This window comes from Mesorhizobium sp. CNPSo 4671, from assembly GCF_057784245.1.
Window position 1 is genome coordinate 111314 of sequence record NZ_JBWLUW010000011.1, and the last position, 56030, is coordinate 167343.

Annotated in this window: 55 protein-coding genes and 1 pseudogene (2 of these 56 running past the window's edge); 27 read left to right on the forward strand and 29 right to left on the reverse strand. The window is 63.4% G+C overall.

What is annotated here, in order from left to right:
* From AC04SF_RS27105 to AC04SF_RS27140, 8 genes are all read right to left on the reverse strand, one after another.
* A protein-coding gene (locus AC04SF_RS27105) for an MFS transporter (protein WP_488480280.1) crosses the window boundary here: on the reverse strand, positions 1-108 show its beginning. It extends 1326 nt beyond the left edge of the window; only the first 108 of its 1434 coding nucleotides appear in the window; the start codon lies at positions 106-108; its stop codon lies off the left edge, out of view.
* 181 nt (positions 109-289) lie between these two features.
* A complete protein-coding gene (locus AC04SF_RS27110; RefSeq protein ID WP_488480281.1) occupies positions 290-775 on the reverse strand; it encodes a DUF992 domain-containing protein in 486 nt (161 codons plus the stop codon).
* A 172-nt stretch (positions 776-947) separates the two neighbouring features.
* Positions 948-1424 (reverse strand): DUF992 domain-containing protein, encoded by a 477-nt coding sequence (locus AC04SF_RS27115; RefSeq protein WP_019861134.1) that lies wholly within the window; start codon positions 1422-1424, stop codon positions 948-950.
* Positions 1425-1632: 208 nt separating this feature from the next.
* Positions 1633-2487, reverse strand: coding sequence for a tetratricopeptide repeat protein (locus AC04SF_RS27120; protein ID WP_096450057.1), 855 nt, complete (start codon positions 2485-2487; stop codon positions 1633-1635).
* Between the two features lie 144 nt (positions 2488-2631).
* On the reverse strand, positions 2632-2898 hold the full coding sequence (gene rpsU, locus AC04SF_RS27125) for a 30S ribosomal protein S21 (RefSeq protein WP_096457879.1): 267 nt from the start codon (positions 2896-2898) through the stop codon (positions 2632-2634).
* Positions 2899-3074: 176 nt separating this feature from the next.
* Positions 3075-3461: an SET domain-containing protein gene (locus AC04SF_RS27130; protein ID WP_488480282.1), complete on the reverse strand. Its 387-nt coding sequence runs from the start codon at positions 3459-3461 to the stop codon at positions 3075-3077.
* 111 nt (positions 3462-3572) lie between these two features.
* Positions 3573-4331: an SDR family oxidoreductase gene (locus tag AC04SF_RS27135; protein ID WP_488480465.1), complete on the reverse strand. Its 759-nt coding sequence runs from the start codon at positions 4329-4331 to the stop codon at positions 3573-3575.
* A gap of 108 nt (positions 4332-4439) precedes the next feature.
* The gene (locus AC04SF_RS27140; RefSeq protein WP_488480283.1) at positions 4440-4808 is read right to left on the reverse strand and encodes a YrdB family protein; all 369 of its coding nucleotides are present in this window, start codon (positions 4806-4808) and stop codon (positions 4440-4442) included.
* Between the two features lie 215 nt (positions 4809-5023).
* Between AC04SF_RS27140 and AC04SF_RS27145 the strand changes: the two genes are divergently transcribed.
* The 8 genes from AC04SF_RS27145 to AC04SF_RS27180 all read left to right on the forward strand — a co-directional run bounded on the left by AC04SF_RS27145 (position 5024) and on the right by AC04SF_RS27180 (position 12795).
* Positions 5024-6277: a sarcosine oxidase subunit beta gene (locus tag AC04SF_RS27145; RefSeq protein ID WP_488480284.1), complete on the forward strand. Its 1254-nt coding sequence runs from the start codon at positions 5024-5026 to the stop codon at positions 6275-6277.
* Between the two features lie 2 nt (positions 6278-6279).
* Positions 6280-6702 carry a hypothetical protein gene (locus AC04SF_RS27150; RefSeq protein WP_096457874.1) on the forward strand — a complete coding sequence of 141 codons (423 nt, stop codon included), beginning with the start codon at positions 6280-6282 and terminating at the stop codon, positions 6700-6702.
* Between the two features lie 11 nt (positions 6703-6713).
* Positions 6714-7010, forward strand: a complete 297-nt coding sequence (locus AC04SF_RS27155; RefSeq protein ID WP_095199452.1) for a sarcosine oxidase subunit delta — start codon at positions 6714-6716, stop codon at positions 7008-7010.
* The gene (locus AC04SF_RS27160) at positions 7007-10000 is read left to right on the forward strand and encodes a sarcosine oxidase subunit alpha (RefSeq protein ID WP_488480285.1); all 2994 of its coding nucleotides are present in this window, start codon (positions 7007-7009) and stop codon (positions 9998-10000) included. Before AC04SF_RS27155 ends, AC04SF_RS27160 begins: the two co-directional genes overlap by 4 nt.
* Positions 9993-10577 carry a sarcosine oxidase subunit gamma gene (locus AC04SF_RS27165; RefSeq protein ID WP_488480286.1) on the forward strand — a complete coding sequence of 195 codons (585 nt, stop codon included), beginning with the start codon at positions 9993-9995 and terminating at the stop codon, positions 10575-10577. Before AC04SF_RS27160 ends, AC04SF_RS27165 begins: the two co-directional genes overlap by 8 nt.
* Positions 10578-10635: 58 nt before the next feature.
* Entirely contained in the window at positions 10636-10866 is a 231-nt protein-coding gene (locus AC04SF_RS27170) for a hypothetical protein (RefSeq protein WP_488480287.1), read from the forward strand.
* 77 nt (positions 10867-10943) lie between these two features.
* Complete coding sequence (locus tag AC04SF_RS27175) at positions 10944-11729, forward strand: ThuA domain-containing protein (protein ID WP_202352743.1); 786 nt, start codon at positions 10944-10946, stop codon at positions 11727-11729.
* 16 nt (positions 11730-11745) lie between these two features.
* Positions 11746-12795, forward strand: coding sequence for a Gfo/Idh/MocA family protein (locus tag AC04SF_RS27180; RefSeq protein ID WP_488480288.1), 1050 nt, complete (start codon positions 11746-11748; stop codon positions 12793-12795).
* 50 nt (positions 12796-12845) lie between these two features.
* Here the strand turns inward: AC04SF_RS27180 and AC04SF_RS27185 are convergent, their stop codons facing one another.
* From AC04SF_RS27185 to AC04SF_RS27210, 6 genes are all read right to left on the reverse strand, one after another.
* Positions 12846-13094: a DUF680 domain-containing protein gene (locus AC04SF_RS27185; RefSeq protein WP_488480289.1), complete on the reverse strand. Its 249-nt coding sequence runs from the start codon at positions 13092-13094 to the stop codon at positions 12846-12848.
* 188 nt (positions 13095-13282) lie between these two features.
* Positions 13283-13927 carry a TetR/AcrR family transcriptional regulator gene (locus tag AC04SF_RS27190; protein WP_488480290.1) on the reverse strand — a complete coding sequence of 215 codons (645 nt, stop codon included), beginning with the start codon at positions 13925-13927 and terminating at the stop codon, positions 13283-13285.
* 104 nt (positions 13928-14031) lie between these two features.
* The gene (locus AC04SF_RS27195; RefSeq protein ID WP_488480466.1) at positions 14032-14808 is read right to left on the reverse strand and encodes an SDR family NAD(P)-dependent oxidoreductase; all 777 of its coding nucleotides are present in this window, start codon (positions 14806-14808) and stop codon (positions 14032-14034) included.
* A complete protein-coding gene (locus AC04SF_RS27200; protein WP_488480291.1) occupies positions 14808-15848 on the reverse strand; it encodes a phosphotransferase family protein in 1041 nt (346 codons plus the stop codon). Before AC04SF_RS27200 ends, AC04SF_RS27195 begins: the two co-directional genes overlap by 1 nt.
* The gene (locus AC04SF_RS27205) at positions 15845-16330 is read right to left on the reverse strand and encodes a MaoC family dehydratase (RefSeq protein ID WP_280175382.1); all 486 of its coding nucleotides are present in this window, start codon (positions 16328-16330) and stop codon (positions 15845-15847) included. Before AC04SF_RS27205 ends, AC04SF_RS27200 begins: the two co-directional genes overlap by 4 nt.
* A 39-nt stretch (positions 16331-16369) precedes the next feature.
* Entirely contained in the window at positions 16370-17185 is an 816-nt protein-coding gene (locus AC04SF_RS27210) for an SDR family oxidoreductase (protein ID WP_488480292.1), read from the reverse strand.
* Between the two features lie 120 nt (positions 17186-17305).
* Here AC04SF_RS27210 and AC04SF_RS27215 point away from each other — a divergent pair, with 120 nt between their 5' ends.
* The 6 genes from AC04SF_RS27215 to AC04SF_RS27240 all read left to right on the forward strand — a co-directional run bounded on the left by AC04SF_RS27215 (position 17306) and on the right by AC04SF_RS27240 (position 23247).
* The gene (locus tag AC04SF_RS27215) at positions 17306-18547 is read left to right on the forward strand and encodes an acyl-CoA dehydrogenase family protein (protein ID WP_488480293.1); all 1242 of its coding nucleotides are present in this window, start codon (positions 17306-17308) and stop codon (positions 18545-18547) included.
* Positions 18548-18605: 58 nt separating this feature from the next.
* A complete protein-coding gene (locus tag AC04SF_RS27220) occupies positions 18606-19643 on the forward strand; it encodes a zinc-binding dehydrogenase (RefSeq protein WP_488480294.1) in 1038 nt (345 codons plus the stop codon).
* 218 nt (positions 19644-19861) lie between these two features.
* Positions 19862-21058 carry a glycosyltransferase family 87 protein gene (locus AC04SF_RS27225; RefSeq protein WP_488480295.1) on the forward strand — a complete coding sequence of 399 codons (1197 nt, stop codon included), beginning with the start codon at positions 19862-19864 and terminating at the stop codon, positions 21056-21058.
* The gene (locus AC04SF_RS27230; RefSeq protein ID WP_488480296.1) at positions 21051-22025 is read left to right on the forward strand and encodes a glycosyltransferase family 2 protein; all 975 of its coding nucleotides are present in this window, start codon (positions 21051-21053) and stop codon (positions 22023-22025) included. The genes AC04SF_RS27225 and AC04SF_RS27230 overlap by 8 nt, the downstream gene beginning before the upstream one ends.
* Positions 22022-22840, forward strand: a complete 819-nt coding sequence (locus tag AC04SF_RS27235; protein WP_096450023.1) for a ChbG/HpnK family deacetylase — start codon at positions 22022-22024, stop codon at positions 22838-22840. The genes AC04SF_RS27230 and AC04SF_RS27235 overlap by 4 nt, the downstream gene beginning before the upstream one ends.
* The gene (locus AC04SF_RS27240; RefSeq protein WP_202352751.1) at positions 22837-23247 is read left to right on the forward strand and encodes a GtrA family protein; all 411 of its coding nucleotides are present in this window, start codon (positions 22837-22839) and stop codon (positions 23245-23247) included. Before AC04SF_RS27235 ends, AC04SF_RS27240 begins: the two co-directional genes overlap by 4 nt.
* A 3-nt stretch (positions 23248-23250) precedes the next feature.
* Here AC04SF_RS27240 and AC04SF_RS27245 read toward each other — a convergent pair whose 3' ends face one another.
* The 3 genes from AC04SF_RS27245 to AC04SF_RS27255 all read right to left on the reverse strand — a co-directional run bounded on the left by AC04SF_RS27245 (position 23251) and on the right by AC04SF_RS27255 (position 28567).
* Positions 23251-26382 (reverse strand): efflux RND transporter permease subunit, encoded by a 3132-nt coding sequence (locus tag AC04SF_RS27245; protein WP_488480297.1) that lies wholly within the window; start codon positions 26380-26382, stop codon positions 23251-23253.
* A complete protein-coding gene (locus tag AC04SF_RS27250; RefSeq protein ID WP_488480298.1) occupies positions 26379-27539 on the reverse strand; it encodes an efflux RND transporter periplasmic adaptor subunit in 1161 nt (386 codons plus the stop codon). The genes AC04SF_RS27245 and AC04SF_RS27250 overlap by 4 nt, the downstream gene beginning before the upstream one ends.
* 200 nt (positions 27540-27739) lie before the next feature.
* The gene (locus AC04SF_RS27255; protein ID WP_488480299.1) at positions 27740-28567 is read right to left on the reverse strand and encodes a MurR/RpiR family transcriptional regulator; all 828 of its coding nucleotides are present in this window, start codon (positions 28565-28567) and stop codon (positions 27740-27742) included.
* 136 nt (positions 28568-28703) lie between these two features.
* Here AC04SF_RS27255 and AC04SF_RS27260 point away from each other — a divergent pair, with 136 nt between their 5' ends.
* The 10 genes from AC04SF_RS27260 to AC04SF_RS27305 all read left to right on the forward strand — a co-directional run bounded on the left by AC04SF_RS27260 (position 28704) and on the right by AC04SF_RS27305 (position 41175).
* Positions 28704-29522 carry an N-formylglutamate amidohydrolase gene (locus tag AC04SF_RS27260; protein WP_488480300.1) on the forward strand — a complete coding sequence of 273 codons (819 nt, stop codon included), beginning with the start codon at positions 28704-28706 and terminating at the stop codon, positions 29520-29522.
* 22 nt (positions 29523-29544) lie between these two features.
* Positions 29545-31083 carry an amino acid permease gene (locus AC04SF_RS27265; protein WP_096450011.1) on the forward strand — a complete coding sequence of 513 codons (1539 nt, stop codon included), beginning with the start codon at positions 29545-29547 and terminating at the stop codon, positions 31081-31083.
* A gap of 208 nt (positions 31084-31291) precedes the next feature.
* Positions 31292-32848 (forward strand): amino acid permease, encoded by a 1557-nt coding sequence (locus tag AC04SF_RS27270; protein WP_096450009.1) that lies wholly within the window; start codon positions 31292-31294, stop codon positions 32846-32848.
* A gap of 88 nt (positions 32849-32936) precedes the next feature.
* The gene (locus tag AC04SF_RS27275; protein ID WP_488480301.1) at positions 32937-34307 is read left to right on the forward strand and encodes a glutamine synthetase family protein; all 1371 of its coding nucleotides are present in this window, start codon (positions 32937-32939) and stop codon (positions 34305-34307) included.
* A gap of 88 nt (positions 34308-34395) precedes the next feature.
* Complete coding sequence (locus AC04SF_RS27280) at positions 34396-35784, forward strand: aldehyde dehydrogenase family protein (RefSeq protein ID WP_488480302.1); 1389 nt, start codon at positions 34396-34398, stop codon at positions 35782-35784.
* Positions 35785-35802: 18 nt separating this feature from the next.
* Positions 35803-36975: an iron-containing alcohol dehydrogenase gene (locus AC04SF_RS27285; protein WP_488480303.1), complete on the forward strand. Its 1173-nt coding sequence runs from the start codon at positions 35803-35805 to the stop codon at positions 36973-36975.
* 243 nt (positions 36976-37218) lie between these two features.
* A complete protein-coding gene (locus tag AC04SF_RS27290) occupies positions 37219-38325 on the forward strand; it encodes an ABC transporter substrate-binding protein (protein ID WP_096450001.1) in 1107 nt (368 codons plus the stop codon).
* 66 nt (positions 38326-38391) lie between these two features.
* Positions 38392-39306: an ABC transporter permease gene (locus AC04SF_RS27295; protein ID WP_477220064.1), complete on the forward strand. Its 915-nt coding sequence runs from the start codon at positions 38392-38394 to the stop codon at positions 39304-39306.
* Entirely contained in the window at positions 39303-40094 is a 792-nt protein-coding gene (locus tag AC04SF_RS27300) for an ABC transporter permease (RefSeq protein ID WP_095772573.1), read from the forward strand. Before AC04SF_RS27295 ends, AC04SF_RS27300 begins: the two co-directional genes overlap by 4 nt.
* A 16-nt stretch (positions 40095-40110) precedes the next feature.
* A complete protein-coding gene (locus tag AC04SF_RS27305) occupies positions 40111-41175 on the forward strand; it encodes an ABC transporter ATP-binding protein (protein ID WP_096449995.1) in 1065 nt (354 codons plus the stop codon).
* Between the two features lie 104 nt (positions 41176-41279).
* Here the strand turns inward: AC04SF_RS27305 and AC04SF_RS27310 are convergent.
* Positions 41280-41388, reverse strand: a pseudogene (locus AC04SF_RS27310) (ClpX C4-type zinc finger protein); the annotation flags it as partial.
* Between the two features lie 50 nt (positions 41389-41438).
* The gene (locus AC04SF_RS27315; protein ID WP_488480304.1) at positions 41439-42065 is read right to left on the reverse strand and encodes a glutathione S-transferase family protein; all 627 of its coding nucleotides are present in this window, start codon (positions 42063-42065) and stop codon (positions 41439-41441) included.
* A 123-nt stretch (positions 42066-42188) separates the two neighbouring features.
* Here AC04SF_RS27315 and AC04SF_RS27320 point away from each other — a divergent pair, with 123 nt between their 5' ends.
* From AC04SF_RS27320 to AC04SF_RS27330, 3 genes are all read left to right on the forward strand, one after another.
* On the forward strand, positions 42189-43742 hold the full coding sequence (locus AC04SF_RS27320) for a cation:proton antiporter (protein WP_488480305.1): 1554 nt from the start codon (positions 42189-42191) through the stop codon (positions 43740-43742).
* Positions 43743-43959: 217 nt separating this feature from the next.
* Positions 43960-44868 carry an endonuclease/exonuclease/phosphatase family protein gene (locus AC04SF_RS27325; protein WP_488480306.1) on the forward strand — a complete coding sequence of 303 codons (909 nt, stop codon included), beginning with the start codon at positions 43960-43962 and terminating at the stop codon, positions 44866-44868.
* 7 nt (positions 44869-44875) lie between these two features.
* The gene (locus AC04SF_RS27330; protein ID WP_488480307.1) at positions 44876-45721 is read left to right on the forward strand and encodes an EamA family transporter; all 846 of its coding nucleotides are present in this window, start codon (positions 44876-44878) and stop codon (positions 45719-45721) included.
* On the opposite strand, the gene AC04SF_RS27335 is transcribed toward AC04SF_RS27330, so the two are convergent.
* The 10 genes from AC04SF_RS27335 to AC04SF_RS27380 form a co-directional block, all read right to left on the reverse strand.
* Positions 45718-46941, reverse strand: coding sequence for an MFS transporter (locus AC04SF_RS27335; protein ID WP_488480308.1), 1224 nt, complete (start codon positions 46939-46941; stop codon positions 45718-45720). The genes AC04SF_RS27330 and AC04SF_RS27335 overlap by 4 nt on opposite strands.
* A gap of 90 nt (positions 46942-47031) precedes the next feature.
* Positions 47032-47349 carry a Dabb family protein gene (locus AC04SF_RS27340; RefSeq protein ID WP_488480309.1) on the reverse strand — a complete coding sequence of 106 codons (318 nt, stop codon included), beginning with the start codon at positions 47347-47349 and terminating at the stop codon, positions 47032-47034.
* 75 nt (positions 47350-47424) lie between these two features.
* Complete coding sequence (locus AC04SF_RS27345) at positions 47425-49053, reverse strand: GMC family oxidoreductase (RefSeq protein ID WP_488480310.1); 1629 nt, start codon at positions 49051-49053, stop codon at positions 47425-47427.
* 12 nt (positions 49054-49065) lie between these two features.
* Positions 49066-49827, reverse strand: a complete 762-nt coding sequence (locus AC04SF_RS27350) for a 3-ketoacyl-ACP reductase (RefSeq protein WP_488480311.1) — start codon at positions 49825-49827, stop codon at positions 49066-49068.
* On the reverse strand, positions 49824-51326 hold the full coding sequence (locus AC04SF_RS27355; RefSeq protein ID WP_488480312.1) for an FAD-dependent oxidoreductase: 1503 nt from the start codon (positions 51324-51326) through the stop codon (positions 49824-49826). The genes AC04SF_RS27350 and AC04SF_RS27355 overlap by 4 nt, the downstream gene beginning before the upstream one ends.
* Positions 51327-51414: 88 nt before the next feature.
* A complete protein-coding gene (locus AC04SF_RS27360) occupies positions 51415-52530 on the reverse strand; it encodes an ABC transporter ATP-binding protein (RefSeq protein ID WP_488480313.1) in 1116 nt (371 codons plus the stop codon).
* Between the two features lie 20 nt (positions 52531-52550).
* Positions 52551-53495 carry a carbohydrate ABC transporter permease gene (locus AC04SF_RS27365; RefSeq protein ID WP_488480314.1) on the reverse strand — a complete coding sequence of 315 codons (945 nt, stop codon included), beginning with the start codon at positions 53493-53495 and terminating at the stop codon, positions 52551-52553.
* Entirely contained in the window at positions 53492-54442 is a 951-nt protein-coding gene (locus AC04SF_RS27370) for a carbohydrate ABC transporter permease (protein WP_095199413.1), read from the reverse strand. Before AC04SF_RS27370 ends, AC04SF_RS27365 begins: the two co-directional genes overlap by 4 nt.
* A gap of 152 nt (positions 54443-54594) precedes the next feature.
* The gene (locus tag AC04SF_RS27375) at positions 54595-55848 is read right to left on the reverse strand and encodes an ABC transporter substrate-binding protein (protein WP_091577884.1); all 1254 of its coding nucleotides are present in this window, start codon (positions 55846-55848) and stop codon (positions 54595-54597) included.
* Positions 55849-55906: 58 nt separating this feature from the next.
* Positions 55907-56030 carry the end of an aldehyde dehydrogenase family protein gene (locus AC04SF_RS27380; protein ID WP_488480315.1) on the reverse strand. The gene runs 1388 nt beyond the window's last position, so 124 of the gene's 1512 nt are visible here — the last part of the coding sequence; its start codon lies beyond the right edge, outside the window; it ends in the stop codon at positions 55907-55909.

The window sequence follows — 56030 nt, forward strand, 5'->3', positions numbered from 1 at the left end:
GTTGGTGGCGTGCAGCAGGATGCCGAGGCTGATGAAGCAGAAGCGCGCCAGGTCACCGCTCGCCCACAATGCGCGCCAGTCGACCCTGTTTGTGCTGATTTCAGTCATGTCCACCCCATGCTTTGCATATCTCGATGCCGGCGCATGGCACCAGAAGCCAGCAAAGGCTTTCCGGCAGGGCCATGCGCAGCCATTGCGCCGGATTAGCGTGCCATCGAGGTGCTGGTCCGGTCGGGGCGGGCTTGTAGGACCTCAACCGCGGTTGAGTTCAAGCGGTTTTTTCAAGAGATCAATTCTCGATGCTGCGCAGCTGGAACTGGCTGACGCCAATGGCAAGATTGATGCCGGTCTGGGTCTGCAGGCTGAGCGGCTGCAGGGTGAAGGCCTGCGAGGAGCCGCCGACCAAAAGATTGGCGCCGGCACCGACGGCCGCCGTCACCTCGGCGCTGGCGCCGATATAGTCGCCAGCCAGCGCGCCGGGCGCGTAGATGTTCTTCAGCGGCGTCAGCACCAGCCATCGCATCACCGCCTGCTTTGTCGTGCCGATATCGAGGCCGTATTTGTTGACGGCGCCGAAATAGGCTTCCGGCGCGAAACTCTTGTCGGCCGGGGTGAAGGTGCAGCTCAGATCCTTGTTCGAGCCGAAGATGAAGCCTGTGCCGCCCGATATGGCGCATTCGAGCGTGCCGAGTTCGATGCCCCGGTCCTGCGCTCGTGCCTGTGATGCGCCAAGCATGATGGCAATCGCGGCAGCGGCGATGGCTGTCTTCGGCATACTGTTCCCCCGAGCGGTTCGGAACCGCTCTATCCTTTGTTTTAACGCAATTCCGGACGGAAGACAGCTTCACACTTTTCCTGGAACTGCTCAACAAATCAAACGGCGCGGAACCATCCTACCTGGTTCCGCGCCGCGAAATAGGGGGCGTGGAGCGCGTGGCTCCGTGCAATCACTTGAGCGAATGGATCAGCTGAAGCGAGGTCACGGCGACGGCGAGATTGACGCCGGTCTGCGCCTGGACGCTGAGCGGCTCGAGCATGAAGGCGCCGTCGAAGCCGCCGACCAGCAGATTGGCGCCGCCACCGGTGACGACGCTCGCCTCGGCATTGACGCCATAGTAGCTGCCGGCGAGGTCGCCCGCGTCGCGGTCACGGGTTGCTGCCAGCACGGCCCAAACGAGCTGGCCCTGATGCGTCTGGCCGAGATCGACACCGATCTTGGAGATGACGCCGGTGTAAATCTCCGACGGGCCGTGGTGATAAGGACGGAAGACGCAGGACACGCCCTTGTTGGAGGCGACGATGTAGGCGGTGCCACCATCGATGGTGCAGTCGAGCGTGCCGAGTTGCAGCTTGCCGGCGCTGGCCGGGGCGGCAGCGAACACGGTCGTTGCAAGGGCAGCGGCGCAGACGAGTTTCTTAATCATGGGAGGGTCCTTTCGCAAATCGCCTGGAAATAACGGCTTGAGTGTTCAGACCGTTCCGTTGAAAACTTGGCGTGAACAAGGCAAGGGTCAACGGCTTGCTGCAGGGGTTAACGCGCGGTTGCCGGATTGGCGGCGATCTTCGGCGCTGCGTGTCTTTTTGGACACGCAAACAACCCGTACTGCTTAGCCGGTTAAGCGGAAGCCGATCTCAGCTGGCGCTGCCACCGACGCGCGACAAGCCGTCCTTGGCCGGTTGGTAGCTCGGGTTGAGGCGCACGGCTTCCTTATAGGATTTCGCCGCCTTCGCCTTGTCGCCGCGCCGCTCGTAGATCAGTGCCTGGTTGGCCCAGGCCTCGGCGTTCTTGCCGTCGAGCTTGATGGCCATGTTGAAGTCGGAGAAGGCATTGTCCTCGTCGCCCGTCGCCAGATAGGAGAGGCCACGGCCGTTGTAGGGCTCGGCGGCATCCGGCGCCAGCGAGATGGCGGTCGAGAAATCCTCGATGGCGAATTTGTGCTGGCCCTGGCTCTGATAGATCAGGCCGCGATTGTGGTAGGCGCGCGCATCCGTCGTGTCGAGCTGGATCGCCTTCTGGAAATCGTTGAAGGCGTCCTGCGTGCGGCCCGCCTTGCGGTAGAGATTGCCGCGGCCGATATAGGCGGCGTCATAATTGCCGTTGATCTGGATCGACTTGTTGTAGTCGTCGAGCGCCGCCGCCTGGTTGCCGAGGAAGCGCTGGATAAGCGCCCGGTTCGAATAGGCCTGGTAGAAATTCGGATTGAGCTGAATGGCCTGGTTGAAGTCCTTGAGCGCCGCCTGGTACTGACCGCCGCGGCCATAGGCCGAGCCGCGCACATTGTAGCCTTCGGGATCCTGGGGATTGCGCTGGATGACCGCCGACAGCGAGGAGATGTTCTCGCTCGACCCTTGCGCCTTGTCGATGTTGTTGAACTCGCCGGTCGGGCCCGATGTCTGGCAGCCGGCAAGCGCCAATCCGGAAAGCAGGGCGGCTGTCAGGGCGAAACCACGCAATGCGGTCCCGCGCTCCACGCTTGTTGCGTTCATGTCTGCCCTGTCCTCACTTCAAGCCGCGTCGCTCAGGTCCGGATCCCCCCTCCGGGCCGGGTCACAATCAAAATAAAAAGGTGGCGGCGATTCCGCATCGCGCCACCTCAGTATCCTTCGAAAAGGACGAAATATTGGCGATAATCAGCGCGGCGGACGCGCTGCGCCAGCGGCACCAGCAGCAGCCACCGGACGCGGCGTCATCGGCAGCAGGCCTTCGCGCTGGGCGCGCTTGCGGGCCAGTTTGCGGGCGCGGCGTACGGCCTCGGCCTTTTCACGGGCGCGCTTCTCGGAAGGCTTCTCGTAGTGGCCGCGCATCTTCATTTCGCGGAAAATGCCTTCGCGCTGCATCTTCTTCTTGAGCGCGCGAAGCGCCTGATCAACGTTGTTGTCGCGGACGAGTACCTGCACGGGCAATCCTGTCTTTCGGGTTTGATATCAACAGGCAAGTGGCCATAGCCACTAGCCTCCGCGGCGGTCGACACCACGAATTGTGGCGGCTGATAGCAGAATCAGGCCGCGCTGTCCACAGTCGAAATGAAGGACAACAGCCAAATTGCCACGGTCGCCTCGAGATAGGGCGCCAACTACGCCGTGGCCAGGTGCAGCCGTTCGAAATCCTCGAAGAATTCGCCGTAGTCGCAGGTGATCTCCTCGCCCGCGGCAATGTCGCGGGTCGCGGTCGCGCCGCCATATTGCGAAAAGTCGGTGTTCGGCGTCGCCGAATGGTTCATGAAGCGGCCATTGTCGACTTCATAGACCATGAAACCCGGCCGATCCGGGCTCGGATAGGCATAACGGTCGAGCAATTCCTTCAGAGGCTGGGGCGCGGCCTCATATTTGTCAATCGGGATTAGCCGGTCGAAATCCGGGTCAAGCCGCCAGATCGAGGCGCCTTGCCGGATCGGCTCGGCGGCGAACATGCCGACGCCCTCGATTGCGCTCGCGGCCACATAGGTTCGGATCAGCATCATGGTTTCGGGACCCGTTTCGACAGGAAACGGAATCGCCAAATCGCGCGGAAAAAGCAAGACCGGCCGCCTGCGTCAAAGCGGCGAACCGGCCTGTTCGCTGCAAAAAAACCTTCACGTCCGGTTGATCGAGACGCCGCCATCGGCAAACAGCGCGGTTCCCGTGGTGAAACTCGAGGCGTCCGAGGCAAGGTAAAGCGCCGAGCGGGCGATCTCCTCCGGCTGCGCCATGCGCTTCAGCGCATGGATGCCTTCGACGAAAGCGCGGGCCTCGGGTGTCGTCGTCGTCGCGCCAGGTGTGTCGGTGCCGCCGGGCAGCAGCGCGTTGACGCGCAGGCCTTTCGGGCCGTATTCGGCGGCCAGAACCTGTGTCAGACCGATCAGGCCGGCCTTGGCGGCGGCGTAGGCGGTCATGCCCGGTATGCCGGCAGTATAGCCGACAAAGCTCGAGGTGAAGATCAGCGAGCCGCCACCGCGCTCCAGCATGGCCGGTATCTGGTACTTCGCGCCGAGAAAGGCACTGGTCAGATTGATGTCCATCGTCTCGTGCCATGTCTCCGGCATCATGTCGGGCAGGGGCGCCATCAAGCCGACGGCGCCGGCATTGTTGAAGGCGATGTCGAGGCCGCCGAAGCTTTCGACCGCCATATCGACAAGGGCCTTCGCATAGGCTTCGTCCCTGACGTCGCCGGCAAGGGCGACGGCCGTGCCCTCCGCGTCCGATATCTCTGCGACAAGCGTATCGAGCTCGGCCTGACGGCGGGCGGAGACGACGATCCTGGCACCTTCCTCGGCGAAGAGTTTTGCGGTGGCGCGGCCGATACCGGAACTGGCGCCGGTGACGATGGCGATCTTGTTGGCGAGTGCGAACATCTTTTGCATCCCTGTTTTCACGCCGGTCTCGCCGGCAATCGGGATGCTTGGTCGCAGATGGAGCAGAGCGGGTCCACCCGATACCTGCGAAGGCGTCGTCGTCCTAAACTATTGCTTCAGCAGCCAACCGAGCCGGTCGAGCGAAAATGCGTAGCTGATGGCGATGAGCAGAGCCATGATGATGCCAGTGGTCGTGTGGCCGGTCAGATAGAAACTGGCTGCGCCGCCGAACAGGATGATCAGTTCCAGCGTCAGCCGTACCGTGCCCGGCACAGGCACCGGTGCGCGGCCCGACCGGCTTGGGTCGTTGGGCACCGCGAAGGTGCCCCACAGTACGGCCGCAACAAGCGGCAAGGCCAGAGCGAGGACCCAGCGCCACCATCCGTCGGAGAGGGTCCAACCGGCAATGCCGAGACCAAGCAGGGCGGCAAGCTCCAGCAGGAAGCGCAACGTCAGATTCCACCAAGCATTGCCCACGATCGTTCTCCGGAGATTCGCGACAGGCAATGTGGCTGAAGGCCCTCATGGGAGCCAGCCCGCATGGGTCTTTTTCGTCGTGGCGCAAAACGGCAAGCGCCGTCGCAAACAGCGCAAGGGTGGAAGCGCTGTTTCGCTAGTGATACACCTCGCGCGCCGGACCGAACAAAAGCCCGGCCGCAATCCGCGAGATCCGTTGGCGCGAGGCTGGGACGTTGAAAAAATATTCGGTATTCGCCATCGCCCGAGAGGCCATGCGCGGCCATAAGGGCTGGGAGGAACAATGGTCCTCGCCGGAGCCCAAGAAGGAATACGACGTCATCATCGTCGGTGCCGGCGGCCATGGGCTGGCCACGGCCTATTATCTCGCCACGGTGCACGGCATCACCAATGTCGCGGTTCTGGAAAAGGGCTGGCTCGGCGGCGGCAACACTGGCCGCAACACCACCATCATCCGCTCCAACTATCTCTATGACGAGAGCGCCGGCATTTACGACCATGCGCTGAAGCTGTGGGATGGGCTCTCCCAGGAACTCAACTACAACGTCATGTATTCGGCGCGCGGCGTCATGATGCTCGCGCACAATGTGCACGACATCCAGGTGCTGAAGCGCCATGTCCATGCCAACCGGCTGAACGGCATCGACAATGAATGGCTGTCGCCGGAGCAGGCGAAGGAATTCTGCCCGCCGCTGAATATCTCCAAAGACGCACGCTACCCGGTCGTCGGTGCCGCCTTGCAGCGGCGCGGCGGCACGGCGCGTCATGACGCGGTCGCGTGGGGCTATGCGCGCGGCGCTTCGGCGCGCGGCGTCCACATCATCCAGAACTGCGAGGTCACCGGCGTCAAGCGGGCGGCCAATGGCGCGGTCATGGGCGTCGACACGACGCGCGGCTTCATCGGTGCCAAGAAGGTCGGCGTCGTCGCCGCCGGCCATTCCTCGGTCATCATGAACATGGCCGGCGTGCGCATGCCGCTGGAAAGCTATCCGCTGCAGGCGCTGGTGTCGGAGCCGATCAAGCCGGTGGTGCCTTGCGTGGTGATGTCGAACACCGTGCACGCCTATATCTCGCAGTCCGACAAGGGCGAACTGGTGATCGGCGCCGGCACCGACCAGTATGTCTCCTATTCACAGACCGGCGGTCTGCACATCTTGCAGCATACGCTCGACGCCATCTGCGAGATGTTCCCGATCTTCACGCGCATGAAGATGCTGCGCTCCTGGGGCGGCATCGTCGACGTGACGCCCGACCGCTCGCCGATCCTGGCCAAGACGCCGGTGCCCGGCCTCTATGTCAATTGCGGCTGGGGCACGGGCGGCTTCAAGGCGACGCCCGGTTCGGGCCATGTCTTTGCCCACACCATCGCCAGGGACGATCCGCATCCGATCAACGCGCCTTTCACCATCGAGCGCTTCCGCACCGGCCGGCTCATCGACGAAGCGGCGGCGGCGGCGGTGGCGCACTGATGATGATGGCCGAGATGGCAGTCGCCATGCCGCTGATGCTGGCGGGGGAACAGGGCATGTTCCATATGCCGTCCGCTGAAGAGGTGCGGCTGCAGCCGATCGCGCGCGCCGGCAACGAGGCCGGATGGCCGTTTTCGGTCGATGAGGGAACGCTCACCTGCGTCTGGGGCGGCGGCCAGAAAGTTGTGATGTTCTTCGAAGGCCGGCCGAAGGGCCTGGATGAAGACGAGGATTTCAACCCGCGTGGCGTCATCGTCACGACCGACCCGATGCAGCTGACGCTCGGCAACATCGCCAACCGCGCCTTGTTTCGCGATTCCGCTGATGTTGCGGAGCGGCTGCGGCTCGTCGCGCCGTTCGTGACCATGGGCCAGAAGCTTTGCGACCAACCCCCCGGCGCCCGCGTCGGCCACGGCGAATTGTAGGAACAAACAGAATGCTTCTCATCCGCTGCCCCTATTGCGAGGAAGAGCGCCCGGAACTCGAATTCCGCAACGCCGGCGAGGCGCATATTGCGCGCTCGGCCAACATTGCGGGCGAGAGCGACGACGACTTCGAGAAGTTCTTCTTCATCCGCTCGAATCCCAAGGGCATCATCTATGAGCGCTGGCGGCACATGCATGGCTGCGCGCGCTTCTTCAACGCGGTGCGCGACACCGTCACCGACAAGTTCGTCATGACCTACAAGGCCGGCGAACCCAAACCCGCCAAGCTGCCGGGAGTTGCCAAATGAGCGGCGCGTTCCGCATCCCGAGAGCCGGTCGCCTCAGCCAGGCCAAGACCGCGCGGTTCAGTTTCGACGGCCAGTCCTATACCGGCATCGAGGGCGACACGCTGGCCTCCGCGCTGCTGGCCAATGGCGTGCATCTGGTCGGCCGCTCGTTCAAGTACCACCGTCCGCGCGGCTTCCTGTCGGCTGGCGCGGAAGAGCCCAATGCGCTGGTGCAGATCGTGCGGGACGATGCGCGCAAGACGCCAAACGTGCGCGCCACCGTGCAGGAGCTCTATGACGGGCTCGCCGCCAATTCGCAGAACCGCTGGCCGTCGCTGTCCTTCGACGTCGGCGCGGTCAACGATATTGCGTCGCCGATGTTTTCGGCGGGCTTCTACTACAAGACCTTCATGTGGCCTAAGGCGGCCTGGAAGAGCCTGTACGAACCCAAGATCCGCGAAGCCGCTGGCCTTGGCGTTTCGCCTGACAAGCCCGATCCCGACCACTATTCCTCGCGCTACGCGTATTGCGACGTGCTGGTGCTGGGCGGCGGCGCGGCCGGCCTCGCGGCGGCCTTGGCGGCGGCCGAGACCGGCGTGCGCGTCATCCTCGCCGACGAGCAGGCCGAGTTCGGCGGCAGCCTGCGGTTCGAGACGGGGGCAAAGATCGACGGCCAGGACGGTTTCGTCTGGGCCCAAGCGGCGATCGCCAGGTTGAGCGCGATGGGCAATGTCCGGGTGCTCTCGCGCACCACGGCCTTCGGCTACTACGCGCAGAATTTCGTCGGGCTGGTCGAGCGTGTCAGCGATCATTTGAAGGCTCCCGGCCATGATTTGCCGCGCGAGCGGCTGTGGCAGATCAGGGCCAAGCGCGTCGTGCTCGCATCAGGCGCCATAGAGCGCCACATGGTGTTCGCCAACAATGACCGCCCGGGCATCATGCTGGCGGGCGCGGCGCGCACCTTCCTCAACCATTATGGCGTGGCGGTCGGCCGGAATGTCGGCGTCTACACCGCCAATGACTCGGCCTATGCGGCCGCGATCGATCTGAAGAAGGCTGGCGTCAACATCGCGGCGATCGTCGATCTGCGCGACAATCCGACCGGTCCAGTGATCGACGAGGCGCGGGCGCTCGGCATCGAGGTCAATTTCGGCCGCGCGGTGATCCGCGCCGGCGGCAAATTGCGGGTGTCCTCGATGACCGTGCAGCCGAAGAATGGCGGAGGCGAGCGCACCATTCCCGTCGATGCGATCCTGATGTCGGCCGGCTGGACGCCGTCGGTGCACCTGTTCTCGCAGTCGCGCGGCAAGGTCGCCTTCAACGACGAGACCAAGCGCTTCGTGCCGGGCATCTATGCGCAGGACTGCGTCTCGGTCGGCGCCTGCAACGGCACGGACGGCTTGTCGGCCACGGTGGACGAGGCCTATGCGGCTGGCGCCAAGGCGGCCAAGGATGCCGGCGCCAAAACCGCCAAGGGTGTGAAGCCGAAGGTCGATGCCTCGGAAAGCTGGTCGCGCGGCATGCTGGGTGCCGCGCCCGGCGCCGGGCCGGACACAACGGTGAAGGCTTTCGTCGACTTCCAGAACGACGTCACCGCCAAGGATATCCGCCAGGCGGTGCATGAAGGGATGCGCTCGATCGAGCACGTCAAGCGCTTCACCACCAACGGCATGGCGACCGACCAGGGCAAGACCTCCAACATGCACGGTCTGGCGATCGCGGCGGAGACGCTGGGCAAGCCGATCCCCGAGGTTGGCCTGACCACATTCCGCGCGCCCTACACGCCGGTCACCTTCGGCGCGATCGTCAGCCATGCGCGCGGGCCGCTGTTCGATCCGACGCGCAAGACGGCGACGCATCCGTGGGCCGAGGCGCAAGGTGCTGTCTTCGAGGATGTCGGCCAGTGGAAGCGCGCCTGGTACTTTCCGAAAGCCGGCGAGGACATGCATGCGGCGGTCGACCGCGAATGCGTCGCGGTCCGCACGACGGCTGGCCTGTTCGATGCCTCGACGCTCGGCAAGATCGAAGTGGTCGGGCCGGATGCGGCCAAGTTCATGGAACTGCTCTACACCAATCCGTGGGAGAAGCTGGAGCCCGGGCGCTGCCGCTATGGCATCATGCTGCGTGAAGACGGCTTCATCTATGATGACGGCGTCGTCGGCAGGCTGGCGCCGGACCGCTTCCATGTGACGACGACGACCGGCGGCGCGCCGCGTGTCATGAATCACATGGAGGATTACCTCCAGACTGAGTTCCCGCATCTCAATGTCTGGTTGACCTCGATCACCGAGCAGTGGGCTGTTATCGCGGTGCAGGGGCCGAGGTCGCGCGACATCATCGCACCGCTGGTCGAAGGCATCGACATGTCGGATGAGGCGCTGCCGCATATGTCGGTGCGCGAAGGCAAGATCTGTGGCGTGCCGACAAGGCTGTTCCGCATGTCGTTCACCGGCGAGCGCGGCTTCGAAGTCAATGTTCCGGCAGACTATGGACAGGCCGTCTGGGAAGCGCTGTGGGCCGAGGGCCAGAAGCACGGCGCAACCGCCTACGGTACGGAGTCCATGCACGTGCTGCGCGCCGAAAAGGGCTACATCATCGTCGGCCAGGACACGGACGGCACGGTGACGCCGAACGATGCCGGTCTCGACTGGGCGGTCGGCAAGAAGAAGACCGACTTCGTCGGCATCCGCGGCATGGCGCGGCCGGATCTGGTCGCCAAGGGCCGCAAGCAGCTCGTCGGCCTCAAGACCAAGGACCCTAAGGTGGTGCTGGAGGAGGGCGCGCAGATCGTCGCGGACCCCAAGCAGCCAATCCCGATGAAGATGATAGGCCACGTTACGTCCAGCTACTGGTCGCAGAATTGCGGCCGCTCGATTGCACTGGCGCTGGTCGCCGGCGGCCGCGACCGGATGGGCGACACGCTCTACGTGCCGATGCCGAACGGGGTGATCGAAGTGGAGGTTACCGGCATGGTGTTCTTCGACGAGACGGGAGGCCGCCTCAATGGCTAAGGCTGCTGCAAAGAAAACGGCTGCGGCCGCATCGCCTTCGGTCGACCGCCGTCCGGCATTGGCTGGACGCAGTACGACGGCGACCGGCGTGAAGGTTGAAGTGCTGCCGCCGGCCGAGCGCATCTCGCTGCGCGCGCCGGAAGCCTCGGTCGCGGCGCTGTCGAAGGCGCTTGGCCTGACCTTGCCGAAGAAGCCGAAGACTTCCGCGTCGAAGGGTGGGCGCACCGCCCTGTGGCTCGGCCCCGACGAATGGCTTGTCATCGACGAGGCCGGCAACGATCCGCTCGCCGACTGCGCAGGGGTTGCCGCGCTGCATTCGGGGGTTGGCATTTCACACCGCAACATCGCGATCTCGGTCGCTGGTCTGGCGGCCGAAGCCGCGATCAATTCGGGCTGCCCGCAGGACCTGTCGCTCGAAGCCTTCCCGGTGGGCGCGGCTTCGCGCACCATCCTCGGCAAGGCCGAGATCGTGTTGTTACGCACGGCGGACGACGCCTTCCGGGTCGAGTGCTGGCGTTCGTTCTCGGACTATGTCTTTACTTTCCTGTCCGAGGGAGCCCGCGACGCGGCTGGCTGACCCGGAACGTTTTGCCGCCCGCGTTCGTTGTGCGGCAACAGGTCGAGGGAGAATGCCGATGCCGTCAAAGTCCGCGCCGAAGTCGCCGATGAAAAAGACGCCGGCCGTCCGCTCGCTTGAGCATGAGCAACACGAAGCGTCGAGCGCGGAAGAGGAACTCGAGGAAGGCCTTGAGGATACGTTCCCGGCCAGCGACCCGGTGTCCATCACCAGTTCGGCGATCCCCGGCGGGCCTGCCAGGCCTGGCAAGGCCAAGACCGTCCCTGGACGGAAACCCCGCAAGCCCTGATTTTCCGCAATTTTGGTCGAAGACATCTTTCCAAGGCATCGGCAGTTGAGATATTCAAAGCGCTTTGGAGAGGAAAAATGCCGATAAAAGCTGTTGTCTGGGGCGAGAATGTCCATGAGCAGACCAATGCCGCCGTGCGCGACCTCTATCCACTGACCATGCATGGCACGATTGCCGCGGCGCTCAACCAGGACAAGGGCATCGAGGCGACCACCGCCACCTTGCAGGAGCCTGAGCACGGCCTGAGCGAGAAGCGCCTGGCCGCCACCGACGTGCTTTTGTGGTGGGGACACGCCGCGCATGGCGAGGTCAAGGACGAGATCGTCGAGCGCGTGCAGAAGCGGGTCTGGGAAGGCATGGGGCTGATCGTGCTGCATTCCGGCCACTACTCGAAGATCTTCAAGCGGCTGATGGGCACGCCCTGTTCGCTGAAATGGCGCGAGGCAGGCGAGCGCGAGCGCGTCTGGGCGATCAACCGCAGCCACCCGATCGCGCAAGGCATCGGCGAATGCCTGGAGATCGGCGAGACGGAGATGTATGGCGAGCCGTTCGCGGTCCCGGAGCCGCTGGAGACGGTGTTCGTCTCCTGGTACGAGGGCGGCGAGGTGTTCCGTTCCGGGCTGACCTACCAGCGCGGCGCGGGCCGCATCTTCTATTTCTCACCCGGCCACGAGACCTATCCGATCTATCACAATGAGGGCGTGCAGCAGGTGCTACGCAACGCCGTGCACTGGGCGCACAATCCGGCACCCGCATGGTCCAGCATCACCAGTGCGCCCAACGTGCCGACGGACAAGGCCAAGGAGAAGATCGTGCAGAAGGGCCTGCGCCTGCATGCCGACGGTGACAAGGGTTTGAGTTAATGGGGGACCTGATCTGATGCATCGCCTGCTCTTGCTCGGCACCGGCTGGATCGCCGGACATCATATCGAAGAGTTCGCAAAGGTTCCTGGCTGCAGCATTGTCGCTTGTGTCGATCAACTGCCTGGCCGCGCGGCGGCGTTTGCCGCCGCCAACGAGATCGGTGCTTCTTTCGAGAGCCTGGAAGCGGCGATCGCCTGGGGTGATTTCGACGCCGCCATCAATGCAACGCCGGACGGCGTGCACAAGGCGACGACGCTGGCGCTGCTTGCCGCGGGAAAACATGTCTTTTGCGAAAAGCCGCTGGCGCCGAACCATGCCGATGCGCTTGCCATGACCGAAGCGGCCGAGGCCGCCGGCCTCGTCAACATGGTCAATCTCACCTACCGCAATTCACCGGCGATCCAGGAAGCACGGCGTCTGGTGTTGGCAGGCGCGATCGGCGAATTGCGCCATGTCGAGGCGAGTTACAAGCAGAGCTGGCTGGTCAGCAAATCCTGGGGTGACTGGCGCGTCGAGGACAAATGGCTGTGGCGCCTGTCGAGCCGGCATGGTTCGACAGGGGTTCTGGGCGATGTCGGCATCCACATCTTGGACTTCGCCACCTATGGCGCGGCCCAGGATATTGTCAGCCTGCACGCCGATCTGGTGACGTTTCCGAAGGCTGAGGGCGACCGGATCGGCGACTATGTGCTCGACGCCAATGACAGCGTGGCGATGACGGCGCGGCTCAAATCCGGCGCGCTGGCCACGATCATGGCGAGCCGCTACACGACCGGCCACGGCAATGATCTGTCTCTGGCGCTGCATGGCACCAAGGGGGCCATCAAGGTCGAGACCGACGGCAAGGCAGCGCGGCTGTCGGCGTGCCTGGGAGAGGACGTCGATGTCCAGCTCTGGCGAGAGCTGGCCCTGCCGGATGTCAAGCGCAATGCCCGGCGTTTTGTCGACGCCCTGGATACCAGGCAGAACGGCGATCCGTCCTTCCGGCGCGCCGCCGACATGCAGAGACTTATCGATGCGGCCTTCGAGAGTTCGGCGAGCAGGCTGCCGGTTACGCTCGGCTGACGTACCCGCCTGGCCGGCTTGTGCCGGCCAGAAGCATTTCCAAGTCGATCTTAGAACGCGCTCGGCACGATCCACGGGTTGATGCTGATGCCGAGGCGCGGGCCCTTGCCTTCAGCGGTGTTTTCCGTGGTGCCCTTCTTCTCGACCGAGCCGGTCGAGGTGCAATCGAGCTTCACATTGGTCTTGGTGTCGATGCAGGTCGCGGCAGGCGCGTGCTTGACCGGGTGAGCGGTGTTGGCGGCGAAGGCCGAGCCCGAAAGTGCCAGCACGGCGGCGAGGGTGAGGAGGGTCTTTTTCATTGTCAGTCTCCGGTTTCGACGGGCGAATTTTTTCCGTACATGTACGGTACTGCGTACAGATACGTCCGCCGATCGCGAAGTTCAAGTTAGAATCGTACGCGTACGGTAAATTATTGTTAACCAAGAAATTCGCCCCCGGTTGGCCGGGGAAGGTCGCGAGGAAGGATAAAAACGAAGGGAGCTAGCGTTCAGCAGATGACCGGCGTCTCGGTCAGCGGCGGCACGTTCTGCGTGCTGAGTGCGGCCAGCTGGAAATCGCACATCCGTTTCACGAAAGCCTGCGGGTCGCCGAAGGGGTAGAACGGAAAGGTGATCAGCAGCGAGATCGTGCCGTGGCCGACCGCCCACAGCATGGTGGCGATGGCGCGCGGATCGCCTTGCAATTTTCCGGCGGCGACGCAGGCCTCGACCCGGCTGATCAGCACCTTCATCGCTGGGTTGGCCTCGTGTATTTCTTGAAAACTCCGACCTTCCGGCGGCTTGGTCTTTTCGGTCATGAAAACGGTGCGGTATTCATTGGGATTGCCGAGGCCGAAGGCGGCATATTCGGTCATCACCGCCTGCAAGGCTTCGATCGGATCATCTGACGAGTGCTCCTCGATACGGCGGGCAAGGTTTTCGAAGGCATCTTCGGCGAGCGCGAACAGGATGTCCTGCTTGTCGGCGAAATAGGAATAGACAGACATCGGCGCATAGCCGACCCGCTTGGCCAGCTTGCGGATGGTCAGGCCCTCATAGCCTTCTTCCTGGACGAGCTTGTGCGCGGCCTCGACCAGCTCGGAGCGCAACTCGGCCTTCTGTCTTTGGCGGCGTTTCTGGACGGTCGGCGGCAAGTCTGGCGCCTCTCGTTGGGTGTCCGGGTTGGTTGGTGCCTGGCTAAACTATATACGCTGTACGGAAACGGACAAGAGCGCCGCGGGTTCCCAAAGGGCATGGGTCAGATGGCGCCGATGCCGCCGTCGACGGCCAGCGCATGGCCGGTCATGAAGGAGTTGGACGGATCGGCGGCGAACAGGATGGCGGTGGTGATTTCGTCGACTTCCGCCACGCGCTTCATCGGCACGCCGCGTGTCAGTTCGGCCAGTGCTTCGGCCTCCGGTGCACCGGAGACACGTACGAAGCTGTCAACCATCGCCGTCCTGGTGTGGGCCGGACAGATGGCGTTTATGCGCAGGCCCTTGCTGGCATATTCGACCGCCGCCGACTTGGTCAACCCGATGACGCCATGCTTGGCGGCGGCGTAGACCGAGAGTTTCGGCGCGCCGGACAGGCCGGCGGCCGAGGCGATGTTGACGATGACGCCGCCCCTGGCCGTAGCCTTGAACTGCCGCTCCATCTGCGGGATCTGGTACTTCATGGCATAGAAGACGCCGAGCAGGTCGATCTCCAGCACGCGGCGGGCTTCGTCCGACGGCACTTGCGGCAGGCGCACGAAACTCTGGACGATGCCGGCATTGTTGATGGCGACATCCAGCCGGCCGAATCTTTCGACCGCCAGCCCGACCAGATACTCGGACAAGTTTTCGTCCGCTACGTCGCCTGCCAGGATCGCGGTTTCGGCGGGCAAGCTCGCGGCAAGATCGGCGAGCGCCTTTTCGTCGATGTCCGACAGCACCAGCCGCGCGCCCTCAGCGGCAAAGCCCTTCGCGGCACCACGGCCGAGCCCGCCGGCGGCACCCGTGATCAGCACCGTTGCTCCGTCAAAACGGCCCATCATGACTTCCCCTGCTTGTCGATCAGTTTGGCGGCGAGATGCGAAAGCAGCTTCACCGCCTCGCCATAGGTTCTGGCTTTTTCGGGATTGGAGGCGTTGCCGTCCAGCGCACGTTTGTAGACGCCCTGGCAGATCGCCGCCAACCTGAAGAAGGAGAAGGCGAGGAAGAAGGTCCAGTTGCCGATGCCGGTGAGCCCGCGCCGACGGCAATAGGCGGCGACATAGTCTTCTTCGGAGGGCAGGCCCAGCGCGGCGCGGTCGACGCCGCCCAGGCCGCGAAAGCCCGATGCATGCGGCAAGCGCCATTGCATGCACTGGTAGGCGATGTCGGCAAAGGGGTGGCCAATCGTCGATAGTTCCCAGTCGAGCACCGCCAGAATCTTTGGTTGGTCCGGCGCGAAGATCAGATTGTCCAGCCGGTAGTCGCCATGCACCAAAGAGACACGGCCGTCATCGGGCGGCATATGCGTTTCCAGCCAGGCGATCAGTCGGTCCATGTCGGCAATGGTGCCGGTTTCCGAGGCGCGGTACTGGCTGGTCCAGCGCGCCAGCTGCCGTTCGAAATAATTGCCCGGCCTGCCGAAATCGCCGAGACCCACGGCATCGACATCGACATTGTGCAGGGCCGCGAGCGTGCCGTTCATGGCGTCATAGATCGCCGCGCGTTCATCGTTGTCACGCGCCTCAGGCAATGCCGGATCCCAGAAGATGCGGCCGTCGAGGAAATCCATAACATAGAACATGCGGCCGATCGGCGACTCCTCGGCCGACAGATGCAGCATTGCCGGCACCGGCACGGCTGTGCCGGCAAGCGCCTTCATCACCCGGAATTCGCGGTCGACCTGATGCGCCGATTTCAACAATTGCCCGGGCGGCTTGGCACGCAGCACATAGCGGCCGCTGGCCGCCGTGATGAGATAGGTCGGGTTCGACTGGCCGGATTTGAATTTTTCGATTGACGCGAGCCCAGAAAAGCCCGGGATTTCCACCTCGAGGTAAGGCGCAAGCGCTGGCTGATCGAGCGCGTTTGCGTCGCTCATGCGGTCTCGGGCTGGCGTTCGATCAGGGTGAGTGTCAGCCAGCGGGCGGTCAGCGCCGGTTTCTTTGAGCCCTCGATCTCGATCGTCACGTCATGCGCCGTCTGCACCCAGCCCGACGGCCTCACCTTGACGTCGGCCAGCACGAAATGGGTGCGGATGCGCGCACCCGTCTTCACCGGCGCCAGGAAGCGCAGCGAATCGAAGCCATGGTTGACGCCCATCTTGCCGTTTTCCAGCGGCGGCATGGTCTCGAAGGTCATTGCCGAGAGCAGCGACAACGACAGGAAGCCATGTGCGATGGTGCCGCCGAACGGTGTCTCGCGCTTGGCCCGCTCGGGGTCGCAGTGGATGAACTGGTGGTCGTCGGTGGCGTCGGCGAATTGGTCGATCATGCGTTGCGTCACCACACGCCAAGGCGAAACGCCGACCTCCTTGCCGACACTGGCCAGAAGCACATCGAGACTGATCGGTTCCACGCTCATGTCCTCCAGTTCACCTCCGGCTTCTACGGCCGGAAAATGTCATTCCTTGAACAAGGTCAATCCATGCTGCACCGACTGCCCGCCGTCGATCGGCAGGATGGCGCCGGTGACATAGCTGCCCGCACGGCTGCACAAATAGAGCGTTGCGCCGGCAATGTCATCCGCCGCGCCGATACGGCCGATCGGAACATGGCTGCCGACATGTTTGGCCTGCTCGTCCGTGCCGGTGGCAAAGGCCGTCATCCGGCTCTGGAAGGGGCCGGGGGCAAAAGCGTTGACGGTGATGCGGCGGGCGGCGAATTCGAGCGCGAGCGTACGCGTCAGATGATGCACCGCAGCCTTGGAGGCGGTGTAGGAATAGGCGTCGTCGGCCAGCGGCTGAGTGCCCATGACCGAACCCAGATTGATCACTCGGGCCGGATCGTCGTCGCTGGCGGCGGCTTCGAGCAGCGGCAGCAATTCGCGCGTCAGGTGGAAGACCGCGGTGACATTGACGCCGAACACCTTGGCCCATGCCGAATAGGGGAAGCTCTCCAGCGGCGCGCCCCAGGAAACGCCTGCATTGTTGATCAGAATATCGAGTTTTTCGGTCCGCGCCTTGACCTCGGCGACGAGCGCGGCGATGCCAGCCTCGCTGGAGACGTCGCCGGTAAAGCCATCGGCCCGACCCGTGGCGCCAAGCCCGTTCAGCGCATTGGCGACCTTGATGCAATCCTCGCCCTTGCGCGATGCGATCATGACACTGGCGCCGGCCTTGACCAGCGCGGTCGCCGCCATGCGGCCTATGCCGGTTGCTGCTCCGGTCACGAGCGCGGTCTTGCCGGCCACCGAAAACAGCTCGTCGAGATAGGCCATTCCAATTCTCCGCTCTTGCCTTGGCGTGCGGGCAAACAGTTCGCGTTGACAAGGCTATCCGAAGTACGGTCATCCTTGCCACGGGTAAAATGCCGGGCCTCGATGAAGGGTTAGCGACCGATGACGGAGATGAATCTCGGCATGACCGAGCGGCTGAAGCCGATCCATGCGCGCGTCGCGGCCATGGTGCGTGACGAGATCATGCCGCTCGACAAGGAGTTTTTGGGCGAAGTGGGCAAGGCCGGCGACCGCTGGGTCTACAGCGCGCGCCAGAGCGAGATCCTCGAAGGGCTGAAGAAGACCGCGAAAGAGCGCGGCCTGTGGAATTTTTGGCTGACCGGCTCGGAACGCGGCTACGGCCTGTCGACCGTCGAATATGCCTATCTCGCCGAGGAGATGGGCAAGGCGCATCTCGGCGCGGAGACTTTCAACTGCTCGGCCCCGGACACCGGCAATATGGAGGTGCTGGAGCGCTACGGCTCGGCCGACCATAAGAAAGCGTGGCTTGAACCGCTTCTGGACGGGAAAATCCGCTCGGCCTATCTGATGACCGAGCCCGATGTCGCCTCGTCCGACGCTACCAACATTTCGATGCGCTGCGAGCGGCAGGGCGACGACTATGTCCTCAACGGCGAGAAATGGTGGGCCTCAGGCGCCGGCGATCCACGCTGCGCCATCTATATCGTCATGGTGCGGACCGGCGGCGACGGCGAGCCGCAGCACCGCCGCCATTCGATGATCCTGGTGCCCGCGGACACAAAGGGCGTGACCAAGGTCCGCGCCATGCAAGTCTATGGCGACGATGACGCGCCGCATGGCCATATGCACCTGCGTTTCGACAATGTCAGGGTGCCGGCAGCGAACCTGATCCTCGGCGAGGGCAGGGGCTTCGAGATCGCGCAAGGGCGGCTCGGTCCCGGCCGCATCCATCACTGCATGCGCGCCATCGGCCAGGCCGAGATGGCGCTGGAGATGCTGTGCCAGCGTTCGGTGCGCCGCGAGGCCTTCGGCCAGAAGCTGGCGAAACTCGGCGCCAATTTCGATATCATCGCCGAATGCCGCATGGAGATCGAAATGGCCCGGCTGCTCTGCCTCAAGGCGGCCTGGATGATCGACCAGGGCGATGCGCGCGCCGCTGCCCCCTGGATCAGCCAGATCAAGGTCATCGCGCCGCGCGTCGCGCTCAGGGTTACCGACGAGGCGGTGCAGATGTTCGGCGCGCAAGGCATCAGCCAGGACACGCCGCTGGCGCGCTCGTGGACGCATCTGCGGACATTGCGCCTCGCCGACGGTCCCGATGCCGTGCATCGCCGCCAGGTGGCGCGGACGGAGCTGAAGAAATACACGCAGGAGAAGGTCTGAGCAGCAGCTCGGTCCGCTGCGCCATGGTCCTTCCGCCAATAACCAAGGAGTGTCACCGATGACCATTCCCTCCGAAATGAAGGCGCTGCTCCTGGTCGGCGACGGCTACACCAAGACGCCCAGCGGCAGTGCGCTGGAGGCAATGGAGCCTTATCTCGTGCCGGGCAGCATCGCGGTGCCGGCGCCCGGACCGAGCCAGGTGCTGATCAGGGTCAGCCTGGCTTCGATCAACCCATCCGACGTCGCCTTCATCAAAGGCCAGTATGGCCAGCCGCGCGCCAAGGGCCGGCCGGCCGGTTTCGAAGGTGTCGGCACCGTGGTCGCCGGCGGCGACGAGCCCTATGCAAAAAGCTTCGTCGGCAAGCGCGTCGCCTTCGCCACCGGCCTCAGCAATTGGGGTTCGTGGGCCGAATATGCCGTCGCCGAGGCGGCAGCCTGCATTCCGCTGCTCGACACGGTGCGCGACGAGGATGGCGCGGCAATGATCGTCAATCCGCTTACTGCCATCGCCATGTTCGACATCGTCAAACAGGAGGGCGAAAAGGCCTTCATCATGACCGCCGGCGCCAGTCAGCTTTGCAAGCTGATCATCGGCCTGGCTAAGGAGGAAGGGTTTCGGCCTATCGTCACCGTGCGCCGCGACGAGCAGATTGCGCTTCTGAAAGAGATCGGCGCTGCCCATGTGCTGAACGAGAAGGCACCGGATTTCGATGCCACGCTGCGCGAGGTGATGAAGGCCGAACAGCCGCGCATCTTCCTCGATGCGGTCACCGGGCCGCTGGCTTCGGCCATCTTCAATGCAATGCCGAAACGGGCGCGCTGGATCATCTATGGCCGGCTCGACACGGACGCCACCATCATCCGCGAGCCCGGCCAGCTGATCTTCCAGCACAAGCATATCGAAGGCTTCTGGCTGAGCGAATGGATGCGGCAATTCAAGGAGCGGCGCGGCCCGGCGATCCTGGAAGCGCAGAAGCGTTTTTCCGACCGGCGCTGGTCGACCGACGTGACAGCCGTCGTGCCGCTCGCCGAGGCCATCGCGCGGGTGCCGGCGGAACTCGCGAAGCCCAACGGCAAGGTGTTCATCCGGCCTTGATGCTGTTCGGAGCGGCGCCGGAAGCCCGAATACGAGGCTTTTGGAGCCTCTTTCCGGTTAGGACGCCCGGGCGTCCAGCCATCCGCAGCGGCCCGCCGAGACCACAACAGCGTCCTTCAGCCCCCTATGCCACGCTGCTTTGTCCGTGATATGCCGCCGCCATCGAATGCCGGGACAGTGCTGGACTGAGCCTGTTCCGGGTGTTGTGGGGTGTCTTGATGACGATGTCCAAGCCGGTTTTCGACCGTTTGGGACTTGGCCTGTGGATCGGAGCGTTCCTGGTCGTTCTTGTCCTCGTCCTGTTGGCGCCCGACACGCGCAGCGTGCTGTCGGCCTACAGATATGGCAGCCAGGAATTTCTGGCCGGCAGGCCGCTCTATGATCTCCAGTCCGAGATGGGGTATCTCTACGCGCCGGCCTTTGCCGCGCTCTATGTTCCGCTGTTCAAGCTCGGGCCGCATCTGGGCGGCCTGGTGTGGCATATGATCGGCTTCGCGGTGCTGACCTTTGCCTCGATGCGGCAGGTCCGCAAGCTCGGCGGCGGGGAATTGCCGTGGCTGCTGTCCTTCGGGCTGTTCCTTGCCCTGCCGATGGCGCTGGGGGCGATCCGCAACGGCCAGGCGACGATCCTGTTGACCGGCGCCTGTTGGCTTCTCACTTTGTCGGCGCTCGAAGGCCGGCGCGCCGAAACCTTCTTCTGGGCTTCGCTCGCCATCATCGCCAAGCCGACCGCGATCATCATGCTTTTGCTGGTCGGCGCCCTGCGCCTGCGGCTGATACCGGTGCTGGTGCTGGCGGTGCTGTTCGTGCTCGCCTTACCCTACGCTTTCGCTCCCGCCGCCTATCTCAACGACCAGTATCGTGTTTTTGGCCAGATGTTGACCTCGATGGCTGTCGACCACACCAGCCATTTCGTTCCCACCGACTTCACGGCGCCCTTCACCAAAATGGGACTGCCCATCCCGGAATTCGGCGCCACGATCATACGCATCGTCATGGCCCTGTTCACGCTTTCCATGGTCCTCTGGTTCGACCGCAAGCTCGAACGCGGACCGGCTGGTCTCGCCATCTTCCTGACGGCGACGTCCTACATGTGCGTCTTCAACCCACGCGTCGAGCCCAACACCTATGCCATGATCGCCGTGCCCGCCGGTCTCGCTGTCGCCTTGCTGTGGCGCGAGGAACGAGGCGGTGCTCTGGCGTCGGTGCTGGCGGTGACCCTGTTCCTTACCGGGTTAACCGGCGTCGAGCGCCATATCCAGGATTTCACCTACCCCTGGTTCCGGCCGATCGCGGTCACCGTCATTGCCGGTTCCCTGATCTGGTGGTTCTGGGCTAAGGCACGAGGCAAGGGCGCACGAGACAAGGTGACGCGAGACAAGATGATGAATGAAAGGCCCGTGGCAAATGGCTGAGTCGCGGCCCGTTCTCGATATCGTCGCGCCGTTCTTCAACGAGGCGCCGTCGGCATCGGCGTTTGCCGCATTGCTCGACAAGCTTGAAGCCGAGGTGTCGCAACGTTTCGGCATCACCGTCCACAAGATCCTGGTTGACGACGGCAGCCGCGACGATGGGGCCGAGCGGTTTTCGCGGGCGCTGTCGGGTTCCTGGGAGATCGTCCGGCTCAGCCGCAATTTCGGCAAGGAGGTCGCGGTGCTCGCTGGCCTCGACCAGTCGCGCGGCGACATGGCGCTGGTCATGGACGCCGACCTGCAGCATTCGATGGACACCAGCCTGAAGATGATCGCCGAGCTGGTGGAAAACCCGGATATCGATGTCGTCTTCGCGCAGAACGACCGCCGCGAGGCCAGCTGGCGGCGCAGCCAACTGGCGAAGCTGTTCTACAGCCTGATCAACAGCAGCCAGCGTTTCGACATTCCAGAAAATGCCGGTGACTTCCGCGTCATGCGTGGCGCCGTGGTGCGCGCGCTGACGAGCCTGCGCGACAAGCGGCGCTTCAACAAGGGCCTGTTCGCCTGGGCCGGCTTCCGCCAGAAAGCCATACAATATTCGCCGGAAAACCGCGCTGTCGGCACCTCGAAATGGAGCCGGCTCAACCTGATCGCCTTCTCACTGGAAGGGTTTACGTCGTTTTCCGTTATCCCGCTGCGCATCATCAGCCTGAGCGGGATGCTGGCGGCGTTGGCGGGCATCATCTACGGCGCCAAAGTGTTCTTCGAGGTGCTGTTCTACGGTATCGCCGTCCCCGGCTATCCCAGCCTCATGGTCGCCGTCGTCCTGCTCGGCGGCCTCAATCTCACCTTGCTCGGCCTGATCGGCGAATATGTCTGGGTCACGCTCTCGGAAAGCAAGGATCGGCCGGTCTATATCGTGCGCGATGTCGTGCGTGGCGACGTTCCGGACAGGCCGCCGGGCGCATGACGCGGCGCATCCGCCTGATCGCCGACGACTATGGCCTGGCACCCGGCGTTTCCGCCGGAATTCTTGACCTGCTCGATCGCGGCCGGCTGACCGGCACCAGCTGCATGACCGGCTTTCCGGAATGGCCGGATGCGGCGGCGCGTATAAAGCTGCTGTGCGGCCGTGCCGCGGTCGGGCTGCACCTGACCCTCACCGACCAGCCGGCCACCACCGGCCAATCGAGCCTGGCGCCGGAAGGCCGGCTGCCGCCGCTGCGTTCCTTGGCACTGCCGGTCCTGCGCGGAAACATTGACGAGCGGGATGTCCATGCCGAGCTCGACGCGCAGTACAGCCGCTTCGTCGAAGCGCTTGGCCGCCAACCTGACTTCATAGACGGGCACCAGCACGTGCATTTCCTGCCTGTCGTGCGCAAATGGCTGCGGGCGCATTTTTCCGAAGCTGGCGGCAGGCCGGCGCTGCGCGGTGCGCCGGCGCTGGGCAATGCCGCCGTGGCGCCGAAAGTCGCGGCAATCGCTGCCGTGGCTGCCGGCTTCAACCGCTCGATGGCGCGCGCCGGGTTCACCCTTTTTGCGCCGCTGACCGGTATCTATGACTGGCGGCAACCCGAACGGTTCGAGCCGGTTCTGCAGGCCGCTGTCGAGGCGCTGCCGGAACGAGGCCTGTTCATGTGCCACCCCGGCCATGTCGACGAGACGCTGCGGGCGCGCGACCCGATGCAAGGCGTGCGCGAGGTGGAATACGCGGCGCTGGCTTCGGACGCGTTCGGTGCGAGCCTCGCCCGCGCCGGCGTCGAGATCATGGACGGCAAGGGATGAGTGGCGCCGACCAGCCCCGCCGTTCGACCGGCAGCAAGATCGTGCGCTTTGCCCTAGTCGGGCTGGTGAACACGGCCATCGACCTTGCCGGCTTTTTCCTGCTGCTCAAGCTGCATGTCCCGCCGCTGCCGGCCAACGTCGTCTCATGGTCGATCGCCGTCGTCTTCTCTTTCGTGGCCAATGGTTTCTGGTCGTTCGAACGCAACCAGGCCATCCGGCTGCATGACGCCTTCCTGCGCTTCGTCTCGCTTGGGGCGCTGATTTCGCTCGGCGTCTCCAGCCTGTCGATCGCGCTGTTCGCCGGCATCGCCGGCGTCTGGCCGGCGAAGATCGTCGGTGTCATCGTGGCGGCGGTGCTGAATTTCCTTGCCGCGCGCTGGTCGATCGAAGGCCGGTTGCTGAAGTAGCAGCTACTCCGCCGGCTCCACACCGACGTAAGCGGCTTCCTCGAGCTCGCGCTTGAGGCGTGTCTCCTCATGGGTCTTCGGGTTGACGAAGCGGCCAAGCAGGAGATAGGCGACTGGCGTCAGGAACAGTGTCGAGATGGTGGCTAGCCCCAGCCCGCCGACGATGACCCAGCCGAGCGCCACGCGTGCCTCGGCACCCGCGCCGGCGGCCAGCACCAGCGGCACGCCGCCAAGGATGGTGCAGATCATCGTCATCATCACCGGCCGCAGGCGGATGATCGAGGCCTGCTCGATCGCCTCGCGCACACCGAGCCCGCGGTCGCGCAACTGGTTGGCGAATTCGACGATCAGGATGCCGTTCTTGGCCATGACGCCGACCAGAAGCACCAGGCCGATCTGGCTGTAGGCGTTGAGGCTGGTGCCGGACAAGAGCAGGGCGAAGATGGCGCAGGCCAGTCCCAGCGGCACCGTGGCCATGATGATGACGGCGCTGACGAAACTTTCGAACTGGGCGGCCAGCACCAGCAGGATGATGACCAGCGCGAAACCGAAGATGGTGACCATGGCGCTGTTGGTTTCGCCCAGCGTCGCGGCCTCGGCCAGCGGCAGGATGCGGCTGCCCGGCAGCAGGAACGGCGTGGCGATCTCCTCGGCCTGGCTCAGCGCATCACCAAGCGCAAAATTGCCTGAAGGGTTGGAGGTGATCGCCACCGACGGCTGCTGCTGCTCACGCGACAGCGACGGCGGCACGGCGCGCTCGGTCAGCGTGGCGATGGTCGACATCGGCACGAAACGGCCGTCGCCCGTCTTCAGGAAGACATTTTCCAGGTCGGTCGGATCGTTGATCGGATTGGTGGTCGAGACCAGCTTCACGCCATAGCTGCGGTCGGCGATGTAGACATCGACCACGTCATTGCCGTCGAGCATGGCCTGCATGGTGTTGGCGAGCCCTGATATGTCGATGCCGAGATCGGAGGCGCGCTCGCGGTCGATGGCGACGGCCAGTTGCGGTTGCGTCGGGTCGATCGACAGGCGCGGCGTCTGGAAGCGCGGGTCCTTCTGCATCTCGGCGATGATTTTCACCGCCGCGTCGCCGAGCGCCTTGCGATCGTTGCCGACCAGCGCGAACTGCAGGCCGTTGCCGGCGCCGCGGATGCCGAGGCTGTTGGGTTGCACCGGGAAGATGCGCACGCTCGGCACCTGCTTGGTCAGCTGGCTGATCTCGGCCATGATCTCCTGCTGGCTGCGGCTGCGCTCGTTCCAAGGGGCGAGCGTCATCACCATGAAGCCGGAATTGTAGGAGCCGTTCTGGCCGGCATTCTCGAAGGTCGAGCGGATCTCGCCGGAATCGCGCATCGGCTGGATCAGCCTCTCGATCTTCTGCATCTGCTGCGTCGTATAGTCGAGGCTGACGCCTTGCGGGGCATTGATGCGCAGCAGCACGGCCGCGCGGTCCTCGGTCGGCGTCAGCTCCTGGCGGATGGTGCCGAACAGGGTGAACGCCGTTCCGGCAAACAGCACCGCGACCAGAACCACGATCCAGGGCGCGTCGAGGCAAGCGTGCAGGACCCGCTTGTAGGCGGCATTCAAAGCGCCGCCGATACGGGCGCCGATGCCGTGGCCGCCTTCATGGTGAAGCGATGCACTGGTCAGCATGCGTGAGGCGAGCATTGGGCAAAGTGTCAGCGCCACCACGCAGGACAGCAGCACCGACATGGCAAGCACGAAGCCGAATTCGCGGAACAGACCGCCGGTCTGGCCGGGCAGGAAGGAGATCGGCACGAAGACGGCGACCAGCGTCAGCGTCGTGGCGACGACGGCGAAGAACACTTCCTGCGCGCCGAGCACGGCGGCCGCACGTGGCCCCATGCCCTCATTGCGTCGTCGCACGATGTTTTCCAGAACGACGATGGCGTCGTCGACGACAAGGCCCGTCGCCAGCACCATGGCAAGCAGCGTCAGGATGTTGACCGAGAAGCCGGCGAGATAAATGGCGGCGATGGTGCCGATCATGGCGACCGGCATCGACAGGCCGGGGATCAGCGTGGCGCGCCAGTCGAGCAGGAAGATGTAGATGACGATCAGCACCATCGTCACCGACAGGCCGAGCGCGATCTCGACCTCGTGCACCGCGCCCTTGACGAAGACGGCATCGTCGCTGGTGATCTTGATCGCCATGCCCTTGGGCAGGTTTTCCTGCAGCTTGGCGACGGCGGCCTGGACGCCGGTCGAGATGTCCAGCGTGTTCGATTCCGCCTGGCGGATGACGCCGATGCCGATGCCGGTCTTGCCATCGGAACGCAGCGCGGTCTGGCCGACATCGGGGCCGAGCGTGACGGTGGCGACGTCGCGGATGCGCGTCGTGCCGCCGATTATAATGTTTTCGAACTCCTCGGGCGTGGTTACGTCGGCGGTCGTGCGGACGATCAGGTCCTGGTTGGTGGTGGTGATCGACCCAGCCGGGGAATCGAAAGCGACGGAGGCCAGGGCTGCCCTGAGATCGGCGACAGTGAAGCCGAGGCTGGCGAGCTTGTTCTGGTCGACGTCGATGCGGAAGATCTTGGCGCGGTCGCCATAGACCTGGACGTCGGCGACGCCGGGTACGGCGGCCAGTTCGTCCTCGATCTGGTCCTGTACCGCGACGGTCATGTCCTGGATCGACATGTTGTCCGAGGTCACCGCCAGCCGCATCACCGGGTCGGAATTCGCATCGGCCTTGACGATGCGCGGCGGATCGGCGGTGTCCGGCATCAGGTTGGCGACGCGGCCGACGGCATCGCGCACATCGGAGGCGGCGACGTTGAGATCGACGCCGTCGTTGAATTCGATGGTGACGCGGCTTTGGCCGAAGGAGGAAGAGGACGAGATCGACTTGACGCCGGAGACACGGGCCACCGCACCCTCGATCGTGTCGGTCAGTTCGCGATCGACGGTTTCGGCGGCAGCCCCCGCGAAGGTGGTCGAGACGGTGACCACGGCACGATCGACGTCCGGCAGTTCGCGGATCTCGACGCCGTAGAAGGCTGCGAGGCCGGCAACCGCGATGAGGACGTTGAGCACGAAGGCCATGACCGGCCTGCGGATGAAGAGCGCGGTGAAGCCGGTATCGCTGGCGGCGTTGACGGGGCCGGTCATGAGCCTTCGGCGGTGTTGGCGGAATGCTGCTCCTCGCCGGCGATGCGGACCTCGCCACCCTCGCTGACGCTCTGCGTGCCTTCGGTGACCAGCATGTCGCCGCTGTCGATCTCGGCGTCGATCAGCACGGTCTCTGTATTGCGCTGGATGATACGCACCGGCACGCGTTTGGCCTTGCCGTCCTCGATCTGCCAGACATAGGCGCCGTCCGACCCCCACAGGATCGCCAGCGGGCTGACGGCCGGATAGGTTTCGCCGGGGAATTTCATGGTGATGGAAAACGACATGCCGGCGCGCAGCGAATCGGCGGGATTGGCGATCTTGGCCTTGACCAGCAGCGTGCGGCTTTTCTCGTCGATATGGTTGTCGATGGCCGACACCGTGCCGGTATAGGCGTTGCTCGGATTGGCGATCGGCGTCGCTGTCAGCTGCGCGCCGACCCTGACGGCGGCGGCGAAGCGCTCCGGCACCTGGAAATCGACCAGGATCGAGGAGCGGTCATCGAGCGTGGCGATCGCCGACTGGTTGGTTACATAGTTGCCGGCGGAGATCGGCAGGATGCCGACAGTGCCCGATATCGGCGCCAAAATCGAGCGGCGCTGCAACGCAAGTTCTGCATCCTGCAGCGCCAGCTTCGCGCCTGCCAGCACCACCTCGGCGTCGGCAACGGCGACAGGCGTTGCGGCATTGGAGGCGCGCAGCGACTTGACGCGGTCAAGCTTGGACTGCGCGTCCTGCAAGGCGAGCTTGGCCCGGTCCTGCGCGATGATTTCGGTTTCGGAATCGAGCGTCGCGATGACCTGTCCCTTGTCGACATGGCTGCCGGATTCGACCAGCAATTCGGCAAGGCGGCCGGAACTGTAGGGATTGACGGTCACCGAGGCGTTGGCGCGGCCGGTACCGATCGCCTGCAAGCGGTCGTTGATGGTCGCGCTGCCGGCCGGCGCGGCGACGATGGTGGCAATCTGGGCGCCGTTACGCGCCGCTCGCCGGGAGCCAGCCGCCGCCGTGTCCTTCACTGGAGGTGTCGCGCCATAGGCCCAGTCGATGCCCCAGCGCGCCAGCACTTGCGGAGCGCCGGGGTAGAAGCGCGCCCACGCAGCCGCAGCGGCGACCACGATCACGAACGCAAGGACAATCTGCTTCCAACTCGGCATCGATACTCCACGGCAGAAATCGTCTGCCGGTTCCAGGTGGAAGCGGATGCAGCGACGATAAGGGCTGGCGGCGCAACCTGGCCACGCCACATCCCGGTATCACCGGTTTATGGCAATTATCACGCAATCGTGCACATTAAATCTCGGTAACGTGAACGCGGGACGCGCGGTTGGAGCCGGATGTAATTGGCCAGGACCTGCTAACGCAGGCCTTCCATTTCGCGGATGCGGCGGGCGCCGTCGGCCTCGAGCTGTCTGGTGACGGCGCCGATCAGCGTTTCGGCGACGACGAAAAGCGCGGCCGAGGAATCCCATGCCGACGGCACCGCGGTTCGTCCGGCGATGACGTGGCGGGCAAAACGGGCGATCGGCGACAGCCACTGGTCGGTAAACAGCACGATCTGGACGCCGCGCTGATGCGCCTTCTCGGCGAAGCGGACGAGACTGTCCTGGTAGCGCCTGATGTCGAAGATCACCAGCACGTCGCGCTTGCCCATGTCGATCAGCCTGTCGCGCCACATGCTCTCCTGGCCGGCCAGGTGAAAGACATCTGGCTGGATGACAGCGAGGTGGGCGGCCATGTAACGCGCCAGCGGATCGGTGAAACGGCCGCCGATCAGGAACGTCTTGCCACGCCGGTCGGCAAGCCGCGCGGCGATGTCCGCAAGCTGCTTGTCGGAGAGGTGGCGGAAGGTTTCGCGCATATTGTCGAGCGTCGCTTCCAGCATCGGCGAGACCGTGCCGCCACTGGGCAAGGGCGGGTTGAGCGTGCGTATCGCCGGCGACTGCAGCTGCGCCGCCAGTTCGTCCTGCAGGCTCGACTGGAATTCCGGATAGTTCTGGAAGCCGAGCCGGGCCACGAAACGCAGGATTGTCGGCGAGGAGACGCCGGCTGCGGCCGAGAATTCGGCAACCGTCTTCAGGCCGATCATCGGATAGCTGGCAATCAGCGTCTGCGCCGCGCGCCGTTCGCCGGCCGGCATCGTGCCAAGGCGGTCGGCGATCAGTTCGGCAATGCTGGAAATCATCTTTTCCCCCACCCACTGGCTTGGCCCACGAGATCGCATTTGACAAAGCCGGACAAACTGTATGAAATCATCCATAGGGACGCAATGAGGCAAAATACGTAACATACGATACAGCGCTCCCAGGGGACGGCAGACTATGGAGAAAGCACGGCCCGCCAGCCTTGCATTGTCTGATACCGTGAGGGTGACCAACCCAGGCGGGTCAAGCCCATTCGTGCTTACCTGCGACCACGCTTCCAATTTCCTGCCCGCCGAATTCGGAACGTTGGGCCTTGCCGTCGAGGACCTGTCCCGCCACATCGCCTGGGACCCAGGCGCGCTGCCGGTTGCGTTGCGCATGGCCGAGGCGCTCGACGCGACGCTGGTTGAAACCCGCATTTCTCGCCTTGTCATCGACTGCAACCGACCGCTCGACGCGCCAGACCTGGTGCCGCCGGTCAGCGAGACCACGGCGATACCGGGCAATACCGGGCTGTCGGAAAAGCAGCGCGCGGCGCGCGTTGCACTTTCGTGGCAGCCGTTTCATGCAGCCATCGAGCAGATTGTCGACGGCAGGCTGGCGCGCGGGCAGGAGACCCGCCTGGTTTCCGTGCACTCCTTCACCCCGGTCTACAAGGGCCGCAACCGGCCCTGGCATATCGGCATCATCCACGACGAGGATCGCCGGCTGGCGTCACCGCTGATTGGCGCGCTGAAGCGGCTTGCCGGCGTCACCGTCGGCGTCAACGAACCCTATTCGCCGGCCGACCGCGTCTATTTCACGCTGGAACGGCATGCGCGCTCGCGCGGGCTGCCCTGCGCGATGATCGAAATCCGCAACGATGAAATCTCCGGCGAAACCGGGCAGCGGAAATGGGCGGATCTGCTCACAGGCATTTTTTTGGATCTGGAACCAGAAGAGGCCAAGGGCTCCCGACAACGCGCAATGGGAAAGTCAGTTCAATCGGCCAGCTAAGAACCATAAGGGGAACTCCAGCATGACAACGGATCACACAGAGAAATCGGAGGACGTAAAGATCCTTCACAGTATGGGCTACGCCCAGGAACTGGCCCGCCGAATGAGCGGCTTCTCCAACTTCGCCATATCCTTCTCGATCATTTGCATTCTGGCCGGTGGCATCACCTCATTTCCGCTGGCCATGGGTACCGGCAGCGGTTTCGAGGCGACCGTTGGCTGGGTCATCGGCGGTGTCTTCGCTCTTATCGTCGCGGCCTCGCTCGGCCAGATCGGCTCGGCCTATCCGACCGCCGGCGGCCTCTATCACTGGTCGTCGATTCTCGGTGGACGCGGCTGGGGCTGGGCAACGGCCTGGATCAACCTGCTTGGCCTGATCTTCGTCGTGGCTTCGGTGAATGTCGGCGTCTATCTGCTATTTCAAGGGCTCGTCGCGGGTCCGATCTTCGGTTGGGACACATCGACCTGGGGCTTCTGGCAGCAGACGGCGGCAGTAGTCTTGATTACCGTCACCCAAGGCCTCTTCAATCATCTCGGCATCAAGACGACGACGATGTTGACCGACTTTTCCGGCTATCTCATCCTCGTTGTTGCAGTCGTGCTGACGCTAACTTTCCTGATCTGGGGCGCGCATGGCTTCGATCTTGCGCGGCTGACGACCTTCGTCAACACGACCGGCGATCCCGGTGGTGGCTATGTTCCGACGGCTCGTACGGCGCTCGTGGCCTTCCTGATCGGCCTTCTCTACCCGCTTTACACGATCACCGGCTTCGACGCCTCGGCGCACACCGCCGAGGAAACACACAACGCCCGTGTCGCTGTGCCTAGAGGCATGATCCACGCTGTGCTGTGGTCTCTCGTCTTCGGCTTCGTGATGGCGGTTTCTTTCGTTCTCGCCAGCCCCGATCTGGTCGCGACCGCCAAGGATGGTGGCAACGCCTGGTTCAACCTGTTCAACAACCTGCCGGCGCCAACCTGGCTGAAGGCTCTGCTCGGCATCGCCATCGTGCTGTCGAACTATCTGTGCGCGCTGGCCGGGCTCACTTCGACCTCGCGTATGATCTTCGCCTTTTCGCGTGACGGAGGTCTGCCTGGGTCGTCCTTGTGGAAGCAGGTTTCGCCGACCTGGCGCACGCCGGTGCCTGCCATCTGGCTCGGCGTGGTGCTCTCGATCGCCGCCACGCTCTATTCGCCGGCTTTCGCGGCGCTCGCTGCCGGTTGCGCTCTTTTCCTTTACGTCTCCTATGCCATGCCGATCGCAGCCGGACTTCTTGCGGAGGGCAAGAGTTGGACTGAGTTCGGTCCGTTCCGTCTCGGCGTCTGGTCAAAGCCGTTCGCGGTCATCACCGTGCTCGGTGTCCTGGTGTTGATGTATGCCGGCATCCAGCCTCCCTTCGACATCCTGATCAACTACGCCATCGGACTGATCATTCTGCTCGTGGTTCTATGGTTCGGCATAGAATCGCGCCGCTTCAAGGGTCCGCCGATCGGTGCCGACATTGCTCGTCGCGCGGCGGAGATCGCGGCTGCGGAAAAAGCGGTCGGCCAGACAGCCGGCTAACGGCAAGGCAATATCGCCCGATCGGCTCAGGCCGATCGGGCACCCCGTCGACCATCAGTTTTCAGTTTGAAAGATGTTATCAAGTGGCCGGGAATTTCTTGTCCGATCCGTTGAAGAAAAAGTTTCCGGCGAGGGGATTTACGCCGTGCTGGCCTGCATCGTCGGTATGCAGGACCGGTCCAGCAGAGAACCATAGGGGAATTCCGAGATGACAACACCCGGTTATACAGATTCAGACAAGGCGGAGGACGTAAAACACCTCCACAGCATGGGCTATGCCCAGGAGCTGGAGCGGCGTCTCAGCCGCTTTTCGAATTTCGCGGTTTCCTTCTCCATCATCTGCATCCTGTCGGGCGGCATCAATTCGCTGGCGCAAGGCACGTCGGGAGCCGGCGGCATCGGCATCGGCGTCGGCTGGCTGGTCGGCTGCTTCGTGTCGCTGACCTTCGCCGTCGCCATGTCGCAGATCAGTTCGGCCTATCCGACCGCCGGCGGCCTCTATCACTGGGGCTCGATCCTCGGCAATCGCGGCACCGGCTGGGTCACGGCCTGGCTCAATCTGCTCGGCCTGATCACCGTGCTCGGCGCCATCAATGTCGGCACGTGGACGTTCTTCATCGGCGCCTTCGGACCGGCGCTCGGCATCGAGGGCACGCTGACCAACCAGATGATCTTCCTGGTCATCATCACCGGCGCCCAGGCGCTGATCAACCATCTCGGCATCAAGCTGACGGCAAAGCTGACCGATTTTTCGGGCTATCTGATCTTCTTCGGTTCGATCCTGATCGCCGTGGTTTGCCTGATTTCGGCCGAACATTGGGATTTCAGCCGCCTGTTCACCTTCCATAACTACTCGGGTGACGCCGGCGGCGGTGTCTGGCCGTCGGTGTCGAATGCCTGGGTGTTCGCACTCGGCCTGTTGCTGCCGATCTACACGATCACCGGCTACGACGCTTCCGCGCACACATCGGAAGAAACCATCAAGGCGGCCTCTTCCGTGCCGCGCGCCATGGTGATGTCGGTCGTCTGGTCGGCGATCTTCGGCTATCTGTTCCTCGCCGCTTTCGTATTGATGATCCCCAACATGGACGATGCCGCCAAGCAGGGCTGGAACGTGTTCTTCTGGGCTTTCGACCAGCGTGTCAGCCCCGGCGTCAAGGAGTTCGTCTATCTCGTCGTGTTCGTCTCGCAGCTGCTGTGCGGCCTCGCCACGGTGACGTCCGCCTCGCGCATGATCTTCGCCTTCTCGCGGGACGGCGGCTTGCCGGGTTCCTCGGCGCTCGCCAAGGTCAGCCCGACCTACCGCACGCCGGTGGCGGCGATCTGGACGGCGTCGATCCTGTCGGTGCTGTTCGTCTGGGGCTCGACGCTGGTTTCGGTCGCCGGCACCTCGGCCTACACCATCGTGGTGTCCTGCACCGTCATCTTCCTCTTCTTGTCCTTCACCGTGCCGATCGTGCTCGGCATGCTGGCCTGGGGCACGCCGAAGTGGGACAAGATGGGGCCGTGGAACATGGGGCGCGGCGTGTTCATGCTGTTCGCCTTCCTGTCGATCGTGTCGATGATCCTGATCTTCGTCATCGGCATTCAGCCGCCGAACGACTGGGCGCTCTACATCACCGTCGGCTTCTTCATCCTGACGGCGATTGTCTGGTTCGCCTTCGAGCGCAACCGCTTCCAGGGGCCGCCGCTCGGCGACATCATCGCCGCGCGTCAGGCGGCGATCAAGGCAGCGGAACAGGCGGTCGGCGAGACCGGCCACTGAGCCTCAACCTTCACAGCCATGGCCGACGTCAAGCCGGCCATGGCTTCGTTTCTCCCTTTCAATGACCAAGCGCTGGAGTGCCAAAGGAATGGCCGGAAATTTCTCGTTCGATCAGTTGAAGAAAGCGGTCTCCAGCGGTGAGATCGACACGGTGCTGGCCTGCATCGTCGACATGCAGGGCCGGCTGGCGGGAAAACGGTTCCTGGCTCAGTACTTCGTCGATTCCGCCCATGATGAAACGCATGGCTGCAATTATCTCCTGGCCGCCGACATCGATATGGAGCCGGTGCCCGGCTACAAGGCGGCAAGCTGGTCGAAGGGCTATGGCGACTTCGTCATGAAGCCGGACCTAGCCACGCTGCGGCGCATTCCGTGGCTGGAAAAGACGGCACTTGTGATCTGCGACGTGCTCGACCATCACACCCATGACGACCTGCCGCATTCGCCGCGCGCCATCCTGAAGAAGCAGGTGAAGCGGCTGACGGAGCGTGGCTATATCGGCTATTTCGCTTCCGAGCTCGAATTCTATCTGTTCAACGAGTCCTATGATTCCGCCCGCAAGAAGCACTGGCAGGGCCTCGACACGGCCTCGCCCTATATCGGCGACTACCAGATCGGCATCACCACCAAGGAAGAAGGCGTCATGCGCCGGCTTCGCAACGAGATGGAAGCCGCCGGCATCCCGATCGAGAACTCCAAAGGCGAGTGGGGTCCGGGCCAGGAAGAGATCAATGTGCGCTATGCCGAGGCGCTCGACATGGCCGACCGCCACGTCATCCTGAAGAACGGCGCCAAGGAGATCGCCGAGTCCGAAGGCAAGGCGATTTCCTTCATGTCCAAGTACAATTACGGGCTCGCCGGCAACTCCAGCCACATCCACAATTCGCTGTGGAGCGCTGATGGCAAGACGGCGCTGTTCTTCGACAAGAAGGCGGACTGGACGCTGTCGACGCTTGGCCAGCAATGGGGGGCGGGTCAGCTCAAATACGCCAAGGAGTTCACCTGGTTCCTGGCGCCCTACATCAACTCCTACAAGCGCTTCCAGGCCGGTACCTTCGCGCCGACCAAGATCATGTGGAGCGAGGACAACCGCACCGCCGGCTTCCGTCTGTGCGGCGAGGGCACCAAGGGCATCCGCATGGAGTGCCGCATCGGCGGCGCCGACCTCAATCCTTATCTCGCCTTCGCGGCGCTGATCGCCGCCGGCCTTGCCGGCATCGACGAGAAGCTGGAGTTGCAGAAGCCGTTCGTCGGCGATGCCTATCAAGCCTCGCGCCTGCCGGAGATCCCGAAAACGCTGCGCGATGCTACCGAGACGCTGGCCAAGTCGAAGATGCTGAAAGAGGCGCTCGGCGAGGATGTGCTCGAACACTATGTCCACACGGCAAGATGGGAGCAGTTCGAATACGACCGCCGCATTACGGATTGGGAACTGCACAGAGGTTTCGAGCGGTACTAAACTACGTCGGCGTCGCCCTCCCTTAGCCATCGTCTGAATGGCGGGCGACGTCAAAATCAAGATTTCATGAAGTGCGAGGACTGAAGGAATGACCGAAACGGTCAAGTTGATATCTCCCATCGATGGCTCGATCTATGCGGAGCGGCCCATCGCTACAGACCAGGCGGTCAATGCCGCTGTCGAGCGCGCCAAGGCGGCGCAGGAGAAGTGGGCTGAGACGCCGATCGTCGAGCGCGGCAAGTACATGCTGGCGATGCTCGAAGCGCTGGTGGCGATGACCGACGAGATCGTGCCGGAGATCGCCTGGCAGATGGGGCGTCCGGTGCGCTATGGCGGCGAGTTCGGCGGCGTCAAGGAGCGCACCAATTACATGGTCGAGATCGCGGAGGCGGCGCTAAGGTCGGTTCCCGCCTCCAACCCGAAGGACGGCTTCCGCCGCTATGTGAAGAAGGATCCGCTCGGCGTGGTCATGGTGATCGCGCCGTGGAACTATCCCTACCTCACCGCCGTCAACACCATCGTGCCGGCGCTGATGGCCGGTAACGCCGTCATCCTCAAACATGCGGCGCAGACGCTGCTGGTCGGCGAGCGTTTTCAGCAGGCCTTCGACAAGGTCGGCCTGCCCAAGGGCGTGTTCCAGAATGTCGTGCTCAACCATGCCCAGACCGAGAAGCTGCTCGGCTCGGGCAAGATCGACCATGTCAATTTCACCGGCTCGGTCGGCGGCGGCCGCGCCATCGAAAAGGCGGCGGCGGGTACGTTCATGACGCTCGGCCTCGAGCTTGGCGGCAAAGATCCGGCCTATGTGCTGCCCGACGCCAAGATGGATCATGCGGTTGCCAATCTGGTCGACGGCGCCTTCTACAATTCCGGCCAGTGCTGCTGCGGCATCGAGCGCGTCTATGTGCATGAGAAGGTCTATGACGAGTTCGTCGAGGGCTTCATCGCCGAGACCAAGAACTATGTCGTCGGCAATCCACTGGAGCAAGCGACGACGATGGGGCCGATGGCGCAGGCGCGTTTCGCCGACCTGATCCGCGAGCAGAAGGCCGAGGCACTGCGCAAGGGCGCCAAGGCGCACATCAACATGAAGGTGGCTAACGACAAGGCCGGCTCGCCCTATCTGGCACCGGAAGTGTTGACTGAAGTCGACCATCAGATGAGCGTCATGCGCGAGGAAAGCTTTGGCCCGATCGTCGGCATCATGAAGGTGCGCAACGACGAGGAGGCGATCGCGCTGATGAACGACAGTCAATACGGGCTGACAGCTTCGATCTGGACCAGAGATACCGAGCACGCCGTGGCGATCGGCAACCGCATCGAAACCGGCACGGTGTTCATGAACCGCTGCGACTATCTCGATCCGGCCCTGGTCTGGACCGGCGTCAAGGACACCGGCAAGGGTGCGGGACTGTCGGCCATCGGCTACGACAATCTGACCCGCCCGAAATCCTTCCACCTGCGCGAAGCCATCTGATTTTTCGAAAGACAAAAAATGTCCAAGCTGATCTCCAAATGGAACTACCCCACCACCGTCCGCTTCGGCGCCGGGCGCATCAAGGAACTGCCTGAGGTGCTTGATGCCACCGGCATCAAGCGGCCGCTCTTCGTCACCGATCCGGGGCTGGCCAAGCTGCCGGTCGTCGCTTCGACGCTGAAGATCCTTGACGATGCCAAGGTGCCCTATGGCGTGTTTTCCGAGGTGAAGCCAAACCCGGTCGATTCCAACCTCACTGCCGGCATCGCCGTGTTCAAGAAGGGCAAGCATGACGGCGTCATCGCCTTCGGCGGCGGCTCGGCGCTCGATCTCGGCAAGCTGATCGCCTTCCAGGCGGGTCAGACGCGGCCGGTGTGGGATTTCGAGGATGTCGGCGACTGGTGGACGCGCGCCAATTCGGACGCCATCGCGCCGATCATCGCCGTGCCTACCACGGCAGGCACCGGCTCGGAAGTCGGCCGCGCCGGCGTCATCACCAATGAAGAAACGCACACCAAGAAGGTCATCTTCCATCCGAAGCTTTTGCCGGCGATCGTCATTGCCGATCCGGAACTGTCGGTCGGCATGCCGGCTTTCATCACCGCCGGCACCGGCATGGATGCGCTCGCCCACTGCCTCGAAGCCTATTGCGCGCCCGGCTATCACCCCATGGCCGACGGTATTGCGGTGGAAGGTGTTCGGCTGGTGTTCGAAAACCTGCCGAAGGCCTATGCCAACGGCAAGGACCTTGTCGCGCGCGCCCATATGATGAGTGCGGCGGCCATGGGCGCTGCCGCCTTCCAGAAGGGACTGGGCGCCATCCACTCGCTGTCGCACCCGATCGGCGCGCTCTACGACACCCATCACGGCATGACTAACGCCGTGTTCATGCCCTATGTGCTGGCCTTCAACCGTGACGCCATCGAGGAGCGTATCGCCCGGCTCGCGGCCTATTGCGGCATCAAGGGTGGCTTTGACGGCTTCGCCAAGGCAATCATCAAGCTGCGCAAGGAGTTGAAGGTGCCGCACGCGCTGCCGGGCCTGATCAAGGGGCTCGACATGGACAAGAAACGCAAGGCGCTGATCGCCGACATGGCGGTGGTCGATCCGACGGCGGGTGGCAACCCGGTCAAGCTGACCAAGAAGGCGGCGCTGGCGCTGCTGGAAAACGCCATTGCCGGTACGATCTGAGACGTTTTCGGCATAGGAAATTGATCTGAAAAAGGGGTACAAAAACAAGGGGAGGGGATGAAGGGCAAGGCACAAACTAATTAGCCGGAAAAAGAATTGCGAGGCGATTGCTACAACCGGTTAAAAAGAGTTTACTTTTTCGCACTGCGAGCAGCCGGTTTCATAAAGCTTTCATCTGGCTGTCACATGAAAACGATACCGCATCGCAGGCGTCCAACGGCGTCAGTTCAACGGAGAGAACACATGTTCAAATTCACGGGGAAGGTGCTTTCCCTTTCGGCCGCGACCCTTATGGTGTCGTCGGTGATTTCGTCCGCGGCTTCGCTGGATGATCTCGTCAAGGCCGCGAAGGCCGAGGGCCAGCTCACCACCATCGCCCTGCCGCACGACTGGTGCGGTTACGGCGACGTCATCGCCGGCTTCAAGGCGAAGTATCCGGAAATCACCATCAACGAACTCAACCCCGATGCCGGTTCCGGCGACGAGGTCGAGGCGATCAAGGCCAACAAGGACAACAAGGGCCCGCAGGCGCCCGACGTCATCGACGTCGGCTTGTCCTTCGGTCCGTCCGCCAAGAAGGACGGCCTGATCCAGGCTTACAAGGTGTCGACCTGGGACTCGATCCCCGACAGCGCCAAGGATGCCGACGGCTTCTGGACGGGCGACTACTACGGCGTGCTTTCCTTCCAGGTGAACAAGGACCTGGTGAAGACGTCGCCGACGGACTGGGCAGATCTCCTGAAGCCGGAATTCGCCAACTCGGTTGCTCTTGCCGGTGATCCGCGCGCCTCGAACCAGGCCATCCAGGCGGTGTATGCCGCTGGCTTGTCGACGGGTGCAGCTGCCGGTGAAGCTGCCGGCACCGCTGGCCTCGATTTCTTCAAGAAGCTCAACGCCGCCGGCAATTTCGTGCCGGTCATCGGTAAGGCCGCGACGCTGGCCCAGGGCCAGACCCCGATCCTCGTCACCTGGGACTACAACGCGCTCGCCGGCCGCGACACGCTGAAGGGCAACCCGCCCGTCGACGTCGTCGTGCCGAAGACAGGTGTCGTCGCCGGTGTCTACGTGCAGGCGATCAGCGCCTACGCGCCGCATCCGAATGCGGCCAAGCTCTGGCTGGAATACCTGTATTCCGACGAAGGCCAGATCGCCTGGCTGAAGGGCTATTGCCACCCGATCCGTTTCAACGATCTCGCCAAGAACGGCAAGATCCCGGCGGACGTGCTGGCCAAGCTGCCGCCGGCTGAGTCCTATGCGGCCGCGGTGTTCCCGACGCTCGACGAGCAGGGCAAGGCCAAGGAAGCCATCACCAAGAACTGGGACGCCGTTGTCGGCGCCAACGTCAAGTAACAGTTGAGATCCACCGGGCGGCTTCACGGCCGCCCGGTTCTTTCTCTCGAAGACGGTAGCCGGCGCATGACCGATATCTCAATGTCCGACCACGCTGTTTCCGGGAAGACCGCGCCTCCCGCCGAGGCGCGCAGCATGAGGCTGCCGACGCAGTGGCTCGGTGTAGCGCCCTTCTTCATCTTCGCCATCATGTTCCTGATCCTGCCCACGCTCTATCTGATGCTGGGCGCATTCCAGAACGATGCTGGTGAATTCACACTCGAAAACATAGTTGCATTGGCGCAGCCGTCGATCGTTGCCGCCTACTGGATTTCGATCAAGGTCAGCCTTGCTTCATCGCTGATTGGCGCCTTTGCCGGTTTGGCCATTGCCATTGCCATCGTGCGTGGCGGCCTGCCAGACTGGATACGCTCGGCGACGCTGACGTTTTCCGGCGTCGCCTCGAATTTTGCCGGCGTGCCGCTGGCCTTCGCCTTCCTTGCCACACTCGGCCGGCTCGGCCTTGCGACAGTGATTCTGAACACGCTGTTCGGTCTCAACATCTACGCGCATGGCTTCAACATCCTGTCGTTCTGGGGACTGACGCTGACCTATGTCTACTTCCAGATTCCGCTGATGGTGGTCATCATCGTGCCGGCCATCGACGGGCTGAAGAAGGAATGGGGCGAGGCCGCCGCAACGCTGGGTGCGACCATGTCCCAGTATTGGCGCATGGTGGTCATTCCGGTGATCTGGCCGAGCTTCCTCGGCACCGTGATCCTGTTGTTCGCCAATGCTTTCGGCGCCATCGCCACCGCCTATGCGCTGACCGGCTCGTCGCTCAACATCGTGCCGATCCTGCTCTATGCCCAGATCCGTGGCGACGTGCTGCACAATGCCCATCTCGGCTATGCCATCGCCTTCGGCATGATCCTGATCACCGGTCTTGCCAATGTCTTTTACATCTGGTTCCGAACCCGTTCCGAGAGGTGGCTCAAATGAAGGCTGGCAGGTTCTGGGCCTGGGTCGTCTTCGCGCTGGGCGCGGCCTATTTCTTCATCCCGCTGATCGCGACGGTGGAGTTTTCCATGCGCATGCGCCGCGGTGCCTATTCCTTTGATGCCTACAAGGTCGTGCTGGGCGACGCACGCTTCCAGGCGACATTCGGCTATTCGGTGCTTGCCGCCGTTTTCACCATCATTCTCGGCGTACTGATCGTGGTGCCCGCAGCCTACTGGATCCGGCTGCGCCTGCCGCAGCTGCGCCCCATCGTCGAGTTCATCACCTTGCTGCCGCTGGTCATCCCGGCCATCGTCATCGTCTTCGGATACATCAGAATGTATGGCTCGAATTCGCCGTTGCCGTTCCTGGCGACCGACACAGGCACCAATGCCTTGTTGGTTATCGGCTATGCCACACTGTCGTTGCCCTATATGTACCGCGCGGTGGATACAGGACTTCGCACCATCGACGTGCGCACGCTGACGGAAGCGGCGCAGATTCTCGGCGCCGGCTGGGGGACGATCGTCACCCGTGTTATCCTGCCCAACGTGTTGATCGCGGTGTTGTCGGGTGCGTTCCTGACCTTCGCGATTGTCATTGGTGAATTCACTATGGCAAGCCTGCTCAACCGGCCGGCCTTCGGCCCGTATCTGCAGAACATCGGCGCCAACCGCGCCTATGAACCGGCAGCGCTTGCTATCATTGCCTTCGCCATCACCTGGGGTTGCATGTCGCTGATCCAGATCCTGTCTCGCTTCGCGCCGAAATCGGCGAACCGCCCGAACTGATCGAAAGAACAACATCATGGCCGACCCGTTCCTCTCCATCCAGCACGTTCGAAAATCCTTCGGCGCCACCACGGTGGTGGAGGATTTCAATCTCGACGTTGAACGTGGTGAATTCGTCTCTTTCCTCGGACCATCCGGCTGCGGCAAGACAACGGTGCTGCGCATGGTCGCGGGCTTCGAGGAGCCGAGCGCCGGCAAGATCGTCGTTGGCGGCAAGGACATTACGAGGCTGAAGCCCAATCAGCGCAATGTCGGGATGGTGTTCCAGGCGTATGCGCTGTTTCCGAACCTGACCGTGGCGCAGAACATCGGTTTCGGCCTGAAGGTCGCCGGCATGCCCAAGGCGGAAATCGACGCCCGTGTCACCGAGATGCTGGGTATCATCAAGCTGCCGCAAATGGCTGACCGTTACCCCTACCAGCTCTCGGGCGGCCAGCAGCAGCGCATCGCGCTGGCGCGTGCGATCGCACCGAAACCGAAGCTGCTGCTGCTCGACGAGCCGCTCTCGGCGCTGGATGCCAAGGTGCGTGTCTCGCTGCGTGAAGAAATCCGGTCCATCCAGAAGAAGCTCGGCATCACCACCATCTTCGTCACCCATGACCAGGAAGAGGCGCTGTCGATCTCCGACCGCATCGCGGTCATGTATGGCGGCAAGGCCGAGCAGGTTGGCACGCCGTTCGAAATCTACAACCGCCCAGCGACCAAGTTCGTCGCCAATTTCGTCGGCACATTGAATGTGCTGGAAGGCACTGTCACCGACGCGGCGGCTGGCACGGTGCGGGTCAATTCCGAACAGGTCTCGCTGAAGGGCAAGCTCAACGGATCCAAGTCCGGCGATACGCTGTCGCTGGCGCTGCGGCCGGAAGCGATTTCGCTCGGCCGTCAGCCCGGTCGCGATTCCAGCCTGTCCGGCGAGATCTCCGAAGTGCATTTCCTCGGCTCGGTGATCCGCGTTCGCGTCGGCATCGGCGGCAACACGGTGTCGCTCGACACGTTCAACAGCCCGGCGACACCGCCGCCCGCCGTCGGCGAGAAGGCCGAGATTTCGTTCTCATCGGACGACATGCTGGTCTTGCACTGATCTCGCCTGGCGGCGCGTTCAATATCGAGAATTCGAGGGTAGCGTCGTCAGAAACTGGCGATGCTGGTCCAGCCAATCGGGATTTTGGGTTGCGACGATCTCGACGCACATCTGAACACATTCATTGCAAATGAAGGCGTCTGGGCCTGCAATTATCTGTAGCACCTCTGCTTGGGATTTTCCACAAAACGAGCAGTGCGGTTCGGGTGCCATAGCGCAGTCCTTCAAGCCTTCCTGCAGACTGCAGATAGATCTTAGACCCTTCAAGCCGGCGCGATGAAGGGCTGCGAGATCTCCTGAAAGACCACCAGCGCTTCCATCCGCGTGGCGTGAGTGTTTAGCGCCGGAAAGTCGGCCAGCGACACAAGCCCTGGATGCGCCTCGCCGATGAAACGCAGCACGGCGGCGACCACGATGTCGGCATGGCCGATGCGGTCACCGAACCAGTAAGGTGTCGACCGCTCGGCACGATCGGCTTCCAACACGGCAAGCACGGTCTCGATTTGCGTGCGGCAGCGCCCGGCCCAGACGTTGGAGACCTTCTCGTGCAACCGCTTCTCGTAAAACAGGCTGACCGCCTTGTCGCCGAGCCCGGTGGCCAGGGCTGAGATTTTCAGCGCCTGATGACGCAGCGGTTCCGCTGTCGGAAACATCCTCTTTTCGCCCGAGACGAGGCCGTCGAGGTAGTCCAGCATCAAATGGCTTTCGATCAGCACCTCGCCATTGTCCAGCACCAATGTCGGCACCCGCGTCAGCGGGTTGTAGGGCCGAATCTTGTCGGCATCGCCGAAGGCCGACCACGGACGGTGCTCGAAGGGTATGCCATACAGGGTCAGCGCGATGCCGACACGGCGCACGAAAGGCGAGTCATATTGGCCGATGAGGATCATACCGGTCTTGTACGGCAGGAGGCGGTTGAGGCGTACGGCCAGAGGGCTTGAGTTTGATGGCCAATCCACCGCATCCTGCACGAATATTTGCACCGGCACTCCGTCCCATTGAAGTAACCGCCCATGGCTCTTTTTGAACTCACCCTTATCCTGCTTTTGACGGCCGTTGCGCTGACGGCACTGTCGCGGCGGCTGGAGGTTCCCTATCCGTCCCTGCTGGCCCTGGCCGGGGTCGCCATTGCCTTCGTGCCTGGCGCGCCGATGATCGAGATCGATCCGGAACTGGCGCTTGCGCTGTTCATCGCGCCGGTGCTTCTCGATGCCGCCTATGACACCTCGCTGCGCGACCTGAAGCGCTACCGGCTGTCACTGCTATTGCTGGCGCTTGGCGCCGTGGTCTTCACCACTGTCGTGGTTGCCTTCGTCGGCTGGAAGATGGCCGGCTTGCCGATCGCCGCGGCAATCGCGCTCGGCGCGATCGTCGCGCCGCCGGATGCGGTGGCGGCATCGGCCGTGCTCGGGCAATTCAAGGTGCCTCACCGCATCACCGCCATCCTGCAGGGCGAAAGCCTGCTCAACGATGCCACCGCGCTCTTGATCTACCGGCTGGCGGTTTCGGCGGCGCTCGGCTCGATCATGCTGAGCAACGCCATTCCGGTGATTCTGCTGTCAACGATCGGCAGCCTGATCGCCGGTTATCTGCTTGGCCGCCTCTCGCTCTTGACGCTTACCCGGATCGAGGATGCGGCAAGCAGCACCGTGGTGCAGTTCGCCGGGACATTCGGCGTGTGGATCCTGGCCGACAAGCTCGGCCTTTCCGCCATCATCACCATCGTCGTCTACGCCATCACCCTTGCACGCAGCGCGCCGCGCCGCATGTCGGCGAGACGCCGTGTCAGCACCTATTCGGTCTGGGAGTCGGCAGTGTTCGTCCTCAACGTGCTGGCTTTCGTGCTGATGGGCCTGCAGGCGCGATCGATTGTCGGCCGGCTTTCCGGCGAAGGGCAGGGTGAGGCCTTTCTTTTCGCAGCGACGGTGCTGGTCGTCGTCATCGTGGCACGCCTCGTCTGGGTGGCGAGTTATGTTGCGATCATACGATGGTTTGCCCGCTTCGGCGGCGAAGACAAAAAGCGGGATTTGCCGACCTTTGGCGGCGCCGTGCTCGTCGGCTGGTGCGGCATGCGCGGGCTGGTGACGCTGGTGGTGGCCATCGCGCTGCCGGCCGGCTTTCCCGGACGTGACCCGATCGTGCTTGCCGCCTTCGCGGTGGTTCTGGGCACGCTGGTGCTGCAGGGGATGACGCTTAAGCCTTTGCTGCGGATACTCAACTTCGATCCCGACAGGACAGTCGACAATGAGGTGGCGCAGGCGCGCGTCGCCGTCATGCAGGCGGCACTCGACGTGCTGAGCCGCAAGACCTCGGCCGCGGCGGCTGTCGTGCGCGAGCAGTACGAGGCTCAGCGTGTCGTTGCGGAAAACCCGGAGGACGCTCAAGCCGCGACCGAATACGACCGGCTGCGCCTCTACGCCATCAACCGCCAGCGCGACACGCTGGAGGAATTGCGCAGCAACGGCACGATCGGCGACGAGGCCTATCACCGGCTGGAAGAAGAGATCGACTGGGCAGAACTGGCCGCGTCGCCTGCGGGCCGGTTCCAGCCGCTGACGACCTATTAGGACGGCTCATCGTCAGACCTCAGCCGCCGGTGTCCCTAAGGCGCCTCGCGGCGTTTTCCAGCGTGCGGAGGATACCGGAGCGGTCCGGAATCGGTGCATGATCGCGCAGCAGCGTCGGGGGGGAGGGCTTCTGGCACAAGCCGGTTCCATTCTCCTGCACATTGCAAGCAATCCACTGAGCCGCTACTGCCATCACCAAAGGTGAGCCGGGTAAGCAATGAAGCTGGTCAGCTACAACATCCAGTACGGGTTCGGCAGCGACGGCCGCTACGATCTTTCGCGCGCCGCGCGGATCGTCGACGGCGCCGACATCATTGCCCTGCAGGAGGTCGAGCGGCACTGGGAGCGCAGCAATTTCGACGACCAGCCGGAACTGCTGTCGCGCCTGCTGCCCTGGTATCACTGGGTCTACGGGCCGGCCTTCGACATGGATGCCAGCGAGCGGCGGGACGGCCGCCTGGTCAGCCGGCGCCGGCAGTTCGGCACCATGGTGCTGTCGAAGCTGCCGATCGTCTGGTCACGGCTGCACGCACTGCCGATGCGCCGGACGCTCAGGCCACTCAACACCCGCAATGCCGCACTCGAATGCATGATCCGCACGCCGGCCGGCCCGGTGCGGGTGTTTTCGCTGCATCTCGCCCATATCGCCGCCGAGGAGCGGCTGGAGCAGATCGACTATCTGCTGGCCGAACATCGCCGCGCGCCGTCCGAGGGCGGGCCATGGAGCGGCACTGACGACGAGCCTTCGCGCAACTGGACCAGCGGCGAAGCCGAGCCGGAAAATCCGCTGGCGGCGATCTGGATGGGCGATTTCAACATGGAGCCGGGCAGCGCCGAATATCGCCGCATCGTCGGCAACACGCCCTATCATCGCGGCGCCGCCTATCTCGACGGCTTTGTCGATGCCGCCGCAGTCGCGATCGAACCGGCGGGTGATTTCCACACCCATGAGAAAATCATCGACGGTAGGCTGGCAAAGCGCCGGCTCGACCATTGTTTCGTCGGCGGGGTGTTCGCCGGGCGGGTGCAGTCGGTGGCATCCGACATAGGCGAGGTGGCGTCCGACCATTTCCCTGTCCGGATCGACATCGATCTCGAAACGCCACTCGGCTCGGGAGGTCGATAAGGCCGAAATGACGCTTTTCGTCTTCTTCGCGGTGCTTGCCGCCGCCGCCATGCACGCGATCTGGAACGCGCTGGTCAAAGTCCATCTCGACCGCTTCCTGTCGATCACGCTGATGACGCTCGGCATGGGCGCGGCCGCACTGGTGGTGCTGCCCTTTGTCGAATTCCCGAAGGCCCAGGTGTGGCCCTACATCATCGCCTCCGTCATTTTCCACATGGGTTACCGCACCTTCCTGATCGGCGCCTACCAGGCCGGCGATTTTGCCCAGACCTATCCGCTGGCGCGGGGCACGGCGCCGTTGCTGGCCGCGATTGGCGGCATGTTCGTTGTCGCTGAGGTGCCGGCGCCGCTTGCCATTGTCGGCATCCTGCTGTTGTCGGCCGGCACGCTGGTGATGTCGTTTCGCGGCGGCGCGCATCTGGAAAAGCTCAACCTGCGCGCCGTCGGCTTTGCTTTCGGTACGTCGGTCTTCATCGCCAGCTATACGCTGTCCGACGGCAGCGGCGCACGGCTGGCGGCGACCGCGCAGAGCTATGCCGCCTGGCTGTTCATCTGCGATGCCTTTGGCGCGCTGGTGCTGTGCCTCATCTTCCGCGGGCCCAAGGCGCTTCCGGTTCTGGCGCGCGACTGGAAGGCCGGGCTGTTCACCGGCGTGCTCAGCGGCGCGGCTTACTGGATCGTGATGTGGGCGATGACCAAGGCGCCGATCGCCTCGGTGGCGTCGCTGCGCGAGACCTCGATCCTGTTTGCCATGCTGATCTCGGTCTACGCGCTCGGCGAGAAGATGACGGGCTGGCGCGGCGCCGCCGCGCTCAGCATCGTTGCTGGAGTTATTGCGCTCCGGATGGGTTAGCCCTGCTCCAGAATCGTCATCACCTGGCCGCGCCGTTCCGGACTGAAGCGGATGACGACGATGATGCAGACCGCGACCACGCCGGCGAAAAGCGCCAGCGCATAGCCGTAGCTGCCTCCGGCGGCTTCAGCGATGCCTGCCTGGTAGGGACCGCCATAGGACGCGGCGAGATTGCCGGCCTGATAGATGAAGCCGGGCAAGGTGGCGCGCACCGCGCCGGGCGACAGTTCGTTGAGATGCACTGGGATGACGCCCCAGGCGCCCTGGACCGCGATCTGCATGACGAAGGCGCCGATGGCGAGCATGAAGGGCGTCGAGCTGTAGGCCCACAGCGGAATAGCCGGCAGAGCGATCAGGCAGGCGAGGGTAATGGCGTTGATCCGGCCGATCTTCTCGGACAGCGCGCCGAATGTCAGGCCGCCGACAATGGCGCCGAGATTGGCCACGATGGTGATCCAGCTCACTGTGTGCGGATCGAAGCCGTGCTGCTTCTTCAGGAAGGTCGGGTAGAGGTCCTGCGTGCCATGGCTGAAGAAGTTGAAGAACATCATCAGCACGACGGCATAGAGCGCCACGCCCCAGTGCTTCTGCAGCGTTTCCAGCAGCCCCGGCCTAACGGATTTCTGCGCTTCGACGAAGGCGGGCGATTCCGGCACGTGCGAGCGGATGAAGAGCACGATCAGCGCCGGCACGAAGGAGAGCAGGAACATAGCGCGCCAGCCGATGGTGTAGCCGCCGATCGTCTGCTGGTAGAGCAGGCCATAGACCACCGCCGCCAGGAGGTAGCCTGCCGGATAGCCGCATTGCAGGATGCCCGAGACCATGCCGCGGGCGCTTGGCGGGATGGATTCCATGGCGAGCGAACTGCCGAGCCCCCATTCGCCACCCATGGCGATGCCGAACAGCGCGCGCAGGGCCAGAAAGATGCCGAGATTGGGCGAGAAGGCGGCGAGCGCGCCGATCACCGAATAGCTGACGATGTTGAGCATCAGGATGGGCTTGCGCCCATATTTGTCGGCGAGCATGCCAAAGAAAAACGCGCCGATGAAGCGCGTCGCCAAGGTCAGGAACAGTGCCTTTGAGACTGCCGGGACATCGGTGTGGAATTCACTCGCAATATCGGTGAGCAGGAACGTCAAAAGGAAGAAATCAAAAGCGTCGAGCGTCCAGCCCAGGAACGAGGCCAGAACGGTTTTCTTCTGCTCGGCAGTGAGATTCAAGGCGTCCTCCTTTGGTGCCCCCAAAGGAACGATATGTCGCCCTGCTTGCAAAAGAGAACAGCGATCAGCCGGCTTTCGAAGAACCGGCGGTCACTTTTTCGTAAGATCGAGATCGATGACCATCAATCCGTCGGTGCCGTCCTCAAGTGCGGCAACCAGCCTTGCGCCGGCGCGCTGGTGAGCTTCATGCACGAGATAGGCGTCGCGTGCCGCGATATCGCGGAAATCGATGGTGAAGCCATGGCTGAAGCCGCGCGCGAAAGGCTCCGGGCTGACATTGGCGCTGAAGTGGACGGTGTCCATGCCGTCGATAACTGAGCGCAGCGCTTCCAGGTCGGCATGGATCGCCGCACGCTCGCCCTCGGGGACATCGCCGCGAAACCGGACGAAGACACAGTGCCTGATCATCTTCTCTTCCCTTATCTCCTTTGTTTCAGAGCAATTCCGAACGGAAAACCGTCTCACACTTTTCCTGGAATTGCTCTAAGCAGCCCGGTTGCCGGAAAACACCGCCGGCGGCAGTGGTTCGCGGCCGAGGATCAGGTCGGCGCCTTTTTCGCCAACCATGATGGTCGGGGCATTGGTGTTGGAGGAGGGGACGCGCGGCATGACCGAGGCGTCGCAAACGCGCAGACCTTCGATGCCGCGCAGCCGCAAATCCGGCGTCACCACGGCCATTTCGTCATGGCCCATGCGGCAGGTGCCGACGGGATGATGGTCGGTCTTTGCCGTGCGGCAGGCGTAGTCGAACAGTTCGTCGTCGGTCGCCAGAGATGGACCAGGCAGGACTTCGCGCAGCACGTAAGGGGTAAGCGCCTTCTGCCGCATGATCTCGCGCGCCAGCCGCAGGCCCTTGATCGACATGGCGCGGTCATAGGGATCGGACCAGTAGTTGGGATCGATCAGCGGGTGGTCGGCCGGGTCGGCGCTCTTCAGCCGCACCGTGCCGCGCGAGCGCGGTCGCAGGAAGGCCGAGTTCAAAGTGACGCCGGGATTGTTCAGCTTCTCGACGCCGGCCTCGATGCCGGAGCCCAGGCCGAGATGGAACTGGATGTCAGGCGAGGCGGCCGTCGGGTCGGCGTACCAGAAGCCGCCGGTCTCGAACAGGCTGGAGGCGACCGGCCCCTTCTTCAGTAGCAGATATTGCAGGCCGGCCCAGGCCGTGCGGTGCAGCTTGGCGTAATTGTCGTAAGTGTGGTCGCCGGTGCATTCGGCGATGACGAACAGATCGAGATGATCCTGCATGTTGGAGCCGACGCCGGGCAGGTCGTGCACCGGGGTGACGCCCACCGTCTTCAAGTGGTCGGCGGGGCCGATGCCGGACTGCATCAACAGTTTTGGCGAGCCGATGGCGCCGGACGAGACGATCACCTCGCGCTCCGCGCGCAGGATTTTCTTCTCGCCGCCGGGCCTGTCAACGACCTCAACGCCGGTCGCGCGGCCTTTCTCGACGACGACGCGGGTCACCAGCACGTCGGTTCTGACGGTGAGGTTCTTGCGCGCGCGTATCGGCTTCAAATAGGCGACCGAAGCAGACGAGCGCCGTGCGTCCTTCTGCGTCAGCTGATAATAGCCGACGCCTTCTTGGGCAGCGCCGTTGAAGTCCGGATTGAAAGGGATGCCCATCTCCTGGCCGGCGCGGAAATAGGCCTCGCAGATCGGCAGCGGCGAGATCGGGTTCGACACGCCGAGCGGGCCCTGGTCGCCATGAAAGTCGTTGGCGTAGCGCTGGTTGTTCTCTGCGCGTTTGAAATAGGGCAGCACGTCACGGTAACCCCAGCCGGCGAGGCCCTCTTCCTTCTCCCAGGCGTCGTAGTCGCGGGCGTTGCCGCGCGTGTAGATCTGGGCGTTGATGGAGGAGCCGCCGCCGACCACCTTGGCCTGCGTGTACCAGAAGACGCGGTCCTTCATGTTTTTCTGCGGCACGGTCGACCAGCCCCAGGACGCGATGCCCTTGGTCATCTTGGCGAAGCCGGCGGGCATATGGATGTAGGGATGCCAGTCCTTGCCGCCGGCCTCCAGCAGCAGCACTGAATTCGAGGGATCCTCGCTCAGCCGGTTGGCCAGAACACAGCCGGCAGGACCGGCGCCCACGATGATGTAGTCGGTCATTGTCTCATCCACTTACAGCCGCGGCACGGAGAGCGCGCCGTCGACATTGATGATCGAGCCTGTCGAAAAGCCGAGCTTGCCGGCGGCCAGCGTCGCCACCACCGCGCCGATGTCGGATGCTTCGCCCCAGCGTTTGGCCGGCACCAGTCCGCTGTCGATCAAGGCATCGTATTTGGCGGTCACGCCTGCCGTCATATCGGTGCGAATGATGCCTGGCCGGACTTCGAACACGCCGATGTTTTCAGGGGCGAGGCGCAGCGCCAGGTTCTTCACCCACATGGAAAGCCCGGCCTTCGAGATGCAATATTCGGAGCGTTCCGGCGAGGCCATTTCGGCGCTCACCGAGGTGATGGTGATGATCGATTTTGGGTGATCGCCAGGGGCCGCAAGCATCGCCTTGGCGACGGCCTGGCTCAGGAAGACCGTGCCGCGCAGGTTGATGTTCAGCGCGCGGTCGAAATTTTCCGGCTTCAGCTCCAGAAGGTCGCCGCGCACGACGGCGCCGACGCCGGCATTGTTGACGAGGCAGTCGATGCGGCCGAAGGCGCGCATGGTGGCATCGACGGGTGCGGCGTGGCTGTGGAGATTGGCGATGTCACAGCTGACATAAGCGAATTTCGCGCCACGCGCTGTGATTTTCTCGGCGAGCCCGTCAGGCGCCTGTTCGGCAAGGTCGGCGACCAGAATGTCGAAGCCGGCATCGGCCAGCGCCTCGGTGCAAGCCAGCCCAATGCCGCGCGCGCCGCCGGTGACGATGGCCGCGGGGCGGGTCATGCGGCCAACTCTGTCTTGCGGATATGATCAGCGACGCGCAGCGCCTGCGCGGCGATCGACAGCGCGGGATTCACGGCGGCTGAGTTCGGCAAGAAACTACCGTCGACGACGAACAGGTTCTGGTGGTCGAACGACCGGCAGAACGGATCGAGCGGGGAGGTTGCCGGATCGTCGCCCATTTTCACCGTGCCGCATTGGTGCGATGGCGTGCGCTTGTCGAAGGGGCGCGACAGCACGATGGGATAACCGCAGGCGCGGAAGTTCTCGCGCATCACCTTGGTCAGCCCGTCAAGCGATTGCATGTTGGAACGGCGCCACTGCATGACGATGTCCTTGCCGTCGACCATGATGCGGCTTTCGGGATCGGGCAGGTCCTCGCACATCAGGTACCAGTCGACGGCGTGGCCGGCCATGTAATCCAGCACGAATTTCGGCATCGTCTTCACATTGGCCTTGAGCATGTTGCCGTCGATCTTGCCGAGCAGTTGGACGTTGCCGAGCGGTTTGCCGCCCTTGCCGTCGGAGAGATAATAGTCGTTCAGCATCAGCGTTTTCTGGTAGACGGCATCGTTGCGGCGGCGCGGATCGATGGCCAGCATGGCGCTGGAATTGTGGTTCATGAAATTGCGGCCGACCTGGTCGGAGCGGTTGGCGAGACCCTTGCCATCCGATGAGGGCGAGCGCAGGAGGATGACGGCGGAATTGACCGCGCCGGCCGACAGGATGACCAGTTTTGGCGTGACTTTCTTCGCCTCGCCATTCTGGCGGTAGTGGATCGCGACGATGCTTTTGCCATAGGGCGCCGCCTCGAGATACTCGACGTAGCAGCCGGTCTCGAGCCGGATGTTGGTGTCCCTGAGCGCTGCCGCCAGTGGTGCTGTCTGGGCGTCCATCTTGCCCTGGCCGGTGTTGGGGAAAGCGTCCCAGCCGGTACGGCCTTCCCTGAGCCAGGTGTCGATGTCGACGCCGAGCGGCAGTGAGGCCGGATGCAGGCCAAGCCCCTTGAGTTCGGCGCGGGCTCGCGCGATCGGCGCCTCGTCAGGCACCGGCTTGAAGGCGTAGGGGATCGAATGGAACGGTTCGGTCGGATCTTCGCCCAGCGCGCCGCGCACACGAAACAGCTGCTCGGCCCTGGAATACCAGGGCTCGAACTCTTCGTAGGGAAACGGCCAGGCGGGCGAGACGCCACCAAAGTGCTCCATGGCCGAAAAATCTTCCTTGCGGTAGCGGATCAGCACCGCGCCGTAGAATTTCGAATTGCCGCCGACATAGTAGTAGTTGCCGGGGTTGAAGGCAGCGCCGCCGGCCTCGCGCCACATCTCCTTTGGCCGGTAGTGGCCGTCGACGAAGATCGAGCGCGTGTCGCGGGCATGCGGGGTTGCCGGCAAGGGTTCGCCACGCTCCAGCATCAGGATCGAGGCGCCGCTGCCGGCCAGACCGGAGGCGATCGTGGCGCCGCCAATGCCGGAGCCGATGATGACGATGTCCGGATTTGTCATAGCCTAAATCGCGTCCTGACGCGCTTTAGGTTTTTGTTTTGATGCATGTCGTTGCCCCAAAACCGGATCCACATTTGGGCGACATACATTAGCGAATGCGGTTCTCGGTCGCCGGATCGAAGAACACCGCCTTGGTCAGGTTGAAGGCGAGCGGCGTCACCGTGCCCGGCTGGATGTTGGCGTCGGCGCGCAGCCGCGCCACCACGCCCTTGCCGCCCAAATTGGTGACAGCGAACGTATCGGAACCGGCCGGCTCGACGACCTCGATGTGCAGGTCGGCGGTGGCAATGTTCGAGGCATTGCGCTCGGCGCCCTCCGGGTCGGTCAGCGCTTCCGGCCGCACGCCGAAGATGATCGGCTTGCCCTGGAATGCCGACAGGCCCGCCGGCGCGTTGGCCATCGGCAGCGTGATCGGCTCGCGCGCCTCGCGCTGCAGCACGACCGACAGCGCATTGCCCGATGTGGCGATGGTCGCCGGGATCAGGTTCATGGCCGGCGAACCCATGAAGTCGGCGACGAACAAATTGGTGGGGTTGTTGTAGATTTCGGCCGGGGTGCCGAACTGCTGCACCTCGCCGTCGCGCATGACGGCGATCTTGGTGGCCAGCGTCATCGCCTCGATCTGGTCGTGGGTGACGTAGACGATGGTTGTGCCGGTCGTGGCGTGCAGGCGCTTGATCTCGATGCGCATGTCGACGCGCAGCTTGGCGTCCAGGTTGGAGAGGGGCTCGTCGAACAGGAACAGCTTGGGGTCGCGCACCAGCGCCCGGCCCATGGCGACGCGCTGGCGCTGGCCGCCCGAGAGCTGGCTCGGCTTGCGCTGCAGGAGGTGGCCGATCTGCAGGACCTTGGCCACCTTGTCGATCGCCTTCTGGCGCTCGTCGGCCGGCACGCCGCGCATCTCCATGCCGAAGGAGATGTTCCCGGCCACCGTCATGTTGGGGTAGAGCGCGTAGCTCTGGAACACCATGGCGATGTCGCGCTTGGACGGATGCAGATCGTTGATGGCGCGGCCGTCGACGCGGATCTCGCCCTCGGTGATCTGCTCCAGGCCGGCGATGGTGTTGAGCAGTGTGGACTTGCCGCAGCCGGACGGGCCGACCAGCACCAGGAAGCCGCCCTTTTCGAGCTCGACATCGATGCCCTTCAGGATCTCAACATTCCCGAAGCGCTTCTTCAGCCCGTCAATTTCCAGAAAAGCCATGGTCGTTCCTTCTGAATTGGTCAGCCCTTGACCGCGCCCGCCATCAGCCCGCGCACGAAATAGCGGCCGGCGACGACATAGACGATCAGGGTGGGCAGGGCCGCGATCATCGCGGCCGCCATGTTGACGTTGTATTCGACGACGCCGGTCGAGGTGTTGACGACATTGTTCAGCGCTACCGTCATCGGCATCGCGTCGCCGGTGCCGGCATAGGCGGAGGCGAACAGGAAGTCGTTCCAGATGTTGGTGAACTGGTAGATGACGGTGACGACGAAGATCGGCATCGAGTTCGGCAGCATGATGCGGCGGAAGATCTGGAAGAAAGAGGCGCCATCGACCTGGGCGGCCTTGATCAATTCGGTCGGGAAGGCCTCGTAATAGTTGCGGAAGAACAGCGTGGTGAAGCCGATGCCGTAGACGACGTGGACGAAGACGAGATTGACCGTCGAATTGCCGAGGCCGAAGCTCGTGCCGACCGAATTCTGCAGCGTCACGCCGAAGCGACCGACGCTGCCGAGGATGGTTGCCATCGGCAGCAGCACCGATTGGAACGGGATGAAGCAGGCGAACAGCATCAGCCCGAAGACCAGGGTTGCGCCGCGAAAGCGCCATTTGGTCAGCACGTAGCCGTTGAGAGCGCCGAGCATGGTCGAGATCAGCACGGCCGGAACCACCATCTTGATGGAGTTCCAGAAATAACCCTTGATGCCGGCGCAGGTGAGGCCGACGCAGGTCTCGCCCCAGGCCTTCAGCCACGGGTCGAAGGTCGGCGCCTTGGGCAATGCCAGCATGTTGCCGTTCTGGATCTCGTCCATAGTCTTGAACGAGGTGACCAGCATGACGAAGAGCGGCATCAGGTAGAACAGCGCAAACAGCGCCAAAAGCCCATAGATGACGATGCGGTTGATGGTCTTGGTGCTCACGCCGCCAGAGGCCTGGCGGGCAGGGGTGGCGACAGCGCTCATCGCGGCTTCTCCCGCAGTTCCGAATAGAGATAGGGCACGATGATGGCGACGATGGTCATCAGCATGATCACCGCACTGGCCGAGCCGACGGCCATCTCGTTGCGCTTGAACGTGTACTCATACATGAAGTTGGACGGCAGCCAGGCCGAGCCGCCGGGGCCGCCTGATGTCAGCGCCACCACAAGGTCATAGGACTTGATGGCGAGGTGCGCGAGCACGATGAAGGCAGACAGGAAGATTGGCCGCAGCAGCGGAATGACGATGCGGCGGTAGAGCTGGAAGGTGGTGGCGCCATCGATCTGCGCCGCCTTCATGATCTCGCCGTCAATGCCGCGCAGGCCGGCCAGGAACATCGCCATGATAAAGCCGGAGGCCTGCCAGACGCCGGCGATGACCACCGTGTAGATGACGAAATCCTTGTTCTTGATCCAGTCGAAATGGAAGCTCGTCCAGCCCCATTGATGCAGTGTCTGCTCAAGGCCGAGGCCGGGATCGAGGAACCATTTCCAGGCGACGCCGGTGACGATGAAGGACAGCGCCATCGGGTAGAGGTAGATCGGCCGCAGCACGCCTTCGCCCCGGATCTTCTGGTCGAGCAGGATGGCCAGGAACAGGCCGAGCGCCAGGCAGATCAGGATGTAGAGAAAGCCGAAAATGCCCATATTGGTGATCGACGTGTACCAGCTCGATGGCGGGTCGGTGTCGAAGGTCCAGCCCCACAGCCGCTGATAGGCGCGCGAGCCGGTGATGACATAGGACGGGAAGGTCTTGGAATTGGTGAAGGACAGATAGATCGTCCATAGAATGAAGCCGTAGACGAAGACGATGGTGATGGCGAAGCTCGGTGCCAGCACGATCTTCGGCAAGGCGTCCTGCAGGCGCGAGCGCACAGAGGGGCGCGACCGCTCCGGCGTCAGCTTGATCTGGCTTGTTGCTACCGTGCTCATGAGCTCCTCCCGCTTCGGGTCGTCCGTGCTCTGCCGTCAGGCAGCAAGGCGGCCCGTGCATACGGGTCTTTGGTCGGCATGGTGTCGAGCCGGCCAATCGTGGGGTGAAACCTTCCCCGCCGAAGCGGGGAAGGTGTCTTCAGGTGTTGCGCTTACTTGGCGTCGTCGATCGCCTTGACCAGTTCGGTCACAGCCTCGTCCGAGGTCTTGATCTGACCATGGACGAACTTCGAAACGACGTCCTTGTAGGCATTGGCGACCGCCGGAGGCGCGCCATAGCCCTGGGCCAGCGAGCCGAACAGCGTGCCGCCGTCATTGGCTGCCTTCAGGTCGGCGATGCCCTTCTTGCCGCAAGCGTCGAAGTCGGTGTCCGGAACGTCGGTACGGGCCGGAACCGAACCCTTGACGACGTTGAAGGCCGACTGGAAGCTCTTCGACAGTGTGGCGGTGGCCAGCGCGACCTGGGCGGCCTTGCGGTCGTCCGGAACGTTGAACATGCCGAACATGTCGGAGTTGTAGATCACGGAGCCGTCGGTGCCCGGGAAGCGATAGCACAGGAAGTCCGTGCCCGGGGTCTTCTTGGCGGCATGGAACTCGCCCTTGGCCCAGTCACCCATGACCTGCACCAGGGCATCGCCCTTGATGACCATGGCGGTGGCAAGGTTCCAGTCGCGGCCCGAGAAGTTCGGGTCGACATAGGTGACGAGCTTGGCCAAATTGTCGAACGACTTCTTCATCGTGTCGGATTTAAGCGAAGCGTCGTCGAGGTCGTTGAAGGCCTTCTTGTAGAACTCAGGTCCGCCGGTCGACAGCACGACCGAGTCGAACATGGTGGCTTCCTGCCAGTTCTGGCCGCCGAGAGCGAGCGGGATCACGCCCGCCGCCTTGGCCTTGTCGAGCAGGGCAATGAAGTCGTCGAAGGTCTTCGGCTCGGTGCCGCCGATCTTGTCCATGACGGCCTTGTTGATCCACAGCCAGTTAACCGAGTGGACGTTGACCGGAGCGGCAACCCACTTGCCTTCATAGACCGAGAACTTCTGCAGGGCCGCCGGAACCGACTTGTCCCAGCCTTCCTTCTTCGCCGTTTCGGTCAGGTCGCCCATGACGCCGGCCGCGGCATAGTCGAGCACGGTGTAGCCGAGCATCTGCGAGGCGGTCGGATAGTTGCCGGCCGCGACCATCGCCTTCAGCGCGGTCATGGCAGCGTCGCCGCCACCGCCGGCCACCGGCACGTCCTTCCAGGCATAGCCTTCCTTGGCCAGATCGCCCTTCAGCACGTTGAGAGCAGCCGCTTCGCCGCCCGACGTCCACCAATGCAACATCTGCACTTCCTTGACGTCCGCGGCATGCGCCGAGAACGCAAAGCTCGTCGCAAGAGCCGTTCCGATAAGCAATTTGCGCAACATGTACTTCCTCCCTTGTTGCATTACACGACCGGTGGAAGCCCACCGGGTTCTTCCAAACTCAGCCGACCCACCATCCGGTGCGCTGGCCGCGATGAAACTGGATTGTCTTTTCCTCGGTATAATCCTCGACGGCGCGTTTGCCGAGTTCGCGTCCGAGACCGGACTGCTTGTAGCCTCCGAAA

Coding starts and splice junctions, on each gene's coding strand:
- AC04SF_RS27110 (WP_488480281.1), bottom strand. CDS start 775: ATGCCGAAGACAGCCATCGCCGCTGCCGCGATTGCCATCATGCTTGGC.
- AC04SF_RS27115 (WP_019861134.1), bottom strand. CDS start 1,424: ATGATTAAGAAACTCGTCTGCGCCGCTGCCCTTGCAACGACCGTGTTC.
- AC04SF_RS27120 (WP_096450057.1), bottom strand. CDS start 2,487: ATGAACGCAACAAGCGTGGAGCGCGGGACCGCATTGCGTGGTTTCGCC.
- AC04SF_RS27130 (WP_488480282.1), bottom strand. CDS start 3,461: ATGATGCTGATCCGAACCTATGTGGCCGCGAGCGCAATCGAGGGCGTC.
- AC04SF_RS27135 (WP_488480465.1), bottom strand. CDS start 4,331: ATGTTCGCACTCGCCAACAAGATCGCCATCGTCACCGGCGCCAGTTCC.
- AC04SF_RS27150 (WP_096457874.1), top strand. CDS start 6,280: ATGATGGCCGAGATGGCAGTCGCCATGCCGCTGATGCTGGCGGGGGAA.
- AC04SF_RS27155 (WP_095199452.1), top strand. CDS start 6,714: ATGCTTCTCATCCGCTGCCCCTATTGCGAGGAAGAGCGCCCGGAACTC.
- AC04SF_RS27160 (WP_488480285.1), top strand. CDS start 7,007: ATGAGCGGCGCGTTCCGCATCCCGAGAGCCGGTCGCCTCAGCCAGGCC.
- AC04SF_RS27165 (WP_488480286.1), top strand. CDS start 9,993: ATGGCTAAGGCTGCTGCAAAGAAAACGGCTGCGGCCGCATCGCCTTCG.
- AC04SF_RS27170 (WP_488480287.1), top strand. CDS start 10,636: ATGCCGTCAAAGTCCGCGCCGAAGTCGCCGATGAAAAAGACGCCGGCC.
- AC04SF_RS27175 (WP_202352743.1), top strand. CDS start 10,944: ATGCCGATAAAAGCTGTTGTCTGGGGCGAGAATGTCCATGAGCAGACC.
- AC04SF_RS27180 (WP_488480288.1), top strand. CDS start 11,746: ATGCATCGCCTGCTCTTGCTCGGCACCGGCTGGATCGCCGGACATCAT.
- AC04SF_RS27185 (WP_488480289.1), bottom strand. CDS start 13,094: ATGAAAAAGACCCTCCTCACCCTCGCCGCCGTGCTGGCACTTTCGGGC.
- AC04SF_RS27195 (WP_488480466.1), bottom strand. CDS start 14,808: ATGGGCCGTTTTGACGGAGCAACGGTGCTGATCACGGGTGCCGCCGGC.
- AC04SF_RS27200 (WP_488480291.1), bottom strand. CDS start 15,848: ATGAGCGACGCAAACGCGCTCGATCAGCCAGCGCTTGCGCCTTACCTC.
- AC04SF_RS27205 (WP_280175382.1), bottom strand. CDS start 16,330: ATGAGCGTGGAACCGATCAGTCTCGATGTGCTTCTGGCCAGTGTCGGC.
- AC04SF_RS27210 (WP_488480292.1), bottom strand. CDS start 17,185: ATGGCCTATCTCGACGAGCTGTTTTCGGTGGCCGGCAAGACCGCGCTC.
- AC04SF_RS27215 (WP_488480293.1), top strand. CDS start 17,306: ATGACGGAGATGAATCTCGGCATGACCGAGCGGCTGAAGCCGATCCAT.
- AC04SF_RS27220 (WP_488480294.1), top strand. CDS start 18,606: ATGACCATTCCCTCCGAAATGAAGGCGCTGCTCCTGGTCGGCGACGGC.
- AC04SF_RS27225 (WP_488480295.1), top strand. CDS start 19,862: ATGACGATGTCCAAGCCGGTTTTCGACCGTTTGGGACTTGGCCTGTGG.
- AC04SF_RS27230 (WP_488480296.1), top strand. CDS start 21,051: ATGGCTGAGTCGCGGCCCGTTCTCGATATCGTCGCGCCGTTCTTCAAC.
- AC04SF_RS27235 (WP_096450023.1), top strand. CDS start 22,022: ATGACGCGGCGCATCCGCCTGATCGCCGACGACTATGGCCTGGCACCC.
- AC04SF_RS27240 (WP_202352751.1), top strand. CDS start 22,837: ATGAGTGGCGCCGACCAGCCCCGCCGTTCGACCGGCAGCAAGATCGTG.
- AC04SF_RS27245 (WP_488480297.1), bottom strand. CDS start 26,382: ATGACCGGCCCCGTCAACGCCGCCAGCGATACCGGCTTCACCGCGCTC.
- AC04SF_RS27250 (WP_488480298.1), bottom strand. CDS start 27,539: ATGCCGAGTTGGAAGCAGATTGTCCTTGCGTTCGTGATCGTGGTCGCC.
- AC04SF_RS27255 (WP_488480299.1), bottom strand. CDS start 28,567: ATGATTTCCAGCATTGCCGAACTGATCGCCGACCGCCTTGGCACGATG.
- AC04SF_RS27260 (WP_488480300.1), top strand. CDS start 28,704: ATGGAGAAAGCACGGCCCGCCAGCCTTGCATTGTCTGATACCGTGAGG.
- AC04SF_RS27265 (WP_096450011.1), top strand. CDS start 29,545: ATGACAACGGATCACACAGAGAAATCGGAGGACGTAAAGATCCTTCAC.
- AC04SF_RS27270 (WP_096450009.1), top strand. CDS start 31,292: ATGACAACACCCGGTTATACAGATTCAGACAAGGCGGAGGACGTAAAA.
- AC04SF_RS27275 (WP_488480301.1), top strand. CDS start 32,937: ATGGCCGGAAATTTCTCGTTCGATCAGTTGAAGAAAGCGGTCTCCAGC.
- AC04SF_RS27280 (WP_488480302.1), top strand. CDS start 34,396: ATGACCGAAACGGTCAAGTTGATATCTCCCATCGATGGCTCGATCTAT.
- AC04SF_RS27285 (WP_488480303.1), top strand. CDS start 35,803: ATGTCCAAGCTGATCTCCAAATGGAACTACCCCACCACCGTCCGCTTC.
- AC04SF_RS27290 (WP_096450001.1), top strand. CDS start 37,219: ATGTTCAAATTCACGGGGAAGGTGCTTTCCCTTTCGGCCGCGACCCTT.
- AC04SF_RS27295 (WP_477220064.1), top strand. CDS start 38,392: ATGACCGATATCTCAATGTCCGACCACGCTGTTTCCGGGAAGACCGCG.
- AC04SF_RS27300 (WP_095772573.1), top strand. CDS start 39,303: ATGAAGGCTGGCAGGTTCTGGGCCTGGGTCGTCTTCGCGCTGGGCGCG.
- AC04SF_RS27305 (WP_096449995.1), top strand. CDS start 40,111: ATGGCCGACCCGTTCCTCTCCATCCAGCACGTTCGAAAATCCTTCGGC.
- AC04SF_RS27315 (WP_488480304.1), bottom strand. CDS start 42,065: ATGATCCTCATCGGCCAATATGACTCGCCTTTCGTGCGCCGTGTCGGC.
- AC04SF_RS27320 (WP_488480305.1), top strand. CDS start 42,189: ATGGCTCTTTTTGAACTCACCCTTATCCTGCTTTTGACGGCCGTTGCG.
- AC04SF_RS27325 (WP_488480306.1), top strand. CDS start 43,960: ATGAAGCTGGTCAGCTACAACATCCAGTACGGGTTCGGCAGCGACGGC.
- AC04SF_RS27330 (WP_488480307.1), top strand. CDS start 44,876: ATGACGCTTTTCGTCTTCTTCGCGGTGCTTGCCGCCGCCGCCATGCAC.
- AC04SF_RS27340 (WP_488480309.1), bottom strand. CDS start 47,349: ATGATCAGGCACTGTGTCTTCGTCCGGTTTCGCGGCGATGTCCCCGAG.
- AC04SF_RS27345 (WP_488480310.1), bottom strand. CDS start 49,053: ATGACCGACTACATCATCGTGGGCGCCGGTCCTGCCGGCTGTGTTCTG.
- AC04SF_RS27350 (WP_488480311.1), bottom strand. CDS start 49,827: ATGACCCGCCCCGCGGCCATCGTCACCGGCGGCGCGCGCGGCATTGGG.
- AC04SF_RS27355 (WP_488480312.1), bottom strand. CDS start 51,326: ATGACAAATCCGGACATCGTCATCATCGGCTCCGGCATTGGCGGCGCC.
- AC04SF_RS27360 (WP_488480313.1), bottom strand. CDS start 52,530: ATGGCTTTTCTGGAAATTGACGGGCTGAAGAAGCGCTTCGGGAATGTT.
- AC04SF_RS27365 (WP_488480314.1), bottom strand. CDS start 53,495: ATGAGCGCTGTCGCCACCCCTGCCCGCCAGGCCTCTGGCGGCGTGAGC.
- AC04SF_RS27370 (WP_095199413.1), bottom strand. CDS start 54,442: ATGAGCACGGTAGCAACAAGCCAGATCAAGCTGACGCCGGAGCGGTCG.
- AC04SF_RS27375 (WP_091577884.1), bottom strand. CDS start 55,848: ATGTTGCGCAAATTGCTTATCGGAACGGCTCTTGCGACGAGCTTTGCG.